The sequence below is a fragment of the Anabaena sp. CA = ATCC 33047 genome, from assembly GCF_963870205.1.
Taxonomy (GTDB): domain Bacteria; phylum Cyanobacteriota; class Cyanobacteriia; order Cyanobacteriales; family Nostocaceae; genus Trichormus.
This window is the reverse complement of the sequence record NZ_CAWMSA010000017.1, coordinates 91,346-134,659: the sequence shown is the minus strand read 5'-3', so window position 1 is coordinate 134,659 and position 43,314 is coordinate 91,346. Positions and strand designations below refer to the sequence as shown.

General features: G+C 41.5%; 41 protein-coding genes and 2 pseudogenes. 19 read left to right on the top strand and 24 right to left on the bottom strand.

Annotation, left to right across the window (positions count from 1 at the left end):
- A partial coding sequence (locus AACS98_RS23580; protein WP_369815938.1) for a calcium-binding protein occupies window positions 1-179 on the bottom strand: 179 nt, incomplete at its 3' end.
- 368 nt (window positions 180-547) lie between these two features.
- Between AACS98_RS23580 and AACS98_RS04880 the strand changes: the two genes are divergently transcribed.
- From AACS98_RS04880 to AACS98_RS04860, 5 genes are all read left to right on the top strand, one after another.
- Window positions 548-1,939 carry a folate/biopterin family MFS transporter gene (locus AACS98_RS04880; RefSeq protein WP_066376908.1) on the top strand — a complete coding sequence of 464 codons (1,392 nt, stop codon included), beginning with the start codon at window positions 548-550 and terminating at the stop codon, window positions 1,937-1,939.
- Window positions 1,940-2,351: 412 nt separating this feature from the next.
- Window positions 2,352-3,851: a carotenoid oxygenase family protein gene (locus AACS98_RS04875; RefSeq protein ID WP_066376906.1), complete on the top strand. Its 1,500-nt coding sequence runs from the start codon at window positions 2,352-2,354 to the stop codon at window positions 3,849-3,851.
- A gap of 185 nt (window positions 3,852-4,036) precedes the next feature.
- Window positions 4,037-5,326: a Glu/Leu/Phe/Val family dehydrogenase gene (locus AACS98_RS04870; RefSeq protein ID WP_066376904.1), complete on the top strand. Its 1,290-nt coding sequence runs from the start codon at window positions 4,037-4,039 to the stop codon at window positions 5,324-5,326.
- Window positions 5,327-5,837: 511 nt separating this feature from the next.
- The gene (locus AACS98_RS04865) at window positions 5,838-7,160 is read left to right on the top strand and encodes a serine/threonine-protein kinase (protein WP_084386873.1); all 1,323 of its coding nucleotides are present in this window, start codon (window positions 5,838-5,840) and stop codon (window positions 7,158-7,160) included.
- Window positions 7,161-7,421: 261 nt separating this feature from the next.
- Window positions 7,422-8,366, top strand: coding sequence for a DUF4351 domain-containing protein (locus tag AACS98_RS04860; protein ID WP_066376902.1), 945 nt, complete (start codon window positions 7,422-7,424; stop codon window positions 8,364-8,366).
- Between the two features lie 267 nt (window positions 8,367-8,633).
- Here the strand turns inward: AACS98_RS04860 and AACS98_RS04855 are convergent.
- Window positions 8,634-9,175: pseudogene (locus tag AACS98_RS04855) on the bottom strand (phosphate-starvation-inducible PsiE family protein).
- A gap of 153 nt (window positions 9,176-9,328) precedes the next feature.
- A complete protein-coding gene (locus tag AACS98_RS04850; RefSeq protein WP_232317108.1) occupies window positions 9,329-10,357 on the bottom strand; it encodes a tetratricopeptide repeat protein in 1,029 nt (342 codons plus the stop codon).
- Window positions 10,358-10,637: 280 nt separating this feature from the next.
- Here AACS98_RS04850 and AACS98_RS04845 point away from each other — a divergent pair, with 280 nt between their 5' ends.
- Window positions 10,638-12,680, top strand: a complete 2,043-nt coding sequence (locus tag AACS98_RS04845) for an elongation factor G (RefSeq protein ID WP_066376899.1) — start codon at window positions 10,638-10,640, stop codon at window positions 12,678-12,680.
- 200 nt (window positions 12,681-12,880) lie between these two features.
- Here the strand turns inward: AACS98_RS04845 and AACS98_RS04840 are convergent, their stop codons facing one another.
- Window positions 12,881-13,027: a hypothetical protein gene (locus AACS98_RS04840; protein WP_157087490.1), complete on the bottom strand. Its 147-nt coding sequence runs from the start codon at window positions 13,025-13,027 to the stop codon at window positions 12,881-12,883.
- A 66-nt stretch (window positions 13,028-13,093) separates the two neighbouring features.
- Between AACS98_RS04840 and AACS98_RS04835 the strand changes: the two are divergent.
- Window positions 13,094-13,435 (top strand): annotated as a pseudogene (locus AACS98_RS04835) (Uma2 family endonuclease); the annotation flags it as partial.
- Between the two features lie 142 nt (window positions 13,436-13,577).
- Here AACS98_RS04835 and AACS98_RS04830 read toward each other — a convergent pair.
- From AACS98_RS04830 to AACS98_RS04800, 7 genes are all read right to left on the bottom strand, one after another.
- Window positions 13,578-14,087 carry a YceD family protein gene (locus AACS98_RS04830; protein ID WP_066376895.1) on the bottom strand — a complete coding sequence of 170 codons (510 nt, stop codon included), beginning with the start codon at window positions 14,085-14,087 and terminating at the stop codon, window positions 13,578-13,580.
- A gap of 110 nt (window positions 14,088-14,197) precedes the next feature.
- Entirely contained in the window at window positions 14,198-14,722 is a 525-nt protein-coding gene (locus tag AACS98_RS04825) for a Jag family protein (protein ID WP_066376893.1), read from the bottom strand.
- 3 nt (window positions 14,723-14,725) lie between these two features.
- Window positions 14,726-15,868: a membrane protein insertase YidC gene (gene yidC / locus AACS98_RS04820; RefSeq protein WP_066376922.1), complete on the bottom strand. Its 1,143-nt coding sequence runs from the start codon at window positions 15,866-15,868 to the stop codon at window positions 14,726-14,728.
- Window positions 15,869-16,078: 210 nt separating this feature from the next.
- A complete protein-coding gene (locus tag AACS98_RS04815; RefSeq protein ID WP_066376891.1) occupies window positions 16,079-16,462 on the bottom strand; it encodes a PH domain-containing protein in 384 nt (127 codons plus the stop codon).
- The gene (gene rnpA / locus AACS98_RS04810) at window positions 16,449-16,847 is read right to left on the bottom strand and encodes a ribonuclease P protein component (protein WP_066376890.1); all 399 of its coding nucleotides are present in this window, start codon (window positions 16,845-16,847) and stop codon (window positions 16,449-16,451) included. Before rnpA ends, AACS98_RS04815 begins: the two co-directional genes overlap by 14 nt.
- Before the next feature lie 25 nt (window positions 16,848-16,872).
- On the bottom strand, window positions 16,873-17,007 hold the full coding sequence (gene rpmH, locus AACS98_RS04805; RefSeq protein WP_015139827.1) for a 50S ribosomal protein L34: 135 nt from the start codon (window positions 17,005-17,007) through the stop codon (window positions 16,873-16,875).
- A gap of 179 nt (window positions 17,008-17,186) precedes the next feature.
- Window positions 17,187-17,693, bottom strand: coding sequence for a DUF2808 domain-containing protein (locus tag AACS98_RS04800; RefSeq protein ID WP_066376889.1), 507 nt, complete (start codon window positions 17,691-17,693; stop codon window positions 17,187-17,189).
- Between the two features lie 831 nt (window positions 17,694-18,524).
- Between AACS98_RS04800 and AACS98_RS04795 the strand changes: the two genes are divergently transcribed.
- The 3 genes from AACS98_RS04795 to AACS98_RS04785 all read left to right on the top strand — a co-directional run bounded on the left by AACS98_RS04795 (window position 18,525) and on the right by AACS98_RS04785 (window position 21,555).
- A complete protein-coding gene (locus AACS98_RS04795) occupies window positions 18,525-19,682 on the top strand; it encodes a Re/Si-specific NAD(P)(+) transhydrogenase subunit alpha (protein WP_066376888.1) in 1,158 nt (385 codons plus the stop codon).
- A gap of 179 nt (window positions 19,683-19,861) precedes the next feature.
- The gene (locus AACS98_RS04790) at window positions 19,862-20,155 is read left to right on the top strand and encodes an NAD(P) transhydrogenase subunit alpha (RefSeq protein WP_066376921.1); all 294 of its coding nucleotides are present in this window, start codon (window positions 19,862-19,864) and stop codon (window positions 20,153-20,155) included.
- A complete protein-coding gene (locus AACS98_RS04785) occupies window positions 20,152-21,555 on the top strand; it encodes an NAD(P)(+) transhydrogenase (Re/Si-specific) subunit beta (RefSeq protein ID WP_066376887.1) in 1,404 nt (467 codons plus the stop codon). The genes AACS98_RS04790 and AACS98_RS04785 overlap by 4 nt, the downstream gene beginning before the upstream one ends.
- Window positions 21,556-21,699: 144 nt before the next feature.
- On the opposite strand, the gene AACS98_RS04780 is transcribed toward AACS98_RS04785, so the two are convergent.
- Window positions 21,700-21,927 carry a hypothetical protein gene (locus tag AACS98_RS04780; protein WP_066376886.1) on the bottom strand — a complete coding sequence of 76 codons (228 nt, stop codon included), beginning with the start codon at window positions 21,925-21,927 and terminating at the stop codon, window positions 21,700-21,702.
- 54 nt (window positions 21,928-21,981) lie between these two features.
- Here AACS98_RS04780 and AACS98_RS04775 point away from each other — a divergent pair, with 54 nt between their 5' ends.
- Both AACS98_RS04775 and lepB read left to right on the top strand, forming a co-directional pair.
- The gene (locus AACS98_RS04775; RefSeq protein ID WP_066376885.1) at window positions 21,982-22,719 is read left to right on the top strand and encodes a hypothetical protein; all 738 of its coding nucleotides are present in this window, start codon (window positions 21,982-21,984) and stop codon (window positions 22,717-22,719) included.
- Window positions 22,720-23,056: 337 nt separating this feature from the next.
- Entirely contained in the window at window positions 23,057-23,629 is a 573-nt protein-coding gene (lepB, locus tag AACS98_RS04770) for a signal peptidase I (RefSeq protein WP_066376883.1), read from the top strand.
- A 159-nt stretch (window positions 23,630-23,788) separates the two neighbouring features.
- On the opposite strand, the gene AACS98_RS04765 is transcribed toward lepB, so the two are convergent.
- Both AACS98_RS04765 and AACS98_RS04760 read right to left on the bottom strand, forming a co-directional pair.
- On the bottom strand, window positions 23,789-24,322 hold the full coding sequence (locus tag AACS98_RS04765; protein WP_066376881.1) for a helix-hairpin-helix domain-containing protein: 534 nt from the start codon (window positions 24,320-24,322) through the stop codon (window positions 23,789-23,791).
- 77 nt (window positions 24,323-24,399) lie between these two features.
- Window positions 24,400-24,774: an NINE protein gene (locus AACS98_RS04760; RefSeq protein ID WP_066376919.1), complete on the bottom strand. Its 375-nt coding sequence runs from the start codon at window positions 24,772-24,774 to the stop codon at window positions 24,400-24,402.
- Between the two features lie 420 nt (window positions 24,775-25,194).
- Here AACS98_RS04760 and AACS98_RS04755 point away from each other — a divergent pair, with 420 nt between their 5' ends.
- Window positions 25,195-25,518, top strand: coding sequence for a DUF1825 family protein (locus AACS98_RS04755; RefSeq protein WP_066376879.1), 324 nt, complete (start codon window positions 25,195-25,197; stop codon window positions 25,516-25,518).
- Between the two features lie 159 nt (window positions 25,519-25,677).
- Here the strand turns inward: AACS98_RS04755 and AACS98_RS04750 are convergent, their stop codons facing one another.
- Window positions 25,678-27,600 carry a transglycosylase domain-containing protein gene (locus AACS98_RS04750; RefSeq protein ID WP_066376877.1) on the bottom strand — a complete coding sequence of 641 codons (1,923 nt, stop codon included), beginning with the start codon at window positions 27,598-27,600 and terminating at the stop codon, window positions 25,678-25,680.
- Between the two features lie 173 nt (window positions 27,601-27,773).
- Between AACS98_RS04750 and tyrS the strand changes: the two genes are divergently transcribed.
- The 3 genes from tyrS (at window position 27,774) to AACS98_RS04735 (ending at window position 30,370) form a co-directional block, all read left to right on the top strand.
- Complete coding sequence (tyrS, locus tag AACS98_RS04745) at window positions 27,774-28,979, top strand: tyrosine--tRNA ligase (protein WP_066376916.1); 1,206 nt, start codon at window positions 27,774-27,776, stop codon at window positions 28,977-28,979.
- A 69-nt stretch (window positions 28,980-29,048) separates the two neighbouring features.
- Complete coding sequence (gene pyrF, locus AACS98_RS04740; RefSeq protein WP_066376876.1) at window positions 29,049-29,762, top strand: orotidine-5'-phosphate decarboxylase; 714 nt, start codon at window positions 29,049-29,051, stop codon at window positions 29,760-29,762.
- Window positions 29,759-30,370: a hypothetical protein gene (locus AACS98_RS04735; RefSeq protein WP_066376873.1), complete on the top strand. Its 612-nt coding sequence runs from the start codon at window positions 29,759-29,761 to the stop codon at window positions 30,368-30,370. Before pyrF ends, AACS98_RS04735 begins: the two co-directional genes overlap by 4 nt.
- Here the strand turns inward: AACS98_RS04735 and AACS98_RS04730 are convergent.
- Both AACS98_RS04730 and AACS98_RS04725 read right to left on the bottom strand, forming a co-directional pair.
- On the bottom strand, window positions 30,367-31,056 hold the full coding sequence (locus tag AACS98_RS04730; protein ID WP_066376872.1) for a uracil-DNA glycosylase: 690 nt from the start codon (window positions 31,054-31,056) through the stop codon (window positions 30,367-30,369). The two genes, AACS98_RS04735 and AACS98_RS04730, sit on opposite strands and share 4 nt — an antisense overlap.
- Window positions 31,057-31,236: 180 nt before the next feature.
- Window positions 31,237-32,325, bottom strand: a complete 1,089-nt coding sequence (locus tag AACS98_RS04725) for a tetratricopeptide repeat protein (protein ID WP_066376868.1) — start codon at window positions 32,323-32,325, stop codon at window positions 31,237-31,239.
- 152 nt (window positions 32,326-32,477) lie between these two features.
- On the opposite strand from AACS98_RS04725, the gene AACS98_RS04720 reads away from it, so the two are divergent.
- Window positions 32,478-33,149 carry a class I SAM-dependent methyltransferase gene (locus AACS98_RS04720; RefSeq protein ID WP_066376914.1) on the top strand — a complete coding sequence of 224 codons (672 nt, stop codon included), beginning with the start codon at window positions 32,478-32,480 and terminating at the stop codon, window positions 33,147-33,149.
- Between the two features lie 31 nt (window positions 33,150-33,180).
- On the opposite strand, the gene AACS98_RS04715 is transcribed toward AACS98_RS04720, so the two are convergent.
- The 4 genes from AACS98_RS04715 to phnD all read right to left on the bottom strand — a co-directional run bounded on the left by AACS98_RS04715 (window position 33,181) and on the right by phnD (window position 37,059).
- Window positions 33,181-33,492, bottom strand: a complete 312-nt coding sequence (locus tag AACS98_RS04715; protein ID WP_066376867.1) for a hypothetical protein — start codon at window positions 33,490-33,492, stop codon at window positions 33,181-33,183.
- 260 nt (window positions 33,493-33,752) lie between these two features.
- A complete protein-coding gene (locus AACS98_RS04710) occupies window positions 33,753-34,205 on the bottom strand; it encodes an NADAR family protein (RefSeq protein ID WP_066376866.1) in 453 nt (150 codons plus the stop codon).
- Between the two features lie 91 nt (window positions 34,206-34,296).
- Window positions 34,297-36,147 (bottom strand): sensor histidine kinase, encoded by a 1,851-nt coding sequence (locus AACS98_RS04705; protein ID WP_066376865.1) that lies wholly within the window; start codon window positions 36,145-36,147, stop codon window positions 34,297-34,299.
- 24 nt (window positions 36,148-36,171) lie between these two features.
- Window positions 36,172-37,059 carry a phosphate/phosphite/phosphonate ABC transporter substrate-binding protein gene (gene phnD, locus AACS98_RS04700; RefSeq protein WP_066376864.1) on the bottom strand — a complete coding sequence of 296 codons (888 nt, stop codon included), beginning with the start codon at window positions 37,057-37,059 and terminating at the stop codon, window positions 36,172-36,174.
- A gap of 602 nt (window positions 37,060-37,661) precedes the next feature.
- Between phnD and AACS98_RS04695 the strand changes: the two genes are divergently transcribed.
- Entirely contained in the window at window positions 37,662-38,405 is a 744-nt protein-coding gene (locus AACS98_RS04695) for a DUF561 domain-containing protein (protein WP_066376863.1), read from the top strand.
- A 97-nt stretch (window positions 38,406-38,502) separates the two neighbouring features.
- On the opposite strand, the gene AACS98_RS04690 is transcribed toward AACS98_RS04695, so the two are convergent.
- Window positions 38,503-39,651 carry a DegT/DnrJ/EryC1/StrS family aminotransferase gene (locus AACS98_RS04690; RefSeq protein WP_066376861.1) on the bottom strand — a complete coding sequence of 383 codons (1,149 nt, stop codon included), beginning with the start codon at window positions 39,649-39,651 and terminating at the stop codon, window positions 38,503-38,505.
- A 247-nt stretch (window positions 39,652-39,898) separates the two neighbouring features.
- Here AACS98_RS04690 and AACS98_RS04685 point away from each other — a divergent pair, with 247 nt between their 5' ends.
- A complete protein-coding gene (locus AACS98_RS04685; protein ID WP_066376860.1) occupies window positions 39,899-40,675 on the top strand; it encodes an ABC transporter permease in 777 nt (258 codons plus the stop codon).
- An 87-nt stretch (window positions 40,676-40,762) separates the two neighbouring features.
- On the opposite strand, the gene AACS98_RS04680 is transcribed toward AACS98_RS04685, so the two are convergent.
- Window positions 40,763-41,554: a COP23 domain-containing protein gene (locus AACS98_RS04680; RefSeq protein ID WP_066376859.1), complete on the bottom strand. Its 792-nt coding sequence runs from the start codon at window positions 41,552-41,554 to the stop codon at window positions 40,763-40,765.
- A gap of 39 nt (window positions 41,555-41,593) precedes the next feature.
- A complete protein-coding gene (locus AACS98_RS04675; RefSeq protein ID WP_066376858.1) occupies window positions 41,594-43,273 on the bottom strand; it encodes a M48 family metallopeptidase in 1,680 nt (559 codons plus the stop codon).
- Window positions 43,274-43,314: the final 41 nt, after the last annotated feature.

The following is a 43,314-nucleotide window of genomic DNA, read 5'->3' as shown; positions in this document are numbered from 1 at the left end:
CCATAGAGGCTGTCGTTGCTAGAGCCACCTATGAGTACGTCGTTACCACTACCGCCATCGAGGGTGTCCAGACCAAATCCACCATCGATAGTGTCATTCCCTTCAAAACCATATATTTCGTTATCAGAGATATTACCAGCTAGATAGTCATTTAAATTACTGCCTTTTATAAGTGTCATAGTAGAATATTTCCCTTTTGTAAATTCTCATCCGAGCTAAATTTGTAAACTCAGATTGATTAACTCTGATAAAAATTAACAAAGCTATGATGAAGTTAACATGAGTAGGATCCCTAAACCAGCAAATGTCAAGTCTTTCTGATGTCATAGAATTTACCTAACCAGTAACTAGGTTAGGGAATCAAATAACGCGGTGTGTGGTTAAGTGTTTTGATTTGAGCCGACTGACGGGACTAGGTATAGAGAGATATGAAAATCTGATTTAGTTGAATATAAAAATTTGCTGATTTGGAAAACTCCTACTCAAACTCACACTTGAAGACTCGTTATGATAGAAAAGTAGATAAAACTTCAAAAATATTCATCAAATGCTGATTGACTCCTCTGGCTTGTCCAAGGTGAAAGACTCAGTAACAGAAAAAATTTTCTTCGGCAATGAACCTACTGCCGAGTTAATTGCCATCCTGACAGTTTACTTTGTACAAGGAATTTTAGGGTTGGCGCGTTTAGCCGTCAGCTTTTTCCTGAAGGATGAATTGTTGTTGAGTCCAGTTCAGGTGTCCGCGCTATTGGGAATTGTGGCTTTACCTTGGATGATCAAGCCAGTATTTGGCTTTATCTCTGATGGTTTACCGATATTTGGCTACCGTCGTCGTCCCTACTTGATACTATCGGGGATACTAGGGGCTGTTTCTTGGGTGAGTTTAGCGACTATAGTTCATGATAAATGGGCGGCGACAATAGCGATCGCTCTCGGTTCCCTCTCCGTCGCCGTTAGTGATGTCATCGTTGACTCCCTCGTTGTCGAACGCGCCAGGGTAGAATCCCAAGCAGAAGCCGGTTCTCTACAATCATTGTGTTGGGGTGCTTCCGCATTAGGGGGATTAATCACAGCATATTTTAGCGGTCTACTCCTACAACATTTCACCACCCGCACTGTATTCTGGATTACCGCCACATTTCCTTTACTCGTCTCCTTTGTAGCTTGGTTGATTGCTGAATCTCCTGTCAGCAAAGACACTGACGAACAAACCAACAATCTCAGCATCAAGCATCAAATAGCACAACTACGTCAAGCCATTAGCCAAAAAGCCATTTGGTTACCCACAGCATTTGTCTTCATCTGGCAAGCCACCCCAACAGCCGATGCTGCCTTTTTCTTCTTCAGCACCAACGAACTCCACTTTGAACCAGAATTTTTGGGACGAGTGCGGTTAGTCACCAGTATTGCTTCCTTAATTGGAGTTTGGATTTTTCAACGCTTCCTCAAAAGTGTGCCATTCCGAGTAATTTTTGGTTGGAGTACAGTCATCTCCGCCGCTTTGGGAATGACAATGCTGCTTTTAGTCACACACACAAATCGAGCTTTAGGTATAGATGACCACTGGTTTAGTCTAGGTGATAGTCTAGTTCTCACAGTCATGGGACAAATTGCCTATATGCCCGTGTTAGTCCTAGCAGCCAGACTTTGCCCCCCAGGAATAGAAGCCAGTTTATTTGCGTTGTTAATGTCAGTTTCCAATTTAGCCGGGATGGTTTCCTACGAATTCGGCGCAATTATTATGCACTGGCTAGGAATTAGCGAAACCAATTTTAATTTACTCTGGCTGTTGGTACTAATTACAAATCTCAGTACCCTATTACCCTTACCGTTTCTCAACTGGCTACCTGGTGATGATTCACAAACCGAACCAAAATTAATCCCCAGTTTAGTGTCTGAGTTGCTGGCGAGAGAACCAGAATCAGAAGCGGTTGAGTAAAGATAGGCACAAATCCCTAATCTAGAAGTCAGAACAACTCTACTAAAAGGAGATGTTTGCTCAAAAACCAGTGTGCATAATATCAAAAGAGAACTTTCAGAACTGAGAAAAACCAGCACTTTGCAAGTCAATGAAGCATACATTTAGACAAATTTTGTGGATTGGGCATCCTGCCCACCCTGATGTAAATAAAGCTTATTGAATAGTTTTCATAATTCCTATTTTTTGCTAGGTTTTGATAATTACAAGTAAGCAGTTTACAGCAGCTTTGGGGTAAATAATGTACAAAGTTTAGGAACAAAGCCTTATGCCAAGAGACTTTCAAAACTGTTCCCTCATCCTTCCTGTTCCCTGCTGTATCATAATTTGGCTTTCTGACTCTTGATTAATAACATCCTGATAATCAAATAATATGCAGACTTTTCAAAATCCCGAAGAAGCAACCTTAAAAAAATCCTACACTCGTGAAGATTGGCAGGGAGGATATCAATCCCTTAAGCAAGAATTTGATTATTGGATTGATGATATAGAAGGACAAATCCCTCAAGAATTACAAGGCACATTATTTAGAAATGGGCCAGGATTACTTGATATCAATGGACAATCTATCCATCATCCCTTTGATGGTGACGGCATGATTAGCCGCATCACTTTTGTGAATGGTCGCGCCCATTTTCGTAATCGCTTTGTTAAAACAGAAGGCTATTTAGCCGAACAAAAAGCGGGTAAAATTCTCTATCGCGGTGTATTTGGTACTCAAAAACCAGGCGGATGGTTAGCTAATCTCTTTGACTTTAAAATCAAAAATATTGCTAACACAAATGTTATTTATTGGGGTAAAAAACTTTTAGCATTGTGGGAAGCTGCTGAACCCCATCTTCTCGAATCCAAAACTCTAGAAACTTTAGGAAAAGAATATTTTGATGGCGTTTTGTCAGAGGGTGAAGCCTTTAGCGCACATCCCCGTTTTGATCCAAGTTGTATTCAAGACGGTGGCGTACCTTGCCTAGTCAACTTTTCCATTAAACCAGGATTATCTACTGCAATTACCATCTTTGAGCTAAACCCAGATGGTAAAGTCATCAGAAAACATTCTCATAGCGTTCCGGGTTTTTGTTTTATTCACGATTTTGCTATTACTCCGCATCACTGCATCTTCTTTCAAAACCCTGTAGTTTTTAATCCCTTACCCTTTGCTTTAGGCTTACGCTCGGCTGGGGAATGTATCCAATTTCAACCCAACCAACCAACTAAAATTATCGTCATTCCTCGCTTTCCACAAGCCGACAATACAGGAGTAAAAATTCTCGAAACACAATCAGGTTTTGTCTTCCACCACGTTAACGCTTTTAGTAGCGGGGATGAAATTTTTATTGACTCTATTTGCTATGATTCCTTACCACAAGTAGAACCAGAAAGCGATTTTCGTCAAGTTAATTTTGATGCCAATTCCCCTGGACAAATCTGGCGTTTTCATGTTAATCTCAATGATGGCAAACTACAACGAAATTTAATAGAAGCTCGTTGTTGTGAATTTCCCACCATTCACCCGGCTCATGTTGGACGCACCTATAGATATATGTATATAGGCGCGACTGATGCAGAGATAGGTAATGCACCACTGCAAGCATTACTAAAAATAGACTTAGAGACGGGAGAAAGACAACTGTGGAGTGCTGCACCTCGTGGTTTTATGGGTGAGCCGATTTTTGTACCCCGTCCAAATAGTCAAACAGAAGATGATGGCTGGTTGCTGGCTTTAGTGTATGATGCTGCTCATCATCGTTCAGATGTGGTAATTTTAGATGCGCGTGACTTACGAAAAGGGGCTATTGCTCGACTACACCTAAAACATCATATCCCCTACGGTCTACACGGCAACTTTACCTCAGAAATTTTTGCGCCAAATTGATCCCTTGATGATTTTATACCACAGATTCCAGTCAACAACCATTTTTGGCTGGAATCTGTGGTTTTCTAAAAATAAAATAAAATTGTAACAAAAACTACAAAATTCCCATATTTCAGAAAAACGCAAGATAAGCTAGGCGTATATTTATCCGGTTCGTAAAGATACCGCGATGAGGAGAAAACTTTATGGTAACAACGCCTAAGTTATCTTTAGAAACTGCTAGCCCAGCGCATATTTGTCCATTTGACCAAGCTTGTAGTTACTTAGAAGCAGCAGGGAAAGAATTAAGATTAGATCAAGGTGTCTTGGAAATTCTCAGTCACCCGCGTAAGGTAGTCACAGTTTCCATTCCTGTGAAGCTAGATAATGCTGACATCCGGGTGCTAGCAGGACATCGAGTACAACATTCTGATATTTTAGGCCCCTACAAAGGCGGAATTCGATACCATCCGGCGGTGACACTGCGGGAAGTATCAGCTTTAGCCATGCTGATGACTTGGAAATGTGCGCTGTTGGGAATACCTTACGGTGGTGCGAAGGGAGGTATTGCCATTGACCCACAAAACTACAGCGTGGGAGAATTAGAGCGAATTACTCGCCGCTATACTAGCGAATTAATTAAAGATATTGGCCCCTCAGTAGACATACCCGCGCCAGATATGGGAACATCCGCCCGTGAAATGGCTTGGATGATGGATACTTATTCAGTGAATGTAGGTCATGCTGTTCCCGGAGTTGTCACAGGTAAACCGTTGTCTGTTGGTGGTTCACGGGGAAGGGAAATGGCAACCGGACGAGGTGTCATGATTATAGTCCGGGAAGCACTCGCGGATATGGGCAAATCCTTAGAAGGAATGCGAGTTGTTATCCAAGGGTTTGGTAATGTGGGCGGTGCTGCTGCGGAATTGCTTGATCAAGCGGGAGCTAAAATTATTGCTGTTTCCACAGCTACGGGTGGAGTATATTCATCTCACGGTTTAGATATTCCGGCTTTAAAAGCTTACGCTGCCGAAAACCGTCACAGTGTAGTCGGCTTTCCCAAAGCATCGGCTATTAGCAATGCAGAGTTATTAACTTTACGCTGTGATGTGTTAATTCCAGCCGCCTTAGAAAACCAAATTACCGAAGAAAATGCCCACGAAGTCAGGGCGCGAATTGTTGCAGAAGCAGCCAATGGCCCGGTAACTTTGGAAGCAAACCGAATTTTAGAAGCGCAGGGTGTGACTGTGCTACCAGACATCCTCGCGAATGCTGGCGGTGTGGTGGTGAGTTATCTGGAATGGGTGCAAGGACTGTCTTACCTATTTTGGGATGAGGTACGTGTCAACCACGAAATGGAAAACTTGATGGTGCAAGCATATCAACAGGTAATTCAACAGTCTAAGGTGCGACAAGTTCCTTTAAGGTTAGCCGCTTATACCTTGGGAGTTGGGAGAGTAGCCCAAGCATTGCGTGATAGAGGTTTATATCCTTAATATAGTTCTTGTGGTGCGGGCTTCTAGCCTGCACCGGACGAGCTAGAGAGCTTATCCCACAAGAGAGTTTTAATGTAACATTTTAGCTGTGTCAGTCCAGTCGGGTGTGTTAGGCGAAGCCGTAACGTTTGACATGGGCGGGCAAGATGCCCACCCCACAAGAGAAAAGCTGATGCACTATTTTAGCTGTGTCAGTCCAGTAGGGTGGGCAATGCTGAAAATTGACTCAAATTATATGCTGTTATGTTATTGGCTTTGCCCACCTAACGATGGTTGAGAATGGCGAAAAATATCAGTGAAGTTGTTTGTAGTGAGGACTTCAGTCCTCGAAATCAGGACTAAAGTCCTGACTACGAACTTCAAATATTATGCTAGTTGCATAATTTCTATGTATTGTTATCAGGTTGAAAGTGGATTAAATGTAAAAAAATCAAGCTACAATACTTAGAGTTTGTTTGCCAAATGTACAGACGTTTCATGAAACGTCTCTACACCTTCCCCCATTCTAGCCATGCAAATTTGGACACCCAGGCAGGAAATACAAAACGGACGCTTCATCATTCAAAAAGTCATAGGTTGCGGTGGTTTTGGGATTACTTACCGTGCAATGGAACAACGTACAGGTAAAATATTTGTTCTCAAAACCCTGAATCATCTGCAACAAATGACAGCAGATTTTCCAGAACAACAGCAAAAGTTTGTCCAGGAAGCTTTTCGGTTAGCGAAATGTCATCATCCCCATATTGTGGAAGTTCATGAAGTGTTTCAAGAAAATGAACTCTGGGTGATGGTGATGGAATACATTGATGGGCAGAATTTAGCAGACTATGTTGATGAATGGGGAAAATTGTCAGAGGATGAGGCGTTACGCTACATCGAGCAGGTGGGGAAGGCTTTAGAATATGTTCACGACAGAGGTTTTTTACATCGAGATGTGAAGCCTAATAATATTTTGCTGCGACGCACCACCAAAGAAGCGGTATTAATTGACTTTGGTTTAGCCCGTGAATTTACTGTTGGTAGAACAGGAAGCATGACTAATGCAAAGACAGAAGGTTATGCACCAATTGAACAGTATGAACGACGGGGGAATTTTGGTGCTTACACCGATGTTTATGCTTTAGCGGCGACGCTGTATAGTTTGTTAACTGGTGAAGTTCCTTTTCCGGCTAATTTTCGTAAGTCTGGGATACCTTTACCACCACCAAAGCAATTTAATTCTCAGATTAGTGATAGGGTGAATGATGCGATTATTAAGGGGATGGCTTTAGAACCGGACAAGCGCACTCAGACAGTGTTGCAGTTTCGCAAAGATTTAGGTTTGGTTAGTAGTGGCAACCAGGGAGAGGTACAATTAAAGTCAGCTGTGGGGATGGACTACAGCAAACTGCGTGACTTACTCGCTGCTGGGAAGTGGAAAGCAGCAGATGACGAAACAGCACGGGTAATGTTAGCGGTGGCGAAACGGGAAAAAGAACGGTGGTTACGTAAAGAAGACATTGATAATTTTCTCTGTGAAGACATCCGCACCATTGACCAGTTGTGGGTAAAATACAGCAATGGGCGGTTTGGGTTTTCTGTTCAAAAGCGCATTTATCAGAGTTTGGGGGGAACGAGAGACTACGACAGGGAAATATGGGAAGCCTTTGGGGACAAGGTAGGATGGAGTCAAGGAGGAAGTTGGTTGTACTACACAGATATTACTTTTGATATAACAGCACCAGAAGCGCACCTCCCATTATGCCCTTGTTACAATTGGGTTAGGGAAGAGGGGTATGTGGCGTTGTGTGATTTCTCTTCTCTCGCGTCGAGACTTGTAGACTGTAATCTATAAAGCTTACAGAAAATTATTAACTTTTATGTACAGGTATTTTCTCACGAAGCCTTGCGGGTTCTGGGTTGACCATACCTATCACGCTGAATAAGTCAAAATTGCTTGTAGGGTGTGTCAAGGCTTTAGCCTGACGCACCCTAGATTATCGAGGTGCGTTAGGCGCAAATATCTTGTTTTTAATGACAAATCATATCGAAAATGTGCGCCTAACACACCCTACAAAAATTTTATTTTTAATTTATTATCATTTACTATTAATTCATGACTAATGTTTATGAACGTGCTGATTTTGACAGTCCGTGGAAAGAAATTCTCGAAGCATATTTTCCGCAAGCTATGCAATTCTTTTTCCCGGAAACTGCTGCATTAATTGACTGGGAACGTCCTTATGAATTTCTCAATACAGAATTTCAACAAATCGCCCGTGAAGCTGAACAAGGTAAGCGATATGCTGATCAATTGGTAAAAGTTTGGCAAATCCAAGGGGAAGAACTTTGGTTATTAATCCATGTAGAAATTCAAGCCCAAAAAGAAGATACTTTTAGTAAGCGGATGTTCACCTACAACTTCCGCATATTTGACCGTTTTGATAAACCAGCCACTAGCTTGGCGATTTTGTGCGATACTAACCGCGAATGGCGACCAAGTAATTACAGTTATAATTATCCCCATACTCGCTTAAATTTTGAGTTTGGCATCGTTAAACTTTTAGATTATGAAAATCGCTTGCAGGAGTTAGAAAATAATAATAATCCCTTTGCGACGGTAGTGATGGCGCATTTGAAAACCCAACAGACGCGCTCATCACCTGAAGAACGCAAAATCTGGAAGTTCAGCTTAATTCGTAGGTTGTACGATTTAGGCTTTCAAGAGCAAGATATTCGTAACCTATACCGATTTATCGATTGGGTTATGATATTACCAAAAGTGTTAGAAAATCAATTGTGGGAAGAGGTTAAACAATTTGAGCAGGAGCGTACTATGAGATACGTAACTACAGGTGAGCGCATTGGGTATGAGCGTGGAATACAAGAAGGCGAACAGGCGATTATTTTAAAACTTCTAAAAAGACGAGTAGGTGAATTATCTCCAGAATTACAAGCACGTATTGAATCTCTTTCTGTAAATCAATTAGAAGCTCTTGGTGAAGCTTTGTTAGATTTTACTCATGAGGCAGATTTAGTTAACTGGTTGGAAACAAATTAATTAGAGGATGTTTGAAACCTAACCCCCCTAACCCCCCTTCCCTGCGAGGGAAGGGGGGAATTATTTATTCTTAATATTCAATATTTTTGTAAAAGGTCTAATACCAATTCTCTATAAAGTTGCACCAGATAAATATTGTAGAAATGTAGAGACTAAGCATGGCTAGTCTCTACAGTACAGAATAAAGTGCATCTATGGCTACGCCACGCAAGCTACATCAAGCAACGGTATAGTGATTAATTACTTGAAAATTTACCTATTATTTAGCTATGTTCGATTAACATGATATTTCTGTGAATACATAAATTCTATTTTGTTTTGTGTGTATCTCCCTTTTGATAAGTCATCGGACAGAATTTTGTGTTAGCACTCATACAATCCATGTGTGGGGTTTTAGCACATACTATGAGTAAAGTACCTAAGATTAATAACAAACCGCAAATTGCTGCTGTCTGTATCCATGATAGTTCTAAAATTCCATGAACTACTACTTCTCTGAGGACGGAAACAATGGCTACTTCTACGGCTACACCGACAGCAATACTATGCTCTTTGAGGTAGACTATTAATAGCCGAAATAGTTCGACTAAAATTAATACGAAGAGGATTTTGGCGGTTACTTGTTTATAGCTTAGGGGTTGGGTAATTGCAATAAATATTCCCCACAATTCTATTACCATGAAGGTAAATAAGGCGAAACACAAGACTATTACCAGTAAGTCTTGGAATGCTTCCATGTTACTAACGATCGCATGACGATCTAACCAGCGATCGCCAAATAAAAATCGACTCTTAGCGTGCTTTTTCATGTACCTTTCCGTTTTAAATGGTCGCTTCAGACCACTACCGCCAATTACGAAGCAGAAATTGACATTTAATAGTTATTATTGATTAGCTGAAATTTTTAAACTTTATTATTGAATACAAATCATACTATCTAATTAATATCTGTTTACTGTTCACTATTTACTCTTAATATTTTGTACTTTTTGCAACAGTGTCTCAGCATTTTTCGCCCACTGCATATTACCTTGAGCATTATATAAATTTTTCGCATGGGTAAATACTTTCGCTGCTTCCCCATACTGTTTTAACTGCATAAACACTAACCCCGCACCATAATAAGCGTTAGGATAATTAGAATTAGCTTCTGCTGATTTTCTAAATGAGCCTAAAGCTTCTTGCAGTTTACCTTGATTAAATGAGATGACACCTAAATTGTAGTGAGCATCTGAATATCGCGGATTAATTTTTATTGCTTGCTCAAAGGCTGATTTTGCTTGATTAATTTTACCTTGTTGCAGGTAACATAAACCTAAATGATAATGAGGTTCTGGGGCATTTTTACTGTATGTGATGGCTTTTTGAAATGATGCGATCGCACCAGCCCAATTTTGTTGCAGTTCCCTAACTAATCCTAAGTTATAATGAGCAAAACCTAACTTGGGGTCAATTTCTAAAGCCCGTTGTAAATATTCACTCGCCTGTTGTAAATTATTACCTTCTAACAACGCTCCCCCTAAATTAGCAAAAGCGAGGGAGAAATTAGGATCAGCTTGGGTAGCACGATAAAAAGCATTAGCTGCTGGTTGTAATTGTCCAGTTTGTCGCAGTGCTAAACCTAAATTGTAATGGGCGGCGGCTAAATTCGGATCTAACTGAGTGGCGCGTTCAAATGCTGCGATCGCATCTTGCAATCTCCCCGCTTGAATCGCTTGCAACCCTTGATTTAACAAGCTTGTAGCTGTTGGTACTGTATACTGTGCTAGTTGAATTGGTGATAAAGGTGTGTAGGGGTTTAGCATTGCTAAACCCCTACGAGGTTTAAACCTCAAGAAATTTTCGTGTGTTGGTTGTGGGATAAACTCGTGGGAATCTAGCTTAAAAGTTTGGGAAATAGGATATTTCGCTAATACTGGCGCAATACTGCCCCATACTAATGTTAAAGTCAGGATTCCGACAAGAGGATAGTTACAGATATATAATCTCATTGTTGTATTCACTCCCACACATTGCTGTGACTGTTATTCATAAAAACTTTTGTAAATAATTATTTTTTAACAAAAATTTTGTAATTAATAATAAAGTTTGTGTTACTTAACAGTTCTTAAGGTAAATCTTACGAGACGCTACAATTTTTTTAGCCTTGAATTAAACGGAGGATAATTACAAATTAAAGGGGTGATAATACTTCAGCAACAGAACAATTATTCAACCCCTGCAAAAAAACAGGGCTATGCGGTAAGAGAGACTTACTGCAAGGGAGGTTTTATGAGCGAAAAAGTCATATCAAGTTCGCGGAATGTTGCCATTGTCGGCCCTTATTTAAGTGGAAAAACAACATTATTAGAAAGTTTGTTATCTGTTACGGGAGCGATTTCTCGCAAAGGCAGCGTTAAGGATGGTAACACAATCGGTGATAGTGCAGCAGAAGCACGCGATCGCCGCATGAGTGTAGAAGTGGGTACAGCTTGCACAGAGTATGAGGGTACACGCTTTACTTTTCTTGACTGTCCCGGCAGTGTAGAATTCACTCAAGAAACATATAACGCTTTAATAGGGGTGGATGCAGCAATTGTAGTCTGCGAACCAATTCGCGATCGCGTCCTCACACTTGCGCCTTTATTTAAATTCCTAGACGACTGGGAAATTCCCCATCTTGTCTTTGTGAATAAAATGGATCGTGCCAATATCCATGTCCTAGAAACATTACACGCCCTCAAAGCTGTTTCTAGTCGTCCATTGGTAGCCCACCAATACCCCATCATGCAAGGGGAACAATTGACAGGCTTTATTGACATGGTGAGCGAACAAGCCTATCAATATCATCCCGGCGCACCAGCAGATCCGATTCCTTTCCCCGAAGATTTAAAAGCAGAAGAACATACAGCTAGAGCCGAAATGCTCGAAGCTTTAGCAGATTTTGATGATCATTTACTCGAAGAACTTTTAGAAGACATTGAACCACCCCAAGAAGAAATTCTCACAGATTTAAAAATGGAATTAGGGGCTGATTTAGTAGTCCCCGTCTTCTTTGGTGTCGCCGAACAAGATTATGGTGTCAGACCGCTATTAGATGCGCTGCTACGGGAAGCACCAGAACCAGAAGCCACCGCCCAACGTCGCCTCAAAGGTAAACCCAGCAATACACCCATAGCCCAAGTTTTAAAAACCTATTACACTCCCCAAGGTGGTAAACTCTCCCTCGTGCGGGTTTGGCAAGGCAAATTAACCGATGGTATAGTCCTCAACGGTGTACGGACTGGTGGAATTTATCGCTTGATGGGACAACAGCAACAGTCAGTCAATGAAGTTGCTGCTGGTGAAATTGTCGCATTGAGTCGATTAGAAGGAATTAAAACTGGGGATATCATCTCTACAGAACGTCCGCCGGAATTACCGAAAGCGGAACAGTTAGAGCCAGTGTATGCCCTGGCCATTACTCCAGAAAAGCGCAACGATGAAGTAAAATTGAGTGCCGCCATTACTAAGTTATTAGAAGAAGACCCCTCCTTAGTTTGGGAACAACACGGCGACACCCACGAAGTGATTCTTTGGGGACAAGGTGAGATTCATTTGCAAGTCGCTTTAGACAGACTGCGCCGCAAATATAACTTACCCATGTCTACCCACCTGCCACAAGTACCTTATAAAGAAACCATTCGCAAACCTGTAAACTCAGTGCATGGACGCTATAAGCATCAAAGCGGCGGTCATGGTCAATTTGGGGATGTGTATCTAGACATTCAACCCCTACCACGAGGTGAAGGCTTTAACTTTAAGGAAACTATAGTTGGTGGTGTAGTTCCTAGACAATATATTCCCGGCGTAGAAATGGGAGTGCGGGAGTTTTTGACACACGGGCCTTTAGGCTTCCCAATGGTTGATGTGGCGGTGACACTGACTAATGGTTCATATCACACCGTTGATAGTTCCGAACAAGCCTTTAAGCAAGCTGCGCGTTTAGCGATGCAAACAGGTATACCCCAGGCGCAACCCACCCTCCTAGAGCCAATTTTGCGGGTAGAAGTGACCACACCCAGCGAGTTTACCTCTAAAGTGTTGCAACTGTTGAGTGGTAAACGGGGTCAGATTTTAGGCTATGAAGGCAGACATGATTGGCAAGGGTGGGATAATGTTTCTGCTTACTTGCCACAAGCCGAGATGCACGACTTTATTGTAGAGTTGCGATCGCTCACTCTCGGCGTTGGTTCTTTCCACTGGGAATATGACCACCTGCAAGAAGTCCCAGACAAGCTAGCTGAACGTGTGCTTGCTAGTAACGGTAATGCTAGTAACGGTAACAGCAAATAGTCTTGAGTGCCAAAATATTTCCTCTATTCCGAACCTGGGAGTGGCAGTTATTGTCACTCCTATTTCTTGATTGGGGCAATAAACTAGATTATGTACACAATATTTGGGGACTTCCAGATAAAAAAATATCCAAAATGCAGGGTGCGTCAGTACGGGAAACCCCAGTAGGGGCGGGTTTATAAATATCTTAGATTGCTCAACTAGGGTATTTGTGAACCCGCCCCTACTATACCAAGAAAATATTCATACTGACGCACCCTACTAACAGTCGATTGGGATAATTTATTTTTTGGTGTTCCCTTGTTAAAGTGCGATCGCTCACCCACAAATAATAGTTTTACCACCATTTTAATAAGCTGCAATACCCGGCTACATAACTGTAATCTGGTGTTCAAATTTTAGTTTTTGTCACTGATTCTTTTTATATACAAAATCATGCAAAAATGATTGGTAAAGAGCGCATTGACTTAAGAGTTGACCCCCCACCCGACTTAGTAATTGAAGTTGATGTCACCTCTAAAACTCAACTAGAAGCCTACGAAGCATTAGGAGTACCGGAACTGTGGCGATATGAAAAAGACAAACTCCAAATCAACATTCTTCGGGATGGCAAATACATCGAGTCAGAAATCAGCCCAACATTTCCCAACTTGCCAATTGTAGAAGCAATTTCTCAGTTTTATGAACAGAGTAAAACAGTAGGTAGAAGCCCAACACTCAGGTCATTTAGGAAGTGGGTAAGAACGCAAATCTAGCCCACTGAATTTTGCGTTCTTCTTTGCGCCTACTCTGCGAGAACGCCTTGCGGCGAATGCGCCTTCCCTGCGGGACGCTCCGCGAATGCGCGAACTCCTAAATAATACTACTTAACCACACGAAAGTATTTAACCTCAAAACCTAACCCGGAAGTTGCTTCTTCAAAGCCGCCAAACCAGCCCAACGACTATCAACAGGCGTTTCTGCACTCTCCTCATTCACACTGCTGAGAATACCAGGACAATTTAAATCACATAACTGACGCTGAGGCAATTCCAAACACATCTGCTCATATAACCATTCACTCGGATAAAAATACCCATTGGGAGATAAAGTTTCCACCAAATCTTCCATAGCCACTTCCCTTTCTAAAGGCAAATCTTGCTCTTCATTTGCCGCCTCATCTAACCAGATAACTTCCTGAGCATTCACCAGCAACCGGTGATTGTAATTGTTTAAGCAGCGATTACAAGTACAAGTAATAATAGCTTCTGCCTGAGCCGACACATCCAGATAATTACCATGATGCTGGACGCGGACGCGACCGCGAACTGGTGTTAATGTTTCTAGCCCAGGCAGAAATTCTTTAACTTGAATTTCCTCGGTACGCTCCGGGGCTTTAGTTAGCTGCGGAATAAAAATTGCGTCCATAGGATTTGTGAAATATCATCACGAAAACTTATCACAATTATCAGCTATCCTGCTGACAATCCATCTATAGTTTAGCTCTTAGACAGAACAAATATTCTATCTTGAGTGAGCTATTCATGACCATCAACCACAACCGGACGCACCACCAAATGACGATGGGGTTCTTTCCCACGGCTAAAGGTTTCTAAATCGCTCATTTCTTGGAAGTAGCTATGCACTAACCGCCGTTCAGCAGAACTTAAGGATTTAATTTCCACCTCTTGACCAGTTAAACGCACTTCTTCGGCAGCTGCTTCTGCTATGGCTTGAATTTCGGCTTGTCTTTTAACGCGATAACCATTTAACTCTACAGTGTAGGAACCTTGCGTTTCCTGGGGTTGGTTGATATTCAGCGTCGAATTAGCCAAATACTGAATTGCATCTAACACAGACCCATCAGCACCAATCAAAGTGTGAATTTGTTCTGGAGTCAAGTTAGCTTCGTCAATGATTAACCAGTAACTATCTACTTCTGGGGAATCTTCTTCTGAAGAATCGGTAGTTTCTACACTACCACGAATCTCAGCTGATATCCCAGTGAGTTCCAGCAGTGATTTTAGCCACTGCTGACCTCGTTGCATGGGAATATTGCTCATCTATTAACCTGCGGTCTTTTTCTTGGAACTTTTTGGCTCAAAAGGTAATGTCTTTTGTTCTGCCACGGTTTGTTTTTCCTGAGAGGCTACAATTTTTTGTAGTTCCTCTGGTAAGGGTTCACGAGAGAGGATGTAAGTTTGTAGGGTTTGGAAAATATTTCCAATCACCATATACATCAAAACCCCGGCTGGCAAGGGGAAGAACAAGAACATCCCAGAAAAGATTACAGGGGTGATTTTGTTGACAGTATCTTGTTGTGGGTTGCCGCCACTGGAGTTCTGCCCGGAAAGAATTTGGCTAACGTAAAGGCTGATGCCAAAAAAGACAATCATGGCGACAATATCCCAATGGACTGTGCCATCTGGGTCGATCGCTCCGACTCTGCCCAAGGCATCAATAAACAGGAATCCTTTATCTGCTGCCAAACCAGGAATTGTACCCTGAATTGTGACATCTCCAGGCTGTAAGGCTTCTATATTGCCTTCAGCATCGATTTTGACCCTATCTTCGCCTTTGGTAACTTTCCAATCAGGGACTAACTGAGTTTCTGGGTGTTCTGCTAGTAGAGCCTGGAAAGGTTTACCTTCGAGGGTTTGGTATTGAATCTTAGTGTTTTCACCAACGCTTAATTTGTTACCACTAGGTAGAATAGCGGTGACTTTTACGTGTTCCCCGTCAGCGACATAAATGTTCTGAGGAGGAGTAGCGAAGGCTTGGGGTTGAATTCGTTCGATTTGTTCGGCGGGTAAAATTTGCAGGTTAACAGAATAGTTAACGCCAGCAAACGGCGAACCCCGCAAGGTGGCAAACAGTGCCAACAGGACTGGCATTTGCAACAGGAGAGGCAAACATCCCGCTAAGGGGTTGCCGAATTCCTTCTGCACGTTCATCATTTCTTCCTGCTGCTTTTGCGGGTCGTCCTTATAACGTTCTTTAACTTCTGCCATCCGCTTTTGCATCAGAGGTTGAACAATTCGCATCCGCCGCATATTGCGAATTGAGCCAGCACTCAGGGGGTAGAGCGCAAAGCGGATGATCAATGTCAAGGCAACGATCGCCAATCCATAGCTAGGCACTATACCATAGAACAAGTCTATGATTGGCAGCATTACGTTGTTCGAGAGAAACCCGATACCAAAATCCATTATTCTGAATTCAACCTGAGTTACTGTAAATTGATCTGAGTCTAATCTATCTAAAAAAGGGGGATTGGGGACTGGGGACAAATCAATTCAAAATTCAAAATTCAAAATTCAAGAATTCTGGGGAAAAATCTCCCCTGCTCACGGCAGTCCGCTCAAGTCGGGAAACCCGCCCACACGGCTGCCTCCCTCTTCTCCCCTATTCCCTATTCCCTACTGCGCCGTAAATTGGGGATTTTTCGCAGTCACTTTTTCATTGATATAGTCATAAACTTCGCGGAATTTGGGAACTGCCCGCATTTCCAGGCGGCTACCGTTTCTTAAAGTAACTACCATATCGCCCCAAATACCTACACCACGGGGAACTTTGACAATTTTGACAATTTCTGTGTAAATGATGTCAGTGCGATCGCGTCCCATCCATCCACCCGTCACAGATATTCTGCGATTAGTGATGCGATAACGCAACCACAAGGCTCTCACAATTGCCCCTACTGTCAATGGTATCCCGACAACGGTGAAGCCAATTAGTATATTCAAAATCAGATCCCCAATATGGGGGCCGCCTTCATAATAAATTTCTTCACGAATGCCCATTTAATACCTCAGTTTGTGCCAACAACTGCTCTAATTCTTGCAGAAATTGTTGGCTTACGCACTTAGATTCTGCGGCTGTTGGTTTGACAATTACCACTAATTTCCAGCCAGGAGCTATTTTTGGCAATAATTGATGCAACGCTGCCGCAATTTGCCGTTTAATGCGATTACGCACCACTGCCTTCTTGCTGACTTTGGTGCTGATGGAAATTCCCATTTTGGTGCAAGGTAGGATTTTGGTGGCAGTATCCTCAGAAGATGCTGTGGAAGGTGACGGTTTTAAAGCTCTCAATGTGAAATGAAAGCTATAACGCCGAATTCCTTCCCGGAAAACTGCCTGAAAATCTTGGCGGGACTTTAATCGATGTGCTTTGGGCAAGGCCACAGATGTTCTTTTCGCCTAAAATTCCCTATACGCTCAAACGATGCCGTCCTTTCTTGCGTCTAGCTCTAATGACGTTTCTGCCGTCTGGTGTCCGCATTCTGGCACGGAAACCAGAAGTTCTTTTTCTCTTGCGATTAGTTCCACCCAGGGTTCTCTGCATACTGTTCTCCTGTTAGGTTGTTTTAATAAAAAGTCACAATCTAAAACTATATCACTGTTGATGTTTAATAGTCCAGAGTCATGAGTCACAAATCGACCCAAGAGATGAGGGAGCAGGGGAAGAGGAGAAGCGGAGGAGAGAAACTAATGACTAATGACTAATAACTAATGACTAATGACTTAATTAATAGTGAGAATCCACGTCCCAAGGGAACGCAGTAATGGCACATCTCCAGTAAAGAGAACTTGACATCTAAAATAATACGTTCCACCAAAGGCGGGATTCTGCACGTTAGAAAACACTAACTCTACTCTGCTACCTGCTGGGACTGGTTCTTCGGGGAAAATCTCAATTAAACCGCCTTCTCTATTCCATTTAACTTCAGATAGGGGTACTTTCTTACCTCTAACTCTGACTTCTATTTTTTCAGGGTCAAAAGTACCTTTATAGTAGTCAGGATAGCTGACAGCAAATTGAGCCACTGCCAATTTCATCTTTTCGGCAGGAACACGTAAGATGTATCTATCTATACCATTCCTCTGTCCACCAAAATCAAACCTGAATGGCAGTTGATTTTCCCGCTTAACACCGCTAAACAGTACAAATCCCTGAGCGTGTGCTAAGGTCGTAGGTAAAGCAGTCATTACACAGGCTGTCAAAGCTAAGGTAGAAAGTAAGCGTCGCATAATTTGGCTCCTACACCAGAAATATGTTTGTAATCTAAATAACGATAATTTTAGTTTTGTAACTAAACTTTACTATTGGTCTGCTGACAAAAGACGTTACATGGCAAAAAAAGTGCCTTGACTCGCAGCATAGTGTAGACGCACACGCCTATATTCATACAAATGCTGGGAATAATTTCATCTCGTGGCTAATCGCTACTGTCAGCTAATCATCAGGTAATACATAGACTAGAGTGCGTCAGAGACAAGAATCCTGATTTTATCACGCACCCTACAAGTTGATTTCTGTGTGACTACACCCCCACTACCTTGATTATGTTGCTAAATATGTACAAGTGTATCGGAATTTAAGGTGTTTGTTATAAAAATTGAGTGATGTTCTGAGCGATCGCCTGTTAATTTAAGATACATTGATGCAAATAGCCGGGAATATCATCAAGAATTCTGAAAAAATTGCCTGAGTAACGGATTGCCAAAATATTAAGTTGAGAAAATCCCCAAATCGCTAAATCTTTCAAGATGTAATAAAAAGTAAAGTCAAATAATTCTGATCCCTAAAACAAGCTAAAGACAAAGATATAAACTGGGATATTAAACTTAGAATTTCCAAGGCGTGAAACTATTTGCAACTATTAGCCGAGACTAAATTTCCACCAGACAAAATCAGGCTTGGTGTCTGGTAAATCTAGATGCCAGGGGAACTCTAAAGTTTCAACACACAAGAAAAAGCAAACGCTCATAGTTAAAAATCAAGGCTATGGATTCAGCAGGTAAATAATTGATAAATAGGCAAATTTCGCAGATATTAGCTATTTATATGCAGGAGATTTCATGAGAATAGCAGTTGCTAAAGAAATTGAAGTTTGTGAACGGCGTGTAGCATTAAATCCCGACACTGTGGGACGCTTAATTAAACAAGGTTTAGAGGTTTGGGTAGAAGCTGGTGCAGGAGAAAGAGCATTTTTTAGTGATGCTGCCTATGAAGCCGCAGGAGCTAAAATAGTTCATCATACTGACGAATTATGGGGCAGTACAGATATTTTATTGAAAGTTAGCCCACCCCAAGAGCGAGAAGACGGACGTACAGAAATTGATTTAATGCGGGATGGGACTTTATTAATTAGTTTCCTCAATCCTTTGGGAAATCCAGTTGTGGCGCAGCAGTTAGCTAATCGCAAAGTTTCGGCTTTGAGTATGGAATTGATTCCCCGCACTACCAGGGCGCAAAGTATGGACGCTTTATCTTCCCAAGCTTCCCTGGCGGGTTATAAATCAGTGTTGATTGCAGCTGCGGCGTTACCCAAATATTTCCCGATGTTGACGACGGCGGCGGGTACAATTGCCCCAGCCAAAGTCTTTATTATCGGGGCAGGTGTGGCAGGATTGCAAGCGATCGCCACCGCCAGACGTTTGGGTGCAGTAGTAGAAGCCTTTGATATTCGCCCAGCTGTGAAAGAAGAAGTGCAAAGCTTAGGCGCGAAATTCGTCGAAGTCAAGCTAGAAGAAGAAACAACCGCCGCCGGAGGTTACGCCAAAGAAATCTCGGAAGCTAGCAAACAACGCACCCAAGAAGTTATCGCTGAACACGTCAAAAACTCGGATGTAGTAATTACAACTGCCCAAGTACCAGGAAAAACCGCACCGTTATTAGTGACAGCCGAAATGGTTGCACAGATGAAACCGGGTTCAGTGGTGGTAGATTTAGCCGCCGAACAGGGTGGTAACTGTGCTTGTACTGAACCGGGTAAAGATATTGTTTGGAATGGTATCACCATTATCGGGCCGATTAATCTGCCTTCATCCATGCCAGTTCACGCCAGCCAGTTGTACTCCAAAAATTTAACATCGTTGTTGCAACTGCTAATTAAAGATAAAACCTTAAACCTCGATTTTGCTGACGACATTATTAATGCAGCTTGCATTACTCATGGTGGCGAAATTCGCAATCAACGAGTTAAGGATGCGCTACAAAATGCTGTGTTGAGGTAATGGGAAATATTCATGGTATCAACCTAATACTTGGCGTTGCTGAGTGAAGTTATGAATTTTTCTCACGCAGAGGCGCAGAGACGCAGAGAGTTAGAGGTTGAGAAATGCCATTTTTGGCATTCATACCTCGATTCAGCAATGCCCCATGCCCAATGCCCTATTACCAAAAGGAGTTTTTAATGACAGAGGCGTTACTTGCAGCTTTGTTTGTATTTGTGTTGGCATCTTTCACAGGCTTTGAAGTTATCAATAAAGTTCCCCCGACTTTACACACACCCTTAATGTCAGGTTCAAATGCCATTTCGGGTATTGCTGTGATTGGGGCGATAGTCGCAGCCGGTGAAAGAAATACTAATTTATCTGTAATTCTCGGTTTAATTGCGGTGGTACTAGCAACAGTCAATGTTGTCGGTGGGTTTTTGGTGACTGACAGAATGTTGCAAATGTTTAAGAAGAAGGAGATAAAAGCGTGAGCGACTTTATACCAACCGGGATACAGCTGACGTATTTAGTCGCTGCGTCTTTATTTATTTTGGGTTTGAAAAAATTGGGTTCACCGGCTACCGCACGTAATGGGAATGTGATGGCGGCGGTGGGGATGTTGCTGGCAATTGTGGCGACAATGTTAGACCAGCACGTATTGAACTATGAGATGATTTTGTTAGGGTTGGCGATTGGTTCTGCAATTGGTGCGATCGCAGCTTATAAAGTCCAGATGACAGAAATGCCCCAAATGGTGGGTTTACTCAACGGTTTAGGTGGTGCAGCTTCCGCCTTAGTTGCCGTTGCCGAGTTTTGGCGGTTGTTGGATGCTGGCGCACCTGTACCCCTAGATGTCAACATTTCCATGTTATTGGATGTGTTAATCGGTGGTGTCACCTTCACAGGTAGTTTTATCGCCTTTGCCAAATTACAAGGATTAATTAGCGGTTCGCCAATTACATTTCCCTTACAGCAGCCAGTTAACGCTTTATTATTGGCTGGGTATGTTGTCGGTAGTGCCTATTTCATCATCACACCGGATAACTTAGCTGTATTCTTAGCAGTTGTTGCAGTCTCCCTAGTCTTGGGTGTGATGTTCGTCATCCCCATTGGTGGCGGCGATATGCCCGTGGTGATTTCCCTGTTAAACTCCTTATCAGGTTTAGCGGCGGCGGCTGCTGGTTTCGTGGTGATGAACAATATGTTAATCATCGCCGGTGCATTGGTAGGGGCTTCCGGGATTATTCTCACCGAAATCATGTGTAAAGCCATGAACCGTTCCCTGTTCAGTGTGCTATTCAGTGCGTTTGGTTCGGGAAGTGCTGCGGCTGGTGGTGCTAGTGGTGGTAAGATTGAGCAAACCATCCACAGCATCGACCCAGAAGAAGGCGCGATGATGTTGGGTTATGCTCGTTCTGTGGTGATTGTTCCTGGTTATGGGATGGCAGTAGCCCAAGCACAGCATACTGTCCGAGAATTAGCAGATCAACTAGAACGTCTGGGTGTAGAGGTAAAATATGCTATTCACCCCGTCGCTGGTAGAATGCCGGGACACATGAATGTGTTGTTAGCAGAAGCGAATGTACCATACACTCAGTTGTATGACATGGAAGATATTAATCCCCAATTAGAAAAGACAGATGTGGCGTTAGTCATTGGGGCAAATGATGTAGTTAATCCGGCGGCGCGTAGTGATGCGAATAGTCCAATTTATGGGATGCCGATTTTAGAAGTAGATAAGGCAAAGCATACGATTGTGATTAAGCGCGGGATGAGTACAGGTTTTGCTGGTGTAGATAATGAGTTGTTCTACAAAGATAAAACCACAATGCTTTTTGGTAGTGCGAAAGATATGGTGGCGAAGTTGGTTTCGGAAGTGAAGCAGCTTTAGGGAAGTAAGAATAATTTATATGGTTTACTTGCCTTGGGGGTTTGATGCTTCTGAGGCAAGTTTTTTTAAGAGATGTTTCGCGCATACCGCTAAGGCGGAACCGGAGGGTAGGCGCAAAGGCACAAAGGATAGAAAGTTTGTTTATTATAGGCTGGATAATTTGGGAAAATTTTCAGGAAGTTCAAACTCAATATCTGCACAATCAGCATCAATTGGGTAAGAGTTCCACTTTCGCATATTTTCTAAACATTCTTCAAGTATAACATCTACAACATCACTATATAATTCTCCTAACTTCAGCCTGAGAATACCAAGATACACCCATGTTAACACCTCATAAGTCTTGGTTATTTGACTTGATAAAATCTTCATACTAAAATAATTTTTACTCGTCAAGTGTCAATGTTTAAGTAATATAAAATATTTATGAATTGTGAAGATTTATTAAATGATGACCTTTTCAGAGAAAGAATTGAGAAATTTTATGGATATGGTAATTATCAAGGGAAATGTTGGTTTATTGGGATGGAAGAAGCAGGAGGAGACTGTCGCGATATTAATTTAAGAATCAAGATATGGGAAGACAGAGGAAAGAAAGAAATAGACGATGTTGCAGAATATCATATAGATATGGGATGGGCGGCTGGTTTTAAACCAGGTGCAGCAATACAACCTACCTGGAAGGGATTGATTCGCATTTTATTAAGTGCTGAAGGAAGAGAGAATATTACTGTAGAAGATGTTCGGAAATATCAAATAAGCGAATTAGGTAGGAAAGATAAAGACACTTGTTTATTAGAATTATTGCCTTTACCTTCGCCATCTCTTAATGATTGGATATATGGCAAACATTCTAAGCTGCCTTTTTTATCTGATAGACAAACTTATGAAAATTATTGTCTAGAGAAACGAATCAAGGACATTAGTCAAAAAATAATAAAACATCAACCGAAAGTAGTTGTTTTCTACGGTAAATTATATGAATATTCTTGGAGAAAAATCACGAAAATCATCACTGATATTGAGTTTTTACAAACTTCAGAAGGTTTCTTGATAGCTAGGAATAGTCCAACAGTTTTTGTGATAGCTAAACATCCTGTAGCTTTCGGCGCAACTAATGAATACTTCCATAACATTGGGAGAGCGATCGCTGCTAAAATTTGACATTGAAAATACTCTGCGTACCTCTGCGTTAACCTCAGCGTACCTCTGCGTTTCAAAAAACTTCCGAGTTCTTGAAAATAGAAACTGATAAATCAAATCTTCTCTCCTCCTCCGCGCCTCCGCGCCTCTGCGTGAGATAAAAAAGACTAGCTAAAAAACAACCATCACCCCTGTAACTTCCACCAAATAAGTATGATTGCTTGGTAATCGTAGTTAAGATAGCCGTATCATGAATTAATGCTTGTAATTGCAGTCAACAACAAAACTGCCTTACAATCATAAATTTGGCATCAAAATAAAGAATTTATCTGATATTATCAACAGGCCGAAAACTTCTATGAATCCTCAGCAAAGTGATACTAAACAAACCTCTGCGTCATCAAAAGCATCGCAAGGTTGGCAAGAAAATTTTACTCTAGTTGCGATCGCCTTAGTTTTAGCCTTGTTGATTCGGACTTTTATCGCCGAACCCCGCTACATACCATCCGAGTCAATGGTTCCTACATTATACGAAGGCGATCGCCTAGTAGTCGAAAAAGTTTCTTATCGGTTTCATCAACCCACAACTGGGGATATCGTCGTTTTTCAGCCACCCGCAGAACTACAAAAACGAGGATACCCTAAAGACCAAGCCTTCATCAAACGGATAATTGCTGAACCAGGAGAAATCATCAGCGTCGCTAACGGTAAAGTCTATCTCAATGGTGAACCATTAACAGAAGACTACATAGCTGAACCACCCAGCCAACCCTTCCCACCAGTCAAAGTCCCAGAAAACCAATTTTTTGTCATGGGAGACAACCGCAACAACAGTAACGATTCTCGCTACTGGGGCTTCTTACCCAAAGAGAATATCATAGGTCGGGCAGTATTGCGCTTTTGGCCGCCTCAACGTGTGGGGATAATTTAGACAGCAGGGGATGAGGGGGACAAATCAATTCAAAATACCCTGCGGGAAGGCTGCGCCTACAAAATTCAAAATTCAAAATTGTTGACTGTTGACTGTTGACTGTTGAGTGTTGAATTGATTTGTCAAGAGTTCCCAGTCCCTTCCAATCCCCAATCTCTGCTAAAACCTGAGAAAATACATTAACTGTGCGATCGCTTCTCCTGATAATTCCAATCGACGCTGAAAATCGGCTAAATTACGATAAACCCCAGATGAGAGGCGATTCTGTACCACTGCTTCAGCTAGGGATGTATCTATAAATGGGACTTGTGCTAACTGTTCTACTGTGGCGGTGTTGGGGTTAACCATATCAGTAGGATTAATTAGAGATTCGTTATCATAATAACTAAAATTCAATAAGGGTTTCAGTGGTTCTAGTCTTGGTGTTGGCATTCCTAAAGCCGCAGCGATATCTTCAACGCAGTAAAACTTAACACCAGAGCGAGAAAGTTCGACAAGCGATCGCGCTTGATGAATCGATAAACCAGGTAAGCGTAACCAATCATCAACAGTAGCTTGATTAGCATCAATGCGGATACCTAATTTAGCCGCCATCTGAATTTCTTCCCCAGACTGTAGGCGATAATATGGGTCATTCAGCAGTTTAGCCCTCAGCCTTTGTAACTTAGAATTCCAAGGAAGCCATTGATTCATAATAGTCATTAGTCATTAGTCATTAGTCATTAGTCATTGGGCATTGGCTATATAATCCACCCAGTCCCCAGTCCCTATTAAGAAATTTGATCAAGTAACTGGCGACGCTTTTGTTCAAACTCATACTCAGAAATCAACCCATCTTGGCGGAGAGTATCTAACTCACGTAAAGCATCTGCGATCGCACCGACTTGATTACCCACATAGGGAGATGACTTAACGGCTGACTTCCCGAAATTAAAATGACGATCAAAAGCTTCCTCATCTTGAGCTAAATACCAAACCCCTTCAATCGCGCTTGCTACCTTGGGAATAGGTGTCCAAGACAGCAAAACATACAACAAACCCCAAAGTGGTTGTCCTAAATAAAACTTATGTAATCCAGAAATGCTCACCGTTCCAGCAAAGGCTAGAATAGCCGCAATACTTCTACTTTTACGCTTAGTTAACATATCCGCTATTAATTCACCATCACCACATTCAGGACAATCAAACAGCCATACTAACAAAGCACTGGGGTCAATACAGCATCACAACATTCAGACTAATCAGCGAACATAACATCTATTCTATTGATTTTTACTTTTCAATCTCTATTCTCCGATGCTATCTTAAAGTTTTCCACTGCGAATCTCAAATCATCTGAGCGAATTATGCGCGGTGACAGCCCAGATTTTTTAACCTGGAAAATTGCTGGTTTATTGAGTAAAACGCCACAAATATACAACTTATCCCTAGTCAAGTGTTGAAATTTCGGTAAAAAACCGTACTTAGACCGAAGTTGTTTCTTAAGTTCACTCCCCTAGACTAGAATAAGAATAGAGGCAAAACTATAAGCTACTGAGTGTTCAGACTCGGTTGAATAGAGGCACATGGGATTCTTTGACTCTGACATAGTTCAGCAAGAAGCAAAACAGCTGTTTGAAGATTATCAAGCACTGATTAAGCTAGGCAATAATTACGGTAAGTTTGACCGTGAAGGCAAAAAACTGTTTATTGAGCAAATGGAAGCGATGATGGATCGCTATCGCATTTTTATGAAGCGATTCGAGCTTTCTGAAGACTTCATGGCACAAATGACTGTAGAGCAACTGAAAACACAGCTTAATCAGTTCGGCATCACTCCCCAACAGATGTTTGATCAAATGCACCTGACTCTACAGAGAATGAAATCTGAACTAGAAAAACAATCTTAATAGGGATTGGGGACTGGAAGGGACTGGGGACAAATCAATTCAAAATTTAAAATACCCTACGGGAAGCAAGCTACAAAATTCAAAATTAAAGAATTTTGCGGAAAAATATCCCCTGCTCCCCTGCTCCCCTGCTCCCCTACTCCCCTACTCCCCTACTCCCTAATTCGATTTGGGACGAGGGAACTGAGAAGGTGGCTTGAATTTTTCTACAGGTACACCTTTAAGGGCTTGAGTCATAAATTCCTTCCAGATGGGAGCTACCATACCACCACCAGTTGCTCCACTGGCTAGTTGTCGGTTGTCATCTCTACCTATCCAGACAGCCGTTGTTAACTGTGGCACAGTACCCACATACCAAATATCTTTTTCTGAGGATGTTGTACCCGTCTTACCAGCAGATGGGCGGCCAATCGCAGCCCCTTTACCTGTACCTTCGGTAACTACAGACTGCATTGTATCAAGAATTGCTGCTGAAGCCCAAGGGTCTAAAACAAGCTGGGGTTTGGGAGTATTATCTAATAACACATTACCACTGCTATCAGTAATCCGAGCGATCACCGTCGGTGATGACTGCCAGCCGTAATTCGCAAAGGTAGCATAGGCACTAGCCATTTCTAGGGGTGTGACACCAATTGCACCTAGAGGTAAAGAAGTCACCGGTTCCATTGGACTCATAATACCTAAAGTGCGGCAGGTTTCAATCACTTTATTCATGCCGATTTCTTTACCAATTTTAATCACAGGAATATTGCGTGATTGTGCCAGAGCTTTGCGAACTGACATGGCTCCACTAAATGAGCCATCATAGTTTCTGGGAGTATACCAGCCACTACCATCTCGATACCGGACGGGAGAATCTATAACTGTGCTGTCTGGTGTATACTTACCATTAGCGAAAGCAGCATAGTAAACAAATGGCTTAAAAGCAGATCCTGGCTGACGCTGGGCTTGGGTAGCTCGGTTAAATTCGCTAGTTCTCGAATCTACGCCACCTACTAGGGCTTTGACAAAATGAGTACGCGGATCGATTGCAACTAAAGCAATTTGGTTTTTGCTTAAGCCTTGAGCGAGAAGCCTTTTATGCCATTTTTTGACAATATCTTCAGCCATCAGTTGAAAATTAGCATCAACTGTGGTTTGTACGCGCATTCCACCTTTAAGTAGCGTGTCACGCCCAAACTTTTTAGCTAATTCCTGTGCCACACTATTGGTGATATACGGTAAAGCACTGCCTTGAAATGACCGGATTCTGCCGTATTTAATTTCTTCGTTGAGGGCTTGATCATATTCTTCCTGGGTAATCCAGTTCAAATCCAGCATTCGCCCTAAAACTTCTTTTTGTTTTTGTTTCGCTAGCTTCCTATTAGCAAAAGGGCTGAATTCCTCTGGTGCTTGGATTAAACCAGCCATCATTGCTGATTCAGCCAGAGTCAGGTTTTCGGCTGACTTGTCAAAATAGCTACGTGCTGCTGTTTGGACACCGTAATTATTATGACCCCAATACACTTGATTGAGGTACATTTCTAAAATTTGGTCTTTAGTGAGAATTTGCTCTAAGCGAATAGCTAAGACGGCTTCTGCTAACTTACGGGTAAATGCACGTCTACGAGTCAAAAATAAGTTTTTTACCAACTGCATGGTAACGGTAGAGCCACCCTCTCGGACACCACCGGCTAACCAGTTGACAACTACAGCACGCCCGACACCCGTGGGATTAATGCCGTGGTGGTAATAGAAGTGACTATCTTCACTGGCTAGTACCGCCCGTTTCAGGTTGGGGGAAATTTTATCTAGAGGTACTACTTCCCGATTGGCTTCTCCGTGGATACTGGTTAACAGTTTGCCTTTAATGTCATAAATATAAGTTGTTTCTGATGGAAAGAAGTTACGTAGTTGCCTGACATCTGGCAAATTACGGAAACTGATGGCTAGACCAACCAGCCCTCCGGCTACAATGGAGCTTGTCAACATTGTGATTGATAGGAGAGTACCGCCAGCAATTTGGCCTACTCCTTTAAAAAACTCAAAACCCGATGAGGTTTGATGTTGGGATTGCTTTTCTTCAAAAGTCCTAGAAGACACGGCGATTTCACTTCCTCACTTGTAAATATTACTGTAATTGATTATTTGCAGCAGGGCGGTTAATTTTTTGCAATTATATTAGTTTGGCAGATGAAATTACGGTGAATGTGAGCGTGAACATAACCAACCTCACTGCTAAAGTCAAAAGCGTAGTTAATAGCGAATCTCCTAGTATGGCGGATAATTTTTCTTGGCTAAATCGTGGGATAGTGGAAGTATTCCCACAACCAACTGATACTGAACACGAAGTTGAAAGTTTAGAGAAACGCTTGGCAACTACGAATCGGCCTTTGCGGGTTAAGTTGGGAATTGATCCTACTGGTGCAGATATTCATCTTGGTCATAGCATACCAGTCCGAAAACTGCGAGCATTTCAAGATGCTGGTCATACGGCAGTCCTGATTATTGGCGATTTTACGGCTCGCATCGGTGATCCAACAGGTAAATCTGAGGTGCGTCGCCAACTGACACAAGCAGAGGTAAAGCAAAATGCTCAAACTTACCTTGATCAAGTGCGTCCTATTTTGGATTTTGACACACCAGGTAGATTAGAGGTACGTTATAACTCGGAATGGCTTTCTCAACTTGATTTAGGGAAAATCATTGAGTTATTGGCAACCATGACTGTGGGACAGATGCTAGCCAAGGAAGGTTTTGCTGAACGTTATAAAAAAGAGAATCCGATTTTTTTGCATGAGTTCCTCTACCCGTTGATGCAAGGTTATGATTCGGTGGCGGTTGAGGCAGATGTGGAATTAGGAGGAACTGATCAAAAGTTTAACATTGCTGTGGGTAGAGATTTACAGCGTCATTTTGGTCAAAAGCCCCAGTTTGGCGTACTTTTACCGATTTTGATTGGGACGGATGGACAACAAAAAATGTCCAAATCTTTGGGGAATTATGTCGGTTTGTCGGAACACCCTGGACAAAAGTATCAGAAGTTGCAGGGTGTTCCTGATCATTTGCTGAGGCAGTATTTTGAGTTGTTGACAGATTTACCTTTAGACAAGTTACCGGAAAATCCGCGCGATCGCCAAATGTTGTTAGCCTGGGAAGTCGTCAAACAATACCACGGTGAACAGGCAGCGAATGAAGCCAAGGAAGCAGCGAAAAGCGGCGGTAAAGAAGGTGCGGTTCCTGAATTTTCTTTAGCTGAGGTTTCCCAATTCCCGGTGAAGTTAGCTTATTTACTCAATGTTAGTGGTTTGTGTAAAAGTACCGGCGAAGGTAAGCGCAAAATTCAAGAAGGTGGTGTCCGCTTAGATGGCGATCGCATCACTGATGTTGATACCTGTTTTGAGCAACCGAGTGATTTACACGGTAAAGTTCTACAAGTTGGTAAAAATAAATTTGTCCGACTTGTCAGCAGTACCCAATAGTTAACTTTGGGGGTGGTCACAAAGACAAGCTAAAGTAACTAATGACTAATGACTAATGACTAATGACTAATGACTAATGACCAAATTATTGTCCCTTTAGATGTGGCGGATGAAAAAAGTGCGATCGCCCTCATCGATAGGCTAGAAGCAGTGAGTTTCTGGAAAGTCGGCTTAGAACTATTCACCAGTGTGGGGCCGAAAATTCTGGAAGTGCTGAAATCTAGGGATAAGAAAATATTTCTAGATTTAAAGTTTCACGACATCCCTAACACTGTAGCAGGAGCTTGTCGGGCTGCGGCGGGTTACGGTGTGGATTTACTCACTATTCATGCTACTGCTGGCAGAAATGCCCTACAAGCCGCTACGGATGCGGTACAGCAGGGGGCGACACAAGCAGGGGTCAAACCACCTAAATTGATTGCTGTGACGCTGCTAACGAGTATTTCAGCCAGACAGTTGGCTGTAGATTTGAAAATTCCCCTAGAGTTGCCAGAATATGCCTTAGAAATGGCGTTGATGGCCAAAGGATCGGGTTTAGATGGGGCGGTTTGTTCACCCCAAGAAGTCGCACAGTTACGCCAAATTTGTGGGGATGACTTTCTGTTCGTTTGTCCGGGGGTGCGTCCCACTTGGGCGGAAGCGGGAGATCAAAAGCGATCGCTTACCCCTGCCGAAGCTATCCAAGCCGGTGCAGATTACTTAGTAATTGGTCGTCCGATTACTGCTGCGGCTGAACCTGAGTTAGCTTGGCAACGCATTGTCCAAGAGTTAACCACAGCATGAAACCTGTTACCCGTTCAGTAAATTACTACTTGTGGCTATTAGCTGGCGGCTTCTGGCTGCTAGTAGTAAGTAGCTGGCATCACTCAGCATTTACTCAGGCACTCTCCCCTAAACCCTCTTTACAAAGTAACAGGGGGGAGAAGTCTGTTTGTAGTCAGCAAAATATAGAAACATTAACTACTCAGTTATTGCGCGATTTACCTAGCTACGCTAACCGTGCTAGTCAGCGCGGTCGCCGTCTGCGTAGAAGTAGCGATGTTTATAGCTATATGCTGGTAGCTGGTAGACCAGAATTTCAACCCTTGCCATTGCAACCCATTGGTCAAGAAAAAAGCACTAACCAAAACATTGAGCAAGTATTTTTTACCACTTTAGAAAGACAGTACATCGATACAAAAGTGGTAGAATTACAACAATTTCACCGACTACTGTTGACGAAAACACCAGAGGCTTGGCAGTTTGTGATCATGTTCACTCAAACTGGTTCTTATCCCAAACAACAGCCACCAACACCCCCACGGGATAGTAGTAACGGTAGTGTGGCTCAAGGAATTAAAACTTGGTTGCGAGATTGTCAAGCGGGAACTGTACGTAATCCAAAAATTTAACTTGCGCTGTTGTTGCTGATTTCATCGTATTTATTACGAACTGCCTGTATATCTTGCCACATCAACCATTTAGGACTACCAACTTCTTTAGAAGGGTTACGCAGTAAGTAGGATGGGTGAAAAATCGGCATACATAAACGTCCTTGCCATTCTAGCCACTGACCACGAATTTTAGTAATTCCCCGCTTATCACCTGTAATACCTTTGACTGCTGTTGCACCTGTGAGCAAAATAATTTTCGGGTCAACCAGACGAATTTGTTCTAATAAATAGGGTAAACAGGCCGCCATTTCGTTGGGGTTAGGCACTCGGTTATTCGGTGGACGGCATTTATTGATGTTACAGATGTAGATATCATGTTCGGTACTTAACTTCACAGATGCTAGTATATTTTCTAGTAACTGTCCTGACCTACCAACAAAGGGTAAACCTGTTTCATCTTCGTTTTGACCTGGTGCTTCTCCAATAATCATAATTGGTGCTTGGAGATTTCCCCGGCCGACAACAGCGTGTGTCCGAGTTTTACCTAATTCACAGCGATCGCACTGATTGCAATGTTGTGCTAACTCGCTCATATTAGTATAAGTTCCAGGCGGAACAGGAATTTTCCCATCGGTGGGAATCAGCTGTTTTTGGTGAAATTTGGATTCTTCATTAAACAGGCTCAGTTGAATATCGTTGCTCATGAAAATCTCGGTGTCTGAAGATAAATTTTTTTTCAGACAAATAAGGTTACTGAATCTGAAGATTGACTAAAACTATATTGTATCAATAAATTTTCCCTCAGCCGTTTTCTAGAACAGCCTACTCCAACACTTAAAAAATATTCTATCCCCAATCCCCAGTCAAGAGTCCCCAGTCCCCAGTTAATCTATAGTTCCTTGCTGATACTGCATGGCTTTGGCATAATCACCCAAGGCGTAGCAAGCAATTTTCAAACTAGACAGGGTTTGTTCTTCAATACGACGGTCTTTGAGGCTTCTTGCTAATAACAAGCGGGCTTCATAGTATGTAATTGCGCGGCGATAGTCTCCTAAAGCTTCACAAGCAACGCCAAGGCTAGCAAGGGTTTGCTCTTGACTACGTTGATCTTTGAGTTGTTGGGCTAACTGTAACCGTTTTTCATAATACTTAATTGATTTGGCGTAATCGCCGATGGCATAACAAGCATTACCTAAATTTTTTAATACCTGAGCCGCACTACGCGGGTTTTTCAGGGAAAGAGCTATTTTGACACATTTTTCATAATAGGCGATCGCCTTGGGGTAGTTGTCCAAGGCATACCAAGCATTACCGAGATTTTTTAATACCTGTTCTATACCCCAGGTATCTTGTAATTCTTGCACAATTTCTAAGCTTTGCTCTTGATATTCAATAGCTCGTGCCAAGTTACCTATAGCTTTATACACCAATCCTAAATTATTTAAAGCTGCAACTTGAGAGCGTTTGTCTTGTAGCTGTCGAGTTAATTGTAAACATTCTTCTAAAAATTCTATGGCTTGGTTGTAGTTGTTCAGGTGACGGTAAGCATTTCCTAAATGGGAAAGCATTTGCATTCGCACTGATAGTTTTGTTTTACCCTGTAAATTTAAAAACTTATGTCCGTAAGTAATAACACTTTTATAATCACCTGAAGTGTAAGCTAGCAGTGCCAACATAGACAGGACTTGTTCTTGGTGTGGTGTATCTCCAGCTAGTTGAAATATCTCTAGGGATTGTTGAAATAACTGAATGGCTGTGAGAACTTCCCCAGCTTGCTGCTGCTGGACTCCTTGCCGCAGTAATTGGTATGCTTTTGATACTTGCTGATCATGCTCTTGAGCCTGTGGTAATTCTTCTGGTAATCCTTGGCCAAATTCATGGGTAATTGTGTTGCGTTTCACTCGTTGGAGCGAGTTGGCAACTTGCACAGGAATTGTAGGTTTGATGTTGTTATTCTGTTCACCTGCTGACATTGAGCAATTCCTGATAACTGAGGAGATATTTATATTCTTCCCTAAAATGAATGATTTATTTCATTGGGGGAGGTAACAACCAGCAAAAACATATCAGTTAACTGTTCCCTGCTACTGTTGATTAGTGGTAGGAATCAATGGAGGAATTAATGATGCTGCGGAAATTAGAACCCGAAGTCATGGATAGCTGGGAGGAAGCGATCGCCTATGATACTATGGATTTTACAGAGGTGAATACGGCTTTTGCTCAAGAAGCGGTTATCCTCGGCCCTGCCGCATCAGGACTGGTGTTAGATGCTGGTACTGGCCCCGGTAGAATTCCGGTTTTGATGTCTCAAATGCGCCCTCAGTGGCAATTTATTGCTATTGATATGGCTAAAAATATGCTACACATTGCGGAAAATCATGTCAAGCAAGCTGGGTTGCAACCACAAATTCGCCTGGAATTGGTAGATGCGAAAAGTTTACCGTATGAAGATGGGATATTTGATTTGGTTGTCTCCAACAGTCTGATCCACCATTTACCTGAACCACTACTGTTTTTCAAAGAATTACAGCGCGTTGTGAAACCTAATGGCGGTATTTTGCTGCGTGATTTATTTCGTCCAGAGGATGAAGCAACAATCAATTCTCTAGTAGAAAGTATTGGTAACGAATATGACAACCATCAAAAACAATTATTTCGGGATTCTCTTCATGCTGCACTGACTTTAGATGAGGTAAGTAAGTTAATTAACGCAGCAGGTTTAGTAGGATTGCAGGTTGATCAATCAAGCGATCGCCATTGGACGGCTAAACGCGGTTGGACTCCAATTCATCAGTAATCGTGAGGTTGTCAGATTAATTCAGGCAGTTTTATCTATTTAGCGGTGTTTTATTATTCCACACTGCTTCAAATTCTGCCTGAGTAATACCAAATTCTTGTAAATCCTTTCTTTCTAAAGGTTTATCGCATAACATCCCATAGTTATCTGCACAATGCTGATTATCATAGGATAATACGTTACCGTTCTCATACACCTCTATCTGTCTTGTCGCATATAAATCTTTGCCTACTGCCATCACTTCCAGAAAGTAGGTACTCGTACCCCAGGCATCAAAGTCACCGCCTAGGGATTCATCCCAGAACCACTTGCAATATTTCTTTTCTTGAGTCAAGGAAGGCATAATTTTACTCCTATAAAGAATTACCTGCCAGCTATTTTATAAGAATATACTTAGCCTGGATCTAAGTGAGTACCTTTAAATAAGATTAAAAATTAATTATAAGCACTGATATTTGGTTGAGGATAGTTTACTAAACTAGGCGAATCGCTATCAATTAGCGAAACTTAATGTTATACCCTGAGATTACTTCCCTTTGTTATCTATTTTAAACATTCCCAACACTCAGCAGAAGGCGTAAAAATATTAGTTTACAGTTTTCGTTATGGCTCAGGTTTTATATCTGAGCGTAATAGCCCTCTGACTTCCATTAAAATTATCCCTAACATATTTTTACCACTACCATCAGAACCACAACCCCAGTAATAGTCAATGGGTGAATTCTCTACTATTTCCTCATTACCTGTGGAAAGCAGGATTTCTCTGATATCTGCATGGGTTTCAAACTTTCTCAGCACAGCTTTTCGCATGATGTTATCTTTGACTTGCTCCCAGTCATCACGCAAAGGACGTTTTCTGTCTCTTCCCATGTTTGCAGCTTCTTTGGGGGTTTTTGCTAGGCGGATTTGTTCTAAATGAATTGTTCCGACAAATTTTTGCGCTTGAAAATAATGTTCGCTGGTGTACCAATATAGATTATCCAACATAAAGCCGTGAGGTGAGAAGTTAGAGAAACAGCCATAATTCTCACGGGCAGTATAAAAATAGATTGTCATTGGGTTAATTAGAGATGAAGAACTATTAAACAAAACCTGATGCCAAGTTAGCAGTTAATTGTTAACACTAACAAACACCAAAGATTTTAAATTATAAATATTTTGGATAAATTGGCAAAGAAATCACAAACTTACTTCCTTGATTAACTTCTGAAAATACTGCGATTTTTCCTTGATGTTTTTCAATGATTGTATAACAAACACTTAATCCTAAACCTGTACCTTTTCCCACTGGCTTAGTTGTAAAAAAAGGGTCAAATATTTTTTGAATATTTTCTGGAGTAATTCCTGCGCCATTATCAGTAATCTCAACTTTAATATGATTATCGTCTACTTGATCTGTAGATATGATGATTTGGGGATTATTTTGAGTTTTTTGTGCTAATAACGCATCAATAGCGTTACTAATTATATTCATAAATACTTGGTTTAGTTGGGCTGGGTAACACTCAATTAAAGGTAAGTTTCCATAATTCTTAATCACGGCAATTCCTGATTTTATTCGATGATTAAGAATTAAAAGAGTATTATCAATACCTTCATGAATATCTACCTCTTTCATATCTGCTTCATCTAAACGGGAAAAGTTACGCAGAGACAAGACTATTTCTCGAATGCGTTGAACACCCATTTTCATAGAAACAAGTATATTTACTAAATCTTTGCTAATAAAGCTTAGTTCAATTTCTTCTATTGTGTCGGCAATTATATCATCTGGATGAGGATATTGTTGTTGATATAAGTTTATGAGATCAAGTAAATCTTTGATATATTCATCTGCACATTCGATATTGCCGTTAATAAAATTAACAGGATTATTGATTTCGTGGGCTATACCTGCAACCATCTGCCCCAGAGATGACATTTTTTCTGTTTGAATGAGTTGTGCTTGGGTTTGTTGTAATTCTTTTAATGCTATTGTTAGTTCCTGAGTTCGTTCTTCGACTCGTTGCTCTAAAGTTCGTTGAGCTTGCTGAAGTTCTTGGGTGCGTTCTTCGACTCGTTGCTCTAAAGTTTGGCGTGCTATTTCTAGTGCTTTAGTGTATTCTCCCACCCATTCTACTAATTGATTTAAAGAATTAGCTAGCGTTCCTATTTCATCACGACTATTGATATTAGCTCTGAGTTGAAAATTGGATTCTTGTGTAATTTTTCTGGCAATTTTGGTAACTGATTGTAAAGGAAGCGCAATTAACCTGCTAGTTAATAATGCAATGATCATAGCGATCGCAGTAGATAACAATATACTGATGCTCACCAACTTGACTCTTAAAATCCTCGCATCGTTAAAACTTTTATTGGCTCGCTGTTGTTGTTTTTCTGCATGAACTATGATTTGAATCAATTCATCAGATTGCTTTTCAAATTCAATATTTATGTTGATAGTTTCTTTCTCTTTGAGCAAACTTAATAGTTGACTCAAAGGTAAATCATTTGATTCATTTGTAGCGATTTCTTGCCAGAAAAATTTTATATCCTGGCTATATATCTCTATTTTATCTCTGTATTTTTTTAAAAAACTCTGGAATACTTGATAGTCTAAAGCTAAATCATCAGGATGCTGTTTGATAAAATCTTCTATAGCAATTAATTGATTATTTATATAATTAATATCTGATAAAAATCTATTTTTTTCAAATTCTAACCACACTGAATCATCTATAACAGGAACTAATCTCTGTGGATGTAGCCTCGCTCTATTTACCGCGTTTTCTAAATTTTTTAAAAGATATTGCTGCTGATAGGATAAATTTAATTTTTTGTAGGCGGAAAATTCATAAGAATATGCAATTAATGAACCACTGACTATGCCTATTACAGTGGTACCAATCACTATAGTATAGCTATAAGCAATTTTTTTAGTTATGCTCCAGTTATGGCTAAAACCATTAAATAGACGCAAACAATTCTTTTTGAATTTATCGGGAATAACATCTATCATCAATTTAAACCGGACACTAATACTCTATTTTAAAAAACTGTCTTGTCCAATTTTTTTATAAACCTCACGAATCATATTGTAATCAGCGTCATTTGCTATGCTCATTTCGCTACCCACATATTTACGATTGGCTTGAGATTTTACCATACTTTGAATCAGTTTATCTTGATTTTTTAGCATCTGCGATCGCAATCTTTCAATAAAGCTAGAAGCTAATTGATTACTCACAACAAATACATCCCTAGGAAGTTCCGGCCCTTTCAGAATAATTTTAAAATCTTTCTCTGATAAACCCTCAGATTCTAGCACATTTTTGTATCTATCAGATGCAGTTGCCCAAGCATCTACTTCACCTGATTTTAAAGCTTTTCCTCCTTCATCGTCTAACATGACAATTTGAACATCCGATTTAGGATCTAATCCTGCTTCTATCAGTAAACTTGTAGGTGCAATATGTCCAGAAGTCGAGCCAATTTTACGCATAGCAATTTTTTTGCCTTTTAATTCAGCTAATGTTTTAATATCGCTATCTGCTCGCACCACAAAAATTGTATGGTAGTCTTTACGTTTAACAGCAACTATAGGAATTGCTTTCGCCCTAGAATTTAAAATTAGGTACTCGGAAGGCCCTGCAAATGCAATATCTAAATTACCAGATAATAATGCTGGTGCTGCTGCTGTGGGGTTGTTTACAGGGAAAAACTCAATTGTAATACCTAATATTTCTGCTAAAGTAGTCCGAAATTCTTCAAAATCTCTTTTTAAATCATCCAGCCCAGTCACGTCTGTCACGGCAAACTTGATATATTTAGGACTTGTACTTGATTGGTTGGAATTACTTTTGAGCAAATTACTGCTGCTACAACCAGCAATATATAATAATGAATACGTAATCAAATTACGTCTTTTCATGATTTTGAATAAAATTACGCTAGCAACAAATACTTGCTTTGATCGAAAATACCCTCAAAAACTATAAGGCTTCTTTCTATTAATTACTTCTGTAATTTTACGGATTTTCTCCCAAAAAATTACTAGCTGAAATAAATTTTTCAGGTTAAGATAAGGTTATAAATTTGGGTGAAATATTCATATTTAAACTAAAAAGTTTAATTAATGTTAAATTAATTTAACACTTGTTCAATATTAAATATAAATTACTAGCCCTTGAAAGTTATAAATTGAAATCATTTTTGTCCAACAAGATGCCCGAATTATCGCAGCAGTCGGAAGTTTTCAGTTTTCGTTACTGAAAAATCAGATGCTCAATGTTTGATTTTTTTAACGCGGAGGGGCGCGGAGGTTCACGCAGAGGTACGCAGAGGTTTTATGAGCGGTGTTGGCTGGGGTTGATTAGGGAGGAGTGTTATGGTAAAGAGGCAGTAAAGTTGTACTGGATAGGCGCAAGTGTACGACGCTTGATAAAGTTTTACTTTTTTTACGATTAATTAGTTTTGCCACCATCGACGGGGCGGTACAATAGACGTTATTTTCGTAGCTTCAAATAAATAACTATGGCAATGCTGTCTACACTGCAAAGTGCATTTACTAACCGCCGTGTTCTGAAAGTGATTAGCGGTTTGAACAATTTTGACGCTGCTTGTGTCGCTTCCGTGGTGAAAGCGGCTGAACTGGGTGGTGCAACTTTTGTAGATATTGCTGCTGATACCGCTTTGGTGAAGCTGGCTAAAGATTTGATTAATTTACCAGTTTGCGTCTCAGCAGTAGAACCAGAAAAATTTGTGTCAGCAGTAGCGGCTGGTGCAGATTTGATTGAAATCGGAAATTTTGATGCTTTCTACGCTCAAGGACGCAGATTTGAGGCTGAGGAAGTTTTGGCGTTAACTCTCCAAACTCGCGCTCTTTTACCAAATATTACTTTGTCTGTGACTGTTCCCCACATTCTCGAATTAGACCAACAGGTACAATTGGCAGAAGAGTTAGTGAAGGCTGGTGCAGATATTATTCAAACTGAAGGCGGTACTAGCAGTCATCCTGCTCACGCTGGCAGTTTGGGGTTAATTGAAAAAGCTGCTCCTACCTTAGCCGCAGCTTATGAAATTTCTCGCGCTGTGTCAGTGCCGGTATTGTGTGCTTCTGGTATTTCTAATGTTACAGCACCACTAGCGATCGCCTCCGGTGCTGCTGGTGTGGGTGTCGGTTCCGCTATCAACCAACTCAACAGCGAAGTCGCGATGATTGCTGCTGTACGCGGTTTAGTTGAAGCTTTGGAAAACTCAAAAGTTCTGAGTGCTTAATTAGTGCGGAGTTGGGAAGTGGGGCATGGTGCATCGGGTATGGGGCATGGGGATAAATTATCCTCTGCTTCCTCCTCTCCCCCATTCCCTACTCTCACTAAACCAGAATATCTTTTAAAGCATAAATTACCTGCTGTTGCTGCTCTTGTGTTAGTTCTGGGAACATCGGCAAAGATAAAACTTGATTGCAAGCTTGCTCTGCTAATGGTAATTTTCCTGGTTGATAGCCTAGATATTGATACGCTGGTTGTAGATGCAAAGGATAAGGATAGTAAACCATTGAACCTATCCCTTTCTCTTGTAGTTGGTTGCGTACTGAGTCCCGATAGTTCGCGCTAGCACCGTTGCGTTCTTCGCCTAGTACGCGGATGGTGTATTGATTCCACACACTCACACCCCCAGCTAATGCTTGAGGTGGGATGATGCCGGGAATTTGACTGAGGAATTGCTCGTAATATGCGGCGATCGCTTGACGTTTTTGATTCCAAGTGTCAAGATAACCCAGCTTAATCTCTAAAATTACGGCTTGAATGGCATCTAATCGGCTATTTATACCAATGTCTTGATATTGATAGCGGTGTTTTTGTCCATGCTCTTTGATTATCCGCACCTTAGCCGCTAGTGCTGCATCATTGGTGGTAATTGCGCCACCGTCGCCACAAGCACCTAAGTTTTTCGTCGGGTAAAAGCTAAAGCAACCAATATGTCCAATGCTACCAACTTTTTGATCACCCCAGATGGCTCCTGTAGACTGGGCGCAATCTTCTATTACTGCTATATTATGAGCCTGAGCGATCGCCATTAGTGCAGTCATATCCACAGGTTGTCCGAATAGGTGAACTGGGATAATGGCTTTGGTTCTGGGTGTGATTGCCGCCGCTACTTGCTGCACATCCAGGTTAAAGGTTATATCATCTATATCAACAAATACTGGCTTGGCACCAACGGCAATAATTACTTCTACCGTAGCGACAAAAGTAAAAGGTGTAGTAATAACTTCATCACCTGCACCAATTTCTAAAGCGCGTAGTGCTAAGTATAAGGCATCTGTACCAGAGTTACACGCTACACAATCAGTCACACCATGATAGGCGGCAAACTGTTGCTCAAAGCTTTCTACTAAGGGGCCACCAATATAACGTCCAGAAGCTAGAACCTCTACAACGGTAGCACTTACTTCTGTTTCTATAGAAGCATATTGCTGCTTATTATCAAAGGCAGGGATAAAACTTAGGCTTTGGCTCATGAGTTTTCATTTTATATGAAGATACAAAAAACACACTGCGACTGTCAATTGGTGCTAAGAAAATTTTTCCGCAAAAAAGCATAAAAGACTGTCGCGGGAAACACACATTAAACAGAGTTTTTACTGTAATGATTTCAGGGTGAGGTTAACCATGATGATCATGTATCAATCAAGAACCAACTCCTGAAATTAAAGTTCCGTGTTTGTAAACTGTGATGAGGGGAAAATCCTAGGAGGTAGAGAACCCATGCAGGATTTAATTAAGTTGGATTTGGTGGATTTAGCTGTGGCTGTGGGATTGATGGCGATCGCCATTGGTTTATCTGCTTGGGAAAGATTAGGACTAGAATTAAACATAGCGATCGCCACGGGTAGAACCATCCTACAATTAGCTGTTTTGGGATACGTTTTAGACTTCATCTTTGCTTTAGACAATCCTTGGGCAGTATTGGTATTTTTAGCAGTGATGTTAACGATTACGGCGATTGTCGCACGAAATCGCATCAGTCAAAAAATTCCCTTAGTTTTACCTTTGGTTTGGGGTGCAATGTGCCTTAGTACCTTGTTAACGCTGGTTTATGCCAATTTCTTAATTATTCAACCAGAGAGATGGTATGAACCGCGCTATATTATTCCGTTAGCTGGGATAATTTTAGGTAATGGCATGAATGCAGCTGCGATCGCTGGGGAACGGTTGGTAAATAGCATCAACACCTTTCCCATCGAAATCGAAACTCACTTAAGTTTAGGTGCAACACCCCAACAAGCAACCAACCAGTACAGAAAAGAAGCCATTCGAGCCGCCTTACTTCCCACCATCAACCAAATGATGCTCTTAGGTTTGGTAGCCATACCCGGAATTACCACCGGGCAGTTACTCGCTGGTGTCAAACCCCTAGAGGCTGTTTCCTACGAAATTGTCATTGTCTTTATATTTGCGTTTGCCAATTTATTCATCACAATTTTAATTACCAAAGGATTGTGTCGTCAGTTCTTTAACTCTGCTGCCCAGTTAGTCAGATGATGGTAGTTAGCAGGGTGCGTCAGGATGAATATTTTCTTGGTATGGTAGGGTTTCTCGTACTGACGCACTCTACATTATTACTCAGTATTAGCGGAATCTATCAGGATTTAGGCGAGTGGGGACTTGGGCTGGAGTTTGACGGCGAATTGCTACGCCATTTCTCAGATTTCTGCCTGTTCCCCCATCTTTCACATCAAGGTAAGGTTTGAGATTAATCCCACTTCTCAAGGAATTGACACGATTACCGTTACCTAACAAGGTACGACCTAAGTTATAAAGTTCGTTTCCTCCACGATTAGTATAGGTGTTGACGGCTATAGTTTGCTGACCGTTATCGGCAGACATCAGGTTTTGAAAGATGCTATTGCGGACGTTGTAAGGATCTCTATTTCGAGGTACTGTCAACACAATCCGACAACTAGGATCAGCTTCACTGGTGACACAAACGATATTCTCGTTGTTTAGTACAGATACCTGAAGTTCTTGTAAACCATCTGGTCGGTATAATTCTAAACGGTTAGCAATGGTTTGACAGCGCAGTTGGGGATTCCAACCACCACCTAAAGCCGCAGGAGTAGCCCAAGAAAAGAATTGTCCTGGCTGGCTTTGGGGTTGGTACATTACGGTGTACTGACCGTTATATTGTTGACAAACAAACCGCGCATTACCAACAGTAGTTGTGGCAGTAGATGTATTTACTGATGTATCTGTAGGAAATGGTGTAGTTGTGGTTGTTGGTGTTGATGAACCTGAAGGTACAGTTGGCACAACTACACTATCAGTAGAATTATCAAATTGGGCAAATGCCACCCCATTACCTAAAAACAAAGATAAACTCAGACCACCCAAACAAGCTAACTTCCAGCTTTTTGATAACATAAACACTCCTCTAGTGGACACAGAGTAGAAATGATAATTCTATTGACGCAAATTTTTATCTTTTGATTCTTCAGTACGCTGCTTTTTTTCTTCTTGTTCTTTCTTCTCTTGGAGCAGTTTTTTCACTCTGGCTTTAATCTCTGCATGACGTTCTACGCCTTCAAAAGCGTAGCGGTTGTAACTATTACGAGTAATCATGTTTTCTATATAATTGACTCGTTCATTGCCGCCTGGGTGAGAAGATATCCACGTAGGAATACTAAATTTCTTTTGTTTGTCTAGTGTCACCATTAAGTTACGCAAACCATCAGCAGCATAACCACTAGCAACAATTAAGCGTGTTCCGAGAATATCCGCTTGTCGTTCCATATCCCGGTTGTAAGTCAATGTAAACAGTCGCCCAATTGTGCCACCAAAAGGTAGATATTGGGTAACGTTAGAAATGAGATTACCTTGAGTAACTAATTGAAAACCATGTGATAACACAACATGAGCTAATTCATGTCCAATTAATCCCGCTAATTCTGCTTCTGAATTAGTTTTAGCGATCGCACCTGCATTAATGAAAATTTTCCCCCCAGGTAGGGCAAAAGCGTTAAGGTCTTCTTCAGGAATTACGAAAAATTCATATTTAAATTCCTTCCTCCCGGCAATATTGGCTAATTTCTGTCCAATGTCATGAACATAAGCCAATGTAGCTTCATCTACGACTAAAGGTAGTTGTTTTTTCGCCTGTTTTGCCACTGATTCGCCTACAGATTCTTCACCCTGTAGCAGTAAAATTGTGGAATCCAGGGCAGAAAATGGCCCTAACAAGCTCCCAGTCACCGCATAACCTAAAGCACCTGTGATAATGTTACTAATCACATTGCCTCTAATTTCTGAACGAATATGCGACTTGTAGCTTTTAAGATTAGCTTCGGCTAATTCGGTAAATTCTGACGCTTGGGGACTTTGGGGATTGAGAATGGCAAATTGACGCGCTGCTAAGGAGGCTTCCATCCATTTCTCCGCCTTATCTAGTGCTGTCACCCTAGCTTTAACTAATTCTGCTTGTTCGGGATATAGTGAAGTAGCACGTTCTAAGATATCTAATGCTTCTTTTTTGCGGTCGTATTGCGTTAAAGTTTCAGCGTAGCGAATATGACCCGGAATAAATTCTGGATACTGCTCGACTAATAATTGTAGAGGTACTAAAGCCCTTGTTTCCAGCTTGTTAGCGATTCCGGCTGCTGCTTCTCGCCAGTATACTTTACCTGCTGGTGAAAGTTGTGCTGGGTCAATTATCGCTGGTTTGCGTTCTGGCTGTGCATTACTAGAGTTTGTAAAGGGTGCTTTAACTTCACGATACAGTTTTTGTGCTTCTGCGAATTTACCTGCTAAATACAGTTTGTCTGCTTCTATAAGCTTCTGCTGGCGGGCAATTTCTTCAGGAGTAGGTTGTGGCTCGTCTGGTACTTCACTAGCTTCAGAATTGGGTGGTGGGGAATCTGAAGTTTCTGGTTGTGGTAACGTTTCAGTGTTCGATGAGCCTCGCAAAGCATCCCGGAGCTTTTCTTCGGCTGGGATTTCTGGGTTAGGTGGGGTTGTCGTCTCAATCTTCGGTGCTTGGGCTGGTGCTGGTGCTGTCGGTTGGGTAAGGATAATCAAGATTGATGTACTAACTGACAGCAATATCCAGTTAAAAGCTAGCAGCAGAGACTTCCGGCTTCGTTTCATCCTAAGTCCACCTCTAAAAAAAGGGCATTTTTTTAGGGTAG

Excerpts from the sequence above, each read along its gene's own strand:
- AACS98_RS04880 (WP_066376908.1), top strand. The coding sequence starts at position 548 with ATGCTGATTGACTCCTCTGGCTTGTCCAAGGTGAAAGACTCAGTAACA.
- AACS98_RS04875 (WP_066376906.1), top strand. The coding sequence starts at position 2,352 with ATGCAGACTTTTCAAAATCCCGAAGAAGCAACCTTAAAAAAATCCTAC.
- AACS98_RS04870 (WP_066376904.1), top strand. The coding sequence starts at position 4,037 with ATGGTAACAACGCCTAAGTTATCTTTAGAAACTGCTAGCCCAGCGCAT.
- AACS98_RS04865 (WP_084386873.1), top strand. The coding sequence starts at position 5,838 with ATGCAAATTTGGACACCCAGGCAGGAAATACAAAACGGACGCTTCATC.
- AACS98_RS04860 (WP_066376902.1), top strand. The coding sequence starts at position 7,422 with ATGACTAATGTTTATGAACGTGCTGATTTTGACAGTCCGTGGAAAGAA.
- AACS98_RS04850 (WP_232317108.1), bottom strand. The coding sequence starts at position 10,357 with ATGAGATTATATATCTGTAACTATCCTCTTGTCGGAATCCTGACTTTA.
- AACS98_RS04845 (WP_066376899.1), top strand. The coding sequence starts at position 10,638 with ATGAGCGAAAAAGTCATATCAAGTTCGCGGAATGTTGCCATTGTCGGC.
- AACS98_RS04840 (WP_157087490.1), bottom strand. The coding sequence starts at position 13,027 with ATGGTGGTAAAACTATTATTTGTGGGTGAGCGATCGCACTTTAACAAG.
- AACS98_RS04830 (WP_066376895.1), bottom strand. The coding sequence starts at position 14,087 with ATGGACGCAATTTTTATTCCGCAGCTAACTAAAGCCCCGGAGCGTACC.
- AACS98_RS04825 (WP_066376893.1), bottom strand. The coding sequence starts at position 14,722 with ATGAGCAATATTCCCATGCAACGAGGTCAGCAGTGGCTAAAATCACTG.
- yidC (WP_066376922.1), bottom strand. The coding sequence starts at position 15,868 with ATGGATTTTGGTATCGGGTTTCTCTCGAACAACGTAATGCTGCCAATC.
- AACS98_RS04815 (WP_066376891.1), bottom strand. The coding sequence starts at position 16,462 with ATGGGCATTCGTGAAGAAATTTATTATGAAGGCGGCCCCCATATTGGG.
- rpmH (WP_015139827.1), bottom strand. The coding sequence starts at position 17,007 with ATGCAGAGAACCCTGGGTGGAACTAATCGCAAGAGAAAAAGAACTTCT.
- AACS98_RS04800 (WP_066376889.1), bottom strand. The coding sequence starts at position 17,693 with ATGCGACGCTTACTTTCTACCTTAGCTTTGACAGCCTGTGTAATGACT.
- AACS98_RS04795 (WP_066376888.1), top strand. The coding sequence starts at position 18,525 with ATGAGAATAGCAGTTGCTAAAGAAATTGAAGTTTGTGAACGGCGTGTA.
- AACS98_RS04790 (WP_066376921.1), top strand. The coding sequence starts at position 19,862 with ATGACAGAGGCGTTACTTGCAGCTTTGTTTGTATTTGTGTTGGCATCT.
- AACS98_RS04780 (WP_066376886.1), bottom strand. The coding sequence starts at position 21,927 with ATGAAGATTTTATCAAGTCAAATAACCAAGACTTATGAGGTGTTAACA.
- AACS98_RS04775 (WP_066376885.1), top strand. The coding sequence starts at position 21,982 with ATGAATTGTGAAGATTTATTAAATGATGACCTTTTCAGAGAAAGAATT.
- lepB (WP_066376883.1), top strand. The coding sequence starts at position 23,057 with ATGAATCCTCAGCAAAGTGATACTAAACAAACCTCTGCGTCATCAAAA.
- AACS98_RS04765 (WP_066376881.1), bottom strand. The coding sequence starts at position 24,322 with ATGAATCAATGGCTTCCTTGGAATTCTAAGTTACAAAGGCTGAGGGCT.
- AACS98_RS04760 (WP_066376919.1), bottom strand. The coding sequence starts at position 24,774 with ATGTTAACTAAGCGTAAAAGTAGAAGTATTGCGGCTATTCTAGCCTTT.
- AACS98_RS04755 (WP_066376879.1), top strand. The coding sequence starts at position 25,195 with ATGGGATTCTTTGACTCTGACATAGTTCAGCAAGAAGCAAAACAGCTG.
- tyrS (WP_066376916.1), top strand. The coding sequence starts at position 27,774 with ATGGCGGATAATTTTTCTTGGCTAAATCGTGGGATAGTGGAAGTATTC.
- pyrF (WP_066376876.1), top strand. The coding sequence starts at position 29,049 with ATGACTAATGACCAAATTATTGTCCCTTTAGATGTGGCGGATGAAAAA.
- AACS98_RS04735 (WP_066376873.1), top strand. The coding sequence starts at position 29,759 with ATGAAACCTGTTACCCGTTCAGTAAATTACTACTTGTGGCTATTAGCT.
- AACS98_RS04730 (WP_066376872.1), bottom strand. The coding sequence starts at position 31,056 with ATGAGCAACGATATTCAACTGAGCCTGTTTAATGAAGAATCCAAATTT.
- AACS98_RS04725 (WP_066376868.1), bottom strand. The coding sequence starts at position 32,325 with ATGTCAGCAGGTGAACAGAATAACAACATCAAACCTACAATTCCTGTG.
- AACS98_RS04720 (WP_066376914.1), top strand. The coding sequence starts at position 32,478 with ATGCTGCGGAAATTAGAACCCGAAGTCATGGATAGCTGGGAGGAAGCG.
- AACS98_RS04715 (WP_066376867.1), bottom strand. The coding sequence starts at position 33,492 with ATGCCTTCCTTGACTCAAGAAAAGAAATATTGCAAGTGGTTCTGGGAT.
- AACS98_RS04710 (WP_066376866.1), bottom strand. The coding sequence starts at position 34,205 with ATGACAATCTATTTTTATACTGCCCGTGAGAATTATGGCTGTTTCTCT.
- AACS98_RS04705 (WP_066376865.1), bottom strand. The coding sequence starts at position 36,147 with ATGATAGATGTTATTCCCGATAAATTCAAAAAGAATTGTTTGCGTCTA.
- phnD (WP_066376864.1), bottom strand. The coding sequence starts at position 37,059 with ATGAAAAGACGTAATTTGATTACGTATTCATTATTATATATTGCTGGT.
- AACS98_RS04695 (WP_066376863.1), top strand. The coding sequence starts at position 37,662 with ATGGCAATGCTGTCTACACTGCAAAGTGCATTTACTAACCGCCGTGTT.
- AACS98_RS04690 (WP_066376861.1), bottom strand. The coding sequence starts at position 39,651 with ATGAGCCAAAGCCTAAGTTTTATCCCTGCCTTTGATAATAAGCAGCAA.
- AACS98_RS04685 (WP_066376860.1), top strand. The coding sequence starts at position 39,899 with ATGCAGGATTTAATTAAGTTGGATTTGGTGGATTTAGCTGTGGCTGTG.
- AACS98_RS04680 (WP_066376859.1), bottom strand. The coding sequence starts at position 41,554 with ATGTTATCAAAAAGCTGGAAGTTAGCTTGTTTGGGTGGTCTGAGTTTA.
- AACS98_RS04675 (WP_066376858.1), bottom strand. The coding sequence starts at position 43,273 with ATGAAACGAAGCCGGAAGTCTCTGCTGCTAGCTTTTAACTGGATATTG.